This is a genomic window from Arsenophonus apicola (assembly GCF_020268605.1).
Taxonomy (GTDB): Bacteria; Pseudomonadota; Gammaproteobacteria; order Enterobacterales; family Enterobacteriaceae; genus Arsenophonus; species Arsenophonus apicola.
In genome coordinates, this window is record NZ_CP084222.1 from 3,229,603 (window position 1) to 3,287,273 (window position 57,671).

Consider the following 57,671-nt stretch of genomic DNA (forward strand, 5'->3'; position numbering starts at 1 on the left):
GTTAGTTGCCCTATTCCAATTCATTTGCTCACCACTATACACATACCATTTTTGCAGCGTAAATTTATATTCAACAGGATCACCACCGGTATTATGAACCGCCGTTATTGTCACCGATTTTTTGTTACTAGCTGGTCTATCTTTAAAAACAACCTCTCCATTATGGACTGATACCCAATCTTCACTACTGCGCCACTGAAATTCTGAAGCAGGAACGCCATTAGTATTGATGATAAATTTAGCACCACTAAAACCGGTTGTCGGGAATCCATCATCTATCTTGAAATTATGTCCATTGACTCTGAGGTTACTAAAAGAAACCTGGATAAAATTGACTGTCAGTTCCGCAGCCTGTTTTGCCGTACTACCATAGTGCGCGCTGACAGTGATATCATCCACCGCAGTTTTGGTACTTTTCAGTTTAATAGTTGCTTGCCCAGTAGCATCAGTTTTACTCCTTTCCGGTAAGATGACTGCATTATTATTTTTGTCCTGTTGCCAATTTATATATAAATTTGGCACTTTAACTGGGTTATTATGTTGATCAATCAACTGGGCTGTAAAAGTAAAATCATTGTTGCCATCAGCGACTTTACGAACGATTGAATCGACTAATGCCACACTCCCCACTCTGGCCGTAGCAATATCGGCAATAAAGTTAATGGCCTTGTTTGCATCCACTTTAGGCGCGGTACCATATTGGCCGCTGACAACCACGTTAGCCACCGCTTTAGTGGTACTGATGAGTTCTATAGTCGCAAACCCGTTTTTATCTGTTGGACTTGATTCTGCCGACAGTTGAACATCTTTGGCTTTTTCATCCTCCAGCGACCAACTGATATCCTGACCCGCTTCCTTGATAGGATTATCATATCTATCAACTAATTGTGCCTTAAAGATAAAGCGATTATTACCATCGGCGACTTTATCAGTTTCCGTACCATCCAATGTGACTTCTTTTATCTTAGCGGTGTTAATATCAGCAATAAAATTCACTGCGTCGGATTTTTTCTCCCCACTGGAGCCATATTCCGCATAGATCACCACGTTATCCACGGCTTTTTGGCTACTTTGCAGAATAACCGTAGCACGGCCATCTTTATCCGTTTTACTGGTTGCCGGTAAGTTGACACTAGCTCCACTATCTTGTCGCCATTTGATGACTAATTCTGCTTGCTTAACCGGATTACCATTATGGTCAACTAACTGGGTGCTAAATTCAAAGCCGCTCTTACCATCGGCGATCTTCTTATTTTCAGCATCATTTAAGGTGATCTTGCCCACTCTAGCCGTCTTAACATCACCAATAAAATTCACATTTTTATCGGCTCGTTTCTGTGGCGGTACCCTATATTTTGCATAAACAATAATATCATCGACCGCAATCTTACTACTATGCAAGGTAACCGTCGCAATGCCTCTATCATTGGTTGGAGTTGATTCAGCGGATAAAGTGATTTGTTGCTCTTTATTGTGTGACCATTCCACTTTCAGACCCGCTTTATTGATCGGATGGCCATATTTATCGACTAATTGAGCATTAAAGGTAAAGTGATTGTTGCCATCAGCGACTTTGCTAACTTCACTATCAACTAATGTCACATCCCCCACTTGAGCGGTATTGGTATCAGCATAAAACTCAACTTCCTGCGCATTGACTGCCGCTGAAGCGCCATACCTTGCATTGACAATAATATTATTCACCGCAGTGGTGGTACTGTGTAATGTGATGGTCGCACGACCATTTTCATCCGTTTGACTGGTTGCTGCCGACAATTTTACTTCATCATTCTTATTGTGCGCCCAGTTGACTGTCCGTTGTCTGACTGGATTATCATTGCCATCTAATAGCAAGGCAGTAAATGTGAATTTGTTATGACCATTGGCTAATTTACTGTTGTTTTTATCATTAAGGGTCACGCTCTTCACTCTGATTGAATTTTCATCAGCAACAAAAGCCACTTGACGATCGGCATCGACTCTCTTGGTTGAACCAAATCTTGCACTAACAACAACGCTCTCTATCGCTGCGGTCGTACTATATAACGCAATAGAAGCTCGCCCGTTTTCATCGGTTTGACTTTTTGCCGCTAATTTAACTTCATTACCTTTATTATGTGACCAATTAACCTCTAAACCTTTTTGCTTGATGGGATTACCGTTACCATCAACTAATTGGGCGCTAAAGGTAAAGAAGCTATTATTATCAGCTATTTTTTGGCTCTCACTATCTTCTAAAGTAACGCTATCAACTTTAGCGGTAGCCAAAATGTAAATAAAGTTTACGGCTTTATTGGCCGCGACTTTATTAGCGGGGTTATTATAATTGGCACTAACCCTAACATCATCCACTACAACCTTACTGGTCAAAGTAATCGTCGCGCGTCCATTCTCATCCGTTTGGCTCTGTTCTGCCGATAGGATAGCGGTATTACCTTTATCATGTGACCAATTAACATTAATATTGGGTACTGGATTATTAAATTGATCGGTCACTAATGCCTCGAAAGTAAATCGACTTATACCATCAGCCGCTTTATTGGTCTCATTACCGCTCAATGTAACACTTGCTACTTTTGCCGTGGCGATATCAGGTGCAAAACTAACTGGGATGGCATTTCTATTACCATTTTTCATCGCTGCGGTTAATGTACCGGTGCCAACGACCTTACTGGTAATTTTAACCTTAGCTTTACCCTCGTTATCTGTGATCACTGTCTGACTATCAGCACGCTTGCCATCCATATTAAACAGTGATACTCCACTAGACTGGAATCCATCAATGGTAAACGTAATTGCTCTACCGACCAGTACTTCATTTTTTTTATTCTGGACTAATGCAGTAGCAACGTAAGCATCGCTATTATTCGCTACCAGGGTACTATTTGGCGTTAATGTTATGGAGCGGATCGTATCTTGTGATGGTGAGACATTAATCACCATCACTGCGGTATTAGATTGATTACCTTCATTATCAACAGCCACTGCTGAGATACGGTATGATTGAGTGGCTTTAGACTGTTTTTGGAAAATATAAGCGGGCAAGGTTAAATTAATTGAGGTCGGTGACATAGCTTGAATGCTACCACCTTGAACAATTAATTCTGGCGCTGTCCAGCTAACTTGTTTTAAGCCATATTTGGCTTTATTAACCGTGACCGTTATCGGTATGGTTTGTGCCGCCTCACCGTTAGTGCTTTCTGGCAAAGAAATAGATAAAAGTTCTTGCTTACGATATTGCATGACAATATTGTAATTACGATCGACAAAATCATAACGGTTACCAGCTAAACTACGCATTAAATCTACATTATCGGGATCAAGCTGTTCCGCCAGCAAGACACCAAACCGATATGCTAACTCCATACCAATGCTACTTTCCTTAGTATCGCCACGGGAAATTTGGCTTTTAAAAGTCAATAATGGGAAAGGAGTATAACTTAAGCCAAAGGTGGTAGCAGAAGGATTATCTATCAAATCACTACTTGAGAGACCATTATTAAGGCTAATCCCATCACCATAATACTTTTCATATTTAGCATAAGCGCCTAAATGCGGATAGCTGGGTAAAAATCCTTCCGCACGCAGATCGAACCCATTGGCTGGACGCTCATCATAATCCCGCATCTCATGTAGACGTGATTGATGCCAGTCAGTTAAACGAAAATAACCATTAACAGCCAGTTTAAGGTAATCGGCCCATAATTCACCGCCAACCCCAAAACGAGAGTTATTACCAGTAATATCATAATCATAAAAACTGTTGATGCCCCACATCCAGGCATCCTGATATTGACGATAACCCACACCTAAGTTAGTTGTGTTGCGATGTTCATTTGCTCTAATACCAATTTGACTGAATAACAAACTATTTGGTTTCTCCAGCACCGGTACTAATAAATCGACATCACCGGTTTTATTACTATTAATTTGTACTCGAGCATTACCAAACTGACTTAACCAATCATGGATTTTTTGATTTACCAGGTTTTCACCAATACTACGCGCATACCCCATATATGCCTTGATGGCGTTATCCGTTGACAAGGTTTGGGCTAATTGAGCAATATTTTGTGCCATTTGTTGTTCGCTTGAAACAACCGTTTGCGACTTAGGCTCGTTATCATTGATGCCTAAGGTCGGTAATGTATTAAAAATAGCATCCTGCTTGCTATTTTTAGCCGGGTGAATGGGTGCTACTGATTGTTGGGAAGAAAAGTGTGCCTCTAACATGGTTAATGCCGAATCAGAGGGTGGACCTGACACAGATGTTTTTACTGCCGCATTATTTTTATTCGATTCTGCCTGCTCTTTATTGACAGCAGGTGTATCCTTGGTCAATGGGCTTTGCATTAGGTTATTCAAGCCATTGATAGTGTCCATCATCGAATTATTTGAGCTACTATTTTGCGCCGCTTTTGCTATTGATGAAGAGGCAACGAAAACCGGCAAAAACAATTGTATAAACAGTAATAGATAGGCGATTATCCGTTTCGTTTTTGTAAAATAACAATTAGCATTACGTTGCATGGATTTCTTCCCTAATAATATATAAATCCTACTACCAATAAATCAAAAAATTATTCCGCCAAAAAAGCCATTTATTGGAATGATTTCTGTTTCGCTAACAAGTTATAGAATTCAATTAAACAAACTTATCATTACACTTTATCTTCCCGTCGTATCAAGACGGGAATTTCTCTCATTTTTAAAGACAGTTAGATACCATTAATACAAACGACCTCTTGCAGCTGATTGGTATAATTATCACTAGCAAAACCATCATCTAATTTGACTATTTTGTAGCGTTCATTAGTGACTTTGTTATTAGTCCAATAGTAATCATCTCTGATATCGTAATGACTGAATTTACCCCATTCACTCCATATTGAGCCTACTGCACGTTTTCCTTTGCCTTGACTAAGTTGTGCAACGGTTGGCATAGCACCACCATTATTTGCACACCAGCGTTGAGCTTCATCCCATTTTTTCTCGTCAGAAAAAATAAACCAATTATTTAGACTAAAGGTATATTCAATCGGATCACCACCCGTTTCATGTCTTGCTGTAATGATGACTTTTTTACTTGTCCCATTCTCCGTAAACGTTACCAGCCCGTTGTCAACTGAAACCCAACCTTGATTGCTTTGCCACTTGAATTCTGAAGCCGGGGCCCCTTGCGTCTCAATGGTAAATTTAGCACCGCGGAAGCCAGTGGTTGGGAATTGAGCGCTGGTTGGGAAATTATGGCCATTAACAATTAAACGGCTAAAAGAGACGGTTATAAAACTGACAGGTTTATCTGCGCGTTGTGGTCTTGAACTAGCATAATGAGCACTAACAATCACATTAGCTACTGCAACGTCCTTACTCTCTAAAGTGATAGAAGTAAGTCCATCGGCATCTGTTTTACTGATATCAATATTATCCTTAAAGCGAACATTGCTACCTTGATTAGTCGACCAGTTAATCGATAGGTTTTCTTCTCTGATCGGGTTGCCATTAACATCAACCAATGCCGCGGTAAAGACAAAGTTATTACTAGGATGAGCAACTTTACGGTCTATCTTACCTTGTAACTTGACATTTCTAACTTCAGCGGTCGCTATATTGGCAATAAAACTCACTTTATCTTTTGCCGTTTTTTTATCGCCACTACCAAGTTTGGCGGAAACTTCAATATCATCAATCGCCATGGTTGTGCTTTGCAATTCAACCGTAGCAATACCATTTTTATCTGTTTTGCTGGTTGGATTTAATTGGGCTTTACCTGGCTTATCATGGGCCCAATAGACTATCAGGTCAGATTTTTTGATTGGATTGTCATTTACATCAAACAGTTGGACGTTAAAAATAAATTTCTCTTTACCATCGGCAATTTTACGCGTTTCCTGCCCAACTAGCTTAACCTCACCTAACTTAGCCAAATCTTTATTAGCGATAAAACTGACGGTTTTATCGGCTGATTGGCTAGCCGTACCGGCATAACTGGCACTAACTTGAACTGCATCCACCGCTTTTGTTGTGCTATATAGTGTAACAGTAGTGATACCATTTTCGTCGGTTAGGCTGTGGTCAGCTAACTTAACTTGATCGCCTTTATCATGTGTCCAATTAATTGGCAAACCGCTTTTCTTAATGGCGTTATTATTGTTATCAATCAGTTGTGCGGTAAAGGTAAAGGAGGTATTACCATCAGCAATTTTAGTGCGTTCTATACCGTTTAGCAGCACACTACCAATATGCGCTTGGCTTTCATTGGCAATAAAACTCACTTTCTTATTGGCATTTATTTCTTCTAAGCTACCCGAGCTAGCACTAATCTGTACATCATCGACGGCCTTAGTTGTACTTTGCAGTGTAACAGTAGCTATTCCCTGTTCATTGGTTTCGCTAGTATCTCGTAATAACTTAACGTCATCTTTATCACGGAACCAATTAACGATGATCCCGGCTTCTTTAACGGCTTGACCCTTGCTATCAACAAGCTGAGCGGCAAAAGTAAAGCTCTGATTACCATCAGCTACTTTTACATTGACAGGATCTTGTAACTGCACAGTACCGACTGTAACGACACCTTCTTCAGCGATAAAATTGACCTTTTTATCCGCTTCTATCCTTGCTGTCGCCGCAAAATTTGCACTGACCACTATCTGATTGACTGGGGTAGTCGTACTTTTTAGTTCAATGGTGGCAATACCATTATTATCTGTGGGACTAGTTGCAGCTGATAATAGAACCTCTTTAGGATCTTTGTCATGTGACCAATTAACCATTAAGCCACTTTTTCTGATTTGATTACCATTACCATCAACCAGTTTGGCGCTAAAAGTAAAAGAACTCTTGCCATCAGCAACTTTATCTGTTGCTCGACCATGCAATGAAACCTCACTAACCTTAGCTGTGTGTTCATCAGCGACAAAACTAACCACTCTATCGGCTGTCATCTCAAGCGTGTTGGCATATTTGGCGCTGACTTCCACATTATCGACGGCAATCAAGGTACTACGCAGCGTGATAATCGCCCGTCCATTGGCATCTGTTTTACTTTTATCGTTTAATAAAGTGACCTTATCTTGCTGATTAGTTGACCAAGTAACATCAACATTTGGCAGCGGATTATTAAACTGATCAACCACAAATGCTTCATAGCTAAAGCTATCGACGCCATTGGCTACCTTACTGTTTTTCTTATCAATCAGGGTAACATTTCTCACTTTGGCGGTAGTAGCATCAGGTGTAAATTGGATAGAAACGGTCTTTTTCTTACCATTTGCCATGGTAGCAATCAATTCTCCCTGACCGGCCAAGTCACTTTTAACTTTTATATTGATTTTACCCTCGGGATCTGTGGTCTCAGTTAAAGGATTGCCCATACGGTGGCCATCTTCGCTAAGCATGACAACCCCGGCATTTCCGCCTTTATTTTTTGCTGCCAGCGTACTGGCGCTTTTGCTAAAACCAGTAACGGAAAATGTCACTTGTTTGTCGGCGAGTGGTACCCCTTTGTCATTTTGTAGTTGCACTTTAGCTAAATAAGTTTGGTTACCATCTGCGGGTATTGGCGTCGGATTTTCTAAACTAAAATAAGCAAAACCATCCTTGGACTGAGTAACATTGATCACCATAATGGCAGCTTTAGATTTATTACCTTCATTATCAACACCAACAGCGGATAAGGTATAAGCTTTACTACCTTGGTTATCTTCATCGTATGAGGGTAACACTAGGTTAATGGTAGTGGCTGATGTCTCCTTGATCTTGCCACCTTTTGCTAATAATTCCGGGGCACTCCATAAAATTTTATTAAGTCCGTATTTGGCTTTTTGTACCGTTGCTTTTATTGCTATGGTTTGGGCAGCTTCAGCCGTCGCACTGTCTGGTAGAGAAATGGCTAATATTTCCTGTTTACGGTACTGCATAACGATATTGTAATTACGATCAACAAAATCATAACGATTGCCCGCTAAACTACGCATTAAATCTACATTATCCGGATTTAACTGTGCAGCCAGTGGGATACCAAATCGATAAGCAAACTCCACACCAATCAGACTATCGTTGGAATCTCCCTGAGAAACTTGAGTTTTCAATGTTAATAACGGGAAAGGGGTATAACTTAAACCAAAAGTTGTAGCAGAAGGATTATCTTTTAAATCTTTAGCTGTTGGATTATGGCTAAGGCTAACGCCATCACCAAAGTATTGTTCATATTTAGCGTAAGCCCCTAAATGAGGATAACTGGGTAGATAACCTTCAGCGCGTATATCAAATCCATTGGCCGGCCGCTCATCATAATCACGCATCTCATGCAGGAACGACTGATGCCAGTCTGTTAAACGGAAATAACCATTTACCGCCAATTTCAAATAATAGGCCCACAACTCACCACCTACACCAAAACGGGCATTTCCTCCGCTAATATCATAATCGTAAAAACTGTTAATGCCCCACATCCAGTTTTGCTGATATTGGCGATAACCTAATCCTAGGTTGGTGGTACTGCGTTGTTCATTAGCTCTAATACCAATTTGGCTAAACAATAAGCTGTTTGGTTTATCAATTAGTGGTAAGAGTAAATCAGCGTCACCGGTTTTATTTGAACTAATTTGCACGCGTGCTTTACCATATTGATTTAACCAATCACTAATTTTCTGATTTAAAAGGCCTTCGCCGCGATTACGCGCATAATTGATGGCTGCTTCTGTGGCATTATTATTGGCCAGCCCTTGCGCTATTTGGGTTGCACCTTGCACAAATTGTTTTTCAGCTGACTCGACTTGTTTAGCCTGAGGCGTCTCTTTTATACCTAATGTTGGTAATGCCTGATAATGATCAATTGACGGTTTGTTGTTATTTGTGGTTGATGCCGACATCGATGATCTATTATCGGCTAAGGTATGAATATTCCAATTTGATGCCGCCGCTGCTGATCGACGCGATGAAGAAGCTGGCTCTGAAGCGGAATATTTTAAAACAGAGTTATTATTCATCAACGCATCAATACCATTGATTGTTTCCAGCATTTGATTGCTAGTAACATCATCCTGCGCTGCTTTAGCGACAGATGAAAAAGTAACAAAAATAGGTAACAATAATTGTATAAATAACAATATATATGCAGTTAGCTGTTTTGTTTTCGAATAGTAACGATTAGCAATGCATTGCATAAATAATTTCCCTATCTAAATAATATAAAAATCCTGCTACTATTTTTTGCATAAAATAAAAAACAAATACCAAATATTAATTTCAAGCTATTATTGAAATTAATAAAGACATTGATATGCAGCTATTGTTATTTTTATTAGCATAATCAATAAATTTTTATTAGGTTTATCCCGATTATTTTATTTGGATAATTACCGATTAAATAACCATTGGCATAGAGTAAATTAATGCCAATAAAATAGAAAAAATGGACAACGAGGGAGAAAAAAGCGGGCTTCTAGATAATGTTCCATTTGCAATTACTCCTTTTGCTTACTTATATCGGCTATAAAGATATAGATAAGTATTATTTAAAAACGTATGAATTTGTTTCCATTTATGAATAATTGCCGAACCACAACAATAGCACTAATAATTAACAAAAGTACAAAAAATAACATCAAATAAACTGATGCAATATAATTAATTATTAACATTTAGTATTAAAAAATAAATAATCTATGATAATCTAGTTTTTTACTTTAAAAATATTTCCTAATTATTATGTATAAATTATGCTGTTGTTGCTACAATGTTAAACATAAATCAGCTAATGACTATTTTTATTTAAAATGATATTACAAATGGAAATAATTTTATTTAGCTAATCTGTATCCCATTTATTAATAATCAATAAACACGGGTTAATATTAAATAAAGATAAAAGCAGTAATTATACTTAGTGATAAATTTTAAAATAAAAAAATCAGTGAATTAATTTCTTCTTAAGCAAAAATAAAAGAATAAACAACCAAGGGAAAATTAAATACCAAGAATGAATAAAAATGATTACCAACCCGTTATCGTATAATTTATGATTTTTATCGAGTACGGTAATCCACAATAACGGACGATAATATCATCTAACACCTTAGCAAATGACAGCGATTTTTTTATTTTTTATCTTGCCAACAACAGAATGAGATGCAGAAATTCTTGTCTTTAATTTACTTGCTTTTATGTTACTATTTTTTTATCAAATTAAGCGCGGATTATTCACTAAGTTTTAAATCAAATAACCACAAAAAATGCTAGCAAAAAAAACTATTATCCATTTACCAGACAATTTTCACTACCAACACTTTCTTGCCTATCACTTACGAGATAAGCAAAGTGTGGCAGAAATTATCACCCATAACCAATTAAAAAAAGGAATTACATGTAATGTTCAACCCGCTGAATTAACATTTACGTTAAATAAAAATAGCATTTTATTTTCTCTGCAAATTGACAATCCACATACCGCTATTACTGAGGAAGAGCTGGAAAAACTGGGAAAAAATATGCTGGGTTTATATCAACCCGTTGAACTTTTTGAAGATAAATACCATAACCACCCAGTCATTGGTAATTTAATTTCTCGTCAACAGGGTTTAAGGATTTATCAAGCAGCAACCGCATTTGAAGCGATTACTTGGGCAATTATAGGGCAACAAATAAGTGTCGCTGCCGCAATTGCTATTCGTCGCCGATTCATTCATGCTTTTGGTAAACAACACTCGTCTGGAATTTGGTGTTTTCCTTCTCTCTTTGCGATCCATGCGGATGATGAGCAAAAACTAAGATTATGTGGATTTTCTATCTGTAAAGCCAAAACGCTTATTGCATTGTGCAATATGTTAAAAAATAACCATCATCTATTAAATGTTTCCTTAGATGAAACTAATTTGTCAGCCTGGACTCAAAAATTGAATGAAATAAAAGGAATTGGTCCATGGACAATCAGTTATTCCTTACTTCGCGGCTTCAATTATTTGAACGGTTCTTTACATGGTGATGTCGCCGTCCAACGTAATCTTCAGTATCTATTAAATCGTAGTGAGAAAATAAGCGCAAAAGAGACAGAAAAATGGTTAGCACAATATTCTCCCTGGAAAGCACTCGTGGCTGCCCACCTCTGGCAACAACAATCTAACGCTAGCTATTGAATAGACAAAATATATTAATCAAAACAAACATAAAAATATACTCGCGTATGATAACCCAATTTAACGGTGACAAGGTTAACAGACAAAATAACTGCATTTTAATACTATTTAAGTTTTTTAACTTGATTAATAAATTGCCCTTCATCATTAATGTATTCGATCAAAATCTCCTCACCGAAAATAACCTGGCTTTTATTTTCCACTGTTTGTTGTGAAAAAGGCGGCAACATAATGGTTTTAGATAATGCATTATTTTTATCTAGCTGATTATAAAGTGCGGATAGAGTAAAAAAATAGGCGGTGGGGTTATCAATAAAAAGTGATTTTCCAACCTTAGTTATTTTTATATGCTCAACTGCATTCTGAGAAGTTTTATTGATATTTTGTGGCCGATAAAATAGTTTAATTCTTGTTCTTAGCGCCAACTGTAAAATATTCTCAGTTTTTACGCTATCGGGTTTTGGGGCAATATCTAGTACATTAAGATAAAAAATAGATTCGCGATCAGTGGGTAGCTGATTTGCTAACTGTTGAATACGAAGTTGCGCCCCCCCTCTAGGTTTTATTTTAATAACCGGAGGCGTCACAACAAAAGGCGCTTGTGTTGTCTCCGGTGTTGAATCAATATTACCTTCATCGATCCAGCTTTGAACCAGTGATGTGTTATCACTGGAATTAACTAATTGAATAACAGCCTCTTTTCTTTCCGCAGAAAAAATAACTCGCGTTCCTTTAAGAAAGACACTACTACTCGTTGAGAAAGCAGTAAAATAGAGTAAGAAAGCTAAATAAATTTTTTTTCTCATTTTCTTTTTGATCCTAATAATTAATCCTATTTAGTCATAAGAAAAGACTAAAATTGCCGTTGAGGTTATTTTTCCGGCAGAAATATTATTTAGATCATAAGCGTAATAATAGGCCCCCATATTAATGGAAAAAGTGGGCGCTAAAGCACTGTCTGCAGCAATATTAAAAATAGATGTTGCATTGCCTTGTATACTTTCACTACTGGAAAAAAGAATCGGTGTGGAAGTTTTGTTGCCTTGCACTAGGCGAAATCCGACTCCTTTAGCACCTAGTTGCGTAGTATTTATTAGCACCGTTTTATCTGTGCTATGTAAATTATTACTAGCCAAAAACATGGCAATATTTCGCGTCGTTTTATTACCAGTCAAAAGATCACTACAGCTAAAATTTAGGCTAAAAGGCTGATAACCAGGTCGGTCAATATTTTTGACATCACTGATACTAACCATAGGTAGATTAACAATTAAGCCTTTATTTGAAAAATCGCAGGTAGTGGCAATAGGATTATATTTAATGGTAATTGGCTGCAGAAAAATATCATTTTCATCAACGGGCCATTGCCAGGTTAATAAAAATTGCACTAACTTTAATACAATCCTAGTTAACCATACCAAAATACCCATCGATGAAGCATCTGATACCAAGATAAAAGGTGAGATAACCGCAGTATCACCAGCCACTTCGGTATAATTACGGCTTGGTTTGCTCTTCAACAAAGTAAACCTTAAGGTAAAATTAGTATTCAAATTGGAGGCTGGATGGGTACCTCTAGCTATGCTGGTTATGCGATCCTTTCCTAACACAGTCATCGTAACCTCAACAAATTGCTTACCACCATTAAATCCTATTGTTGCTGTTCGACCATTAAAGGGCGAAGCTATACCAATTACATTAGGTAAAAGTATCCCAGGGGAGATACAAGTAAATGTTCCCGGAAAATTGGTTTTATCTGATTTTGTCACTACCGATGTAGAACCACTAAAATCAGCTGATAAATCATAATATAAACTCGGTACCGTGATCGTGCTATCGGGTTTACAATCAGCGTAAACCGATTGGCTGAAGGAGCAAGCTGATAATAATAAAAAATTTATTGCTAATTTATTCATATTATTTTCCCCGACTATTGGCAAATATTACGCTTTAGGTTTAAAGTATCAACGGGTTGCTGGATGATACATTCGGTTTTACCGTCAATATTCAATTTGACATTCAGTGATTGTGGTAATTGATCACTTTTGATATACAACACACTTGACTGCCCAACATGACCAACAAATTCACCCTGACTATCAGTAACCTCTGTACCAAAAGGTAAATAGCTACCGTCGGCAAAAGTCGCCTTTAACATATAAGTTTTTCGCTGATCAGTTTCCAATTTGATATGACTAACCGCTCCGTCATAAGGGATCACATGCGCCACATTGTCAGTAATCTCTGCACCTGAGGTTTGATTGGTATGAGAAAGGGTATAAACATTTGTACGATAAGGAGTAGCATTGGTTACTAATGCTAATCCCTGTTTATTGGTAAGAACTGCTCGATTATTATTAACGGTTAGATTTTCAGCCATTGGGGCTTCTATTACCGTTAATGTATTCGCTGTTTCACCAGAAGCAAGAATATGGTAAGGAAATGCAACGATGGTTCCTCTGGCATTCAAACCTGTCTGTCGATAATTATTAGCCTCACTATATGAAGCTCCAACTGTACTGTAGGGATTGCGATAATTTACACTACCACTTATTAAATTATTACCTCCAGTCTGATTTGAAGCGGTTAATGTATAATCGATTAAATCATATTTACCCGCTGTCCCACTGACACTGATATTGGCTTGTTGATAATTGGTATTTGTCATGTAAATACCAGAATTGAGATAAGCATTACGACTAAATAGATTAATAGGAACACTGGCACTCAAGTAATAACGAGTTTCTTCTTTTTGATCCGTATTTCGTACCCGTGAAACAGATAAGTTATAGGTAATATTTTTATAATTATTTGAGTAACCAATTTGATACTCGCGGCTGGTACCACCAACATTCCAATAATTTCTCAGTGTACCAGCTAGAAAAATAACCCCATTATCTTTTCCCAAATGCTGATTTAAATTTAAATTAAATGTATTTCTGGCACGAGCACCGCGCAAGGCATCAAAAGTTGCCAAATCTAAATCTGAAGGATTATTTCGATTTTGATCATTAAGATTATTTTTAATCGTCGCTTGATACTTAAGCCATGCTTGATAATTATCATGGGCATAAATGGAATCAATAAAACTATAATAATCTCCGGTTGAATAACGATAGGCGGCTATGGTCAGATTGGTGGCAGTTGTTGACAAAAACTTGCTATATGCCAAGCGAAAACTTTGGCCTCGTTTGGTTCCGGTATCTAAATAAGCTGCTGCATGGGTCGCATCAAATGAAACCGCACCAAACGGAAAATTCCAGCCACTACCAAGTAAAATAGCATTATAATCACGGCTACCAATAAAGCCGGCATAAACGGTGACTAAATTATTGATACCATAATAGGCTTCTGCTTGAGCAAATTTTGGTTGGAAATAGGTATTTGCCATTTTTGATTGTCCAGCCAAAATATTGTAAGCATATACACCCGCCTTCATCATATTTGGTACGGCTGAAAATGGCACTGTAAAAGAGTCTTGACGACCATCTGCTTCCTGCACTACAACAGAAAGATCGCCCGCTCCTCCCGCTGCACGTAGATCACTAAATTCGAACGCGCCTGGGGGAACCGCTTCTTGATAAATTAGATTACCATTCTGATATACTTTTACTAACGCATTTGTTTGAGCAACACCTCTGACAATCGGCGTAAACTCCTGACTGGAATTAGGTAACATATTCATTTCTGTTGTTAATGCACCACCTCTAAAACGAATACTACTAAACAAGGTAGAGGGGGAATAGAAATCACCTAACATCAAATTGGAAGATATAGCGCTGAAAGAACGGCGTAAGTAGCGGGTATTATTTTGCCATTTATGATCACCGCTGGAATAATAAGAATAACTTGACTCATCTCGAAACTGCCAGGCACCGATATTAATCCCGCTATTTAAATTGGTAAAAAAAGCTTCATTACGCTGTCTGCTATTTTTTTTCTCCCGATAGTTATAATAATTGGTATTATAAGAAAGAATAATTGCCGGTACACCATAGTCCCAATTCACCGGATCAACATAACCTATCTCCGATTTAACTAATGAAATTTGCGGGACTGAAATATTTAATGCTAACTGATTAACATCTAAATAATAGTTGATATCATTGACTAAATTATCCAACGAAACGGTTGTCTTTTGCTCAATCATCTGTTTTTTCTGAGCTGAAAGTTTTAAACCTAATTTATTAATATCTTTAGAATCAATAGTGATATTTTGATTTTTTTCGCCAATATTAACTTCAAATTGTCCTTTCCAATCATCATTAACATAAATATCGACCAATTGTTTACCTGGCGGGATTTCACTATTTCGATAAAAACGAGATATATCTCCTTGGGCGGATTTTCCCACTAGCAAAGTAGTATCAAATTCCTCTGCAAATAATTCCGGCATATAATCCAATATACCTAATAAAATTAGGCTATTATAAAGATAATATATTTTTTTCACGATTTATCTTCTTATTTAAGGTTAATATTTTTTGTTTTATAAACACCAAAATCATCAACATAAGTTACGGTTAATTGATTATGCTTAACCTTATTTTTTAGTGGCAATTTAAAGCTTGATAGCGGAGGGATCATCTTCGATTTTGTCAGATTCTTTTTTGCCTCATTAATATTCGTTATTTTTGCTATCGTAAAATAATATTTAGAATCATTTATTACTACAATGCTATTATCCTCTAACTTATAACTTATTTTTTTATATACATCTGCCGGAGGAGTAATCAATCCCTTAGGCCGATAAAATAATTTAACTCTTGATTTAATTGCCAATTGTAAAACGCTTTTACCTTGCGTATTTTCCGGGTATGGCGGAATATCAAGAATATTCAAATAAAAAACACTCTCTCTATTTTTAGGTAAATTATGCGATATCATTTTTATTTTTAATTGTTGCCCTTTAAGTCCGGCGACTTTTACAATTGGTGGAAAAACATAAAACGGTGAATGACTCTTTTCTGGGGTAGAATTTATATTGCCGTCATCAATCCATGATTGTACCAATGCTGGTAGTTTTCCATTATTTGTTAATTGTACTGTGACATTAGCCTTGCCTTCATAATAAATGATACGAGTGCCGTGCAGTACAATATTGGCTAATATATTTTTTGAAGAAATAATTAATATAATAAATAACAAAAGTTTTTTCATAATAAATAGTCCGTTAAAAACCAGACTCAAAAAGAGCCTGGTTAATGTTATTTACAAATAAGAGATGGTATAGATTAAATTTGAATGCAATGGACCCGCTTTAGCGGGTGCCGCTCGCGTTTTGTAATAACTAACGATGAACGTTAACTCGTCAGCTTGTGGTGCTGTTTTATCTCCTTTTATCCCCGTATCATAAGGGGTATTTAATGAAATAGCAGTCGTTGTAGCATTGGGTGCAGACAAACTAAATCCGACATTTTTTGCTACGTTAGGATTATTTTCATCAACAGTATCATTCACCAAATATTGACCATCTGTCGAAATACTACTTGGTGATGAAAAATGAAATTGTAAATTACCGCCTGAACTGCCAGCAGGTGTACAATCAGAAATAGTTAACTTAAATGCTTTCTGATTTTTTGGAACAACAGTATATGCTGCTGTTCCGGCATCAGAAACAGAAATGGGATCTAATAATACAGCAAAGTTTGTACTATCACCTCCATTAATTTTACAAGTAGTATCACTTATAGCACCAGCAAATGAAATTATTCCACCCGCTGAATTAGTAGCAGCTAATATATACGACGAAAATGAAGTCGCAGATAATAGCAATAACGGGAGTATTTTCTTAAACATAATTAACTCCAAAAAAATAAATGAATAAGCCAATAAAATAAAATTTATTTTATTGGCATAATGAAAAAGGTTAATAAGAAATAACATTAACCTAAACTGATATTAGATGCCTCTATCTAACTTACAAGAAAGGTAAAATGATATTTTATTTTTTGTGATTTATATCAAAGTAAATACTTTATTTAATAATCGGCAGATAAAAGTGTTTTTATATTTAATAAATAATTTAATCATTGGCAAATTGATTTAGACTTATAATAATGAAAGTAACTGAATCAAAAAATATTACTCGAATTAATTACTGCTTATAGTGTGAATTGGCAGATATTTTATCTGATTGATTAAATGAATTTTTTATTCCAATCCTACTTTAGAATAATTTCAGATAAAAAGAACAACTAATTGAAATTTTATGCTAAATTTGATCACAAAAAATATTGATTTATTCATATGGCAATAAAACACAACATATATCGTTTGTTTTTCTATTTTTCAGAAAAAAATAACTCAAATTAGGTATAATTTTTAATTCTTCTTTAATTAGGCGTATAAAAATATTTATTCAAATAACTAAAGTTTATTAGCCAAAAATATTCAGCAATAATAAATTGTTATACTAATTTGCCAATGAATTTTTATAAAACTATTTAGCATTTTTATTTTATATAAAAAAACAACCATTAGCATTAGTAATAAATAATGCATTAAAGTAATTTTTCAGCCATTAATTACATCTAAAAGATATAAACAGAGTGATTAATAATAAAAATGAATTAATATATTATTTAATTATCACGATTATTGTAAGCAACTATTAATCTTGTTGAATAATTACCCCATCTAGCCAATGGAAATGGTTAAAAACGGTATAAAAGGTAAGCTAATTATTCAGTTACTAGCAAATATCGTTCTTTAACATAAAAGTGCTATCATTCCACTTCAGTAACAAAAAGTATTACTCGCCAATTTCAAGACTAAAGGAAAATTGATTATGCTCACACTGATAGATAAATTACGGCAATTTAAAATCATTCCGGTTATTACCATTGAACGAGCACAGGATATTGTTCCTTTAGGCAAGACATTAGTTAAGAACGGATTACCAGTTGCAGAAATCACGTTCCGTACGCCAGCAGCAGCCGATGCGATCAAACTGCTCAAAGAAGCGATACCGAACAAAATTTTGATTGGTGCAGGCACCATTATCAACCGCGAGCAAATTAGACAAGCTGAAGCTGTCGGTGCTGATTTTATCGTTTCACCCGGTTTAAACCCAGATACGGTAAAAGCATGCCATGAATTAGACATACCCATTATTCCTGGTATAAATAACCCCACTCAAATTGAGCAAGCCATCCAACTTGGTATTAACCTTGTCAAATTCTTCCCGGCAGAGCCTTCTGGTGGGTTATCTATGCTCAAAGCACTACTTGCACCTTATCCGCAATTAGAAATTATGCCAACTGGCGGGATCAGTCCAGAAAATATTCGCCATTATCTTGCTTTGCCACAAGTTGTGGCTTGTGGAGGATCTTGGATGGTGGATAATAAATTAATAAAAGCTAAAGATTGGGCTACCATTGGCCAACTTACCCGTGAAGCGGTTAAATTAGTTAAGTAATATTTATTTTCCACTATAATAAGGTCAACAACTGGCCTTATTTTCCAATTTATTCCTCCTCTCAACACGGTCAATTTTTATCGGCTTCAATTTAATCATTTTTAGATTCAACAATATACAATCATAATTTGTCAATCAAAAATCACTTAAACAATCAGCTAAAAATTAGTGTTAAATTTTGATAATCTAACGATATTAACTAAATAATTTACAACAGATTATTTAACTTAACAGCCGGTTTTATTTAAAAATAAATATTTCTATAAATTTGTAAAAAATAACTTATGCTATCATCCTATAATACTGTCACTAGTACAAAAAATAATCCTTCATCTAACATGGATGTCCATTGTTATTATAAAAAAGAAGACAACATTAAAGATATTAATAGAAAAGGATCTTTTCTACAGAATGTTCAATCAGTATCTAATACGGCTAGCAATTTAGCGTTGGCAGATAAAACAATAATTCTAGGTAAAGCTAAATTAATTGCAGAAAAACCGGCCATTCCCGTCATCATAAAAAAAATTACAACGAACATCCAGTAAACTAATACCAAGCGAGAACGTTACACAAATTGACCGTTCAACAACAGAAAATCTAATTAAAATAGCCGAACCCCAAATTAAGCAAGAGATACGACAGCAAGAAAAAAAAAACGCAACAACTATTTGCGCACTTAAAAAAAATAGATCTAATCGATGAAAGTATAGAAGCGATTGGTTTGAATAATATTAAAATTTCAGATCCGATGTTTGGTCAAAAATTAGAATTAGCATTTTTAAAAGTAAAAGAAGGCGTTAACTTTGTTAACCATCTATTTAGCAATAAACTATCGGCACTAGAGAACCAAGCCATTCAACAAGAAATTGTTAGCTACTTTAGAGATATAAATTATCCTGATCCTGCTACCGATAAATCTATTATTAATTTGGTCAAAATATATATCAAAAAATTTTCAGCATTCGTTAATTGTTATTCACCGGATAAGATAATCAGTGTTAAAGAGAACAAAAAAGATAATCAAAAAGTGGCGTGGATCTATGAGAACGATCCAGAATTCTGTATCTTTATGACCAATTCAGCTGTACATGAATATTCCAATGCTATCGCATGGAATTTTATTCACGAATTATCACATATTTCGCTAAAAACTAAAGATTTTTGGTATATTGCAAGCGTTCCACCGCCCTCTAAAATTGGAGCGGTCGGCTTTGATTCTTTTGCAGGCAAAATCGATGTTCTTACTAAAATGCAAACGATCAATTACAGAAAAAATGACTTTCTTGTTAATGGCCCTGACTATGAAAATACTATTTTTACTGTATTTAATAGTCGCTGTACCTATCTTAAAGCAGAGACAATACTTAATAATGCTGATTCAATCGCCATGTTCTTATTTTTTGTTAATCAAAAATTCAATGGGCCTTTAGCTGCATTAACAACAATACCTGACTACGACTAATTTTCAGTATGATCATCAGTGATTGACAAGCATTTCTATAGTTGTTCGATGTTATCGGTTTTAGCAACCTAGTTAATTTTTTCTTTACTTTTATTTAATACTTGAGTGGTAATGATCAAATAGTAAAAAGCAACGCTGTTAACAATAAATAAAACTAAGTCCTATGTTTAATACTAACCCTGACAAAAGTATGATAATGTCTGCCGTATAAATTATTTAAAGAATACAAATATGAATAAAAAGTTAATTGTTATTTTTCTACTATTTTTACCAATTGCAACTCAGGCAAATATCATTTCTAATGATGATAAAAACATCACCCAGCCGCTGGAAAAAACTGCCGAAAGTCAGGTTGTTAGCGAAATAAAAAAAATCTTTCAGCAACAACAGATACGGGGTGTATTAACCATTTATGATGGTAACTCAATTACTAATTATGGCAACGACACAAAACGTGCAACAACAGAATATGTTCCCGCATCAACATTTAAAATTGTTAATGCCTTAATTGCTTTAAAAAATCAAAAAGTGACTGTTAACGAAATTTTTAAATGGGACGGCCAGCCCAGATATCTTAGTAGCTGGAATAAAGATATGAATATGCAAGAAGCAATGAAATTATCCGTTGTTCCTATCTATCAAGAAATCGCTAAACGCACTGGTCTAGCGATAATGAAAAAATAACTTTATCGTTTGCACTATGGTAATAGCAAAATAGGTAATGATGTTACCAAATTTTGGCTAGATGGCCCATTAAAAATTAGTCCAGCAGAACAGGCAAAATTTATTTACAAATTAGCCACCAAACAATTACCGATTGATAAAACCATTCAAAATGAAGTTGCTAGTATGCTACTTATTAAACAGACTGCCAATATTAAAATTTACGCTAAAAGCGGCTTAGCGAATATCAATGGAAAGCGTACTGGCTGGTATGTCGGATGGGTGGAAAACGCGGACGGCAAAATAAAAACTTTTGCTCTAAATATCGCAATTTCAGATGATAAAACCGTGTTAAAACGTGAATTACTAACTTTACAGTGTTTAGCAAAATTAAAAATTATTTAAAAATGACTAATCAGAATACTAAATTATTCTGATTAGTAACAAATAGCCAAATAAAAAGTTGCTCTCATTACTCGCTATTAAATTATATTCTGCAACGGGGAATTAATACTCCTTACAGGCAACTCATCTAGCATCAATTTATTGGACATTAAATCAATAAGTTGGTGTTGATTTGACCATACAATCTCAATAATTTGCATAATCCACGGAGAAGTCTGGCAAGAAATTCGATAAAAAACCCATTTACCTTCTTTACGATGTTGGAGCAATCCACCCTTTTTTAACATTGCTAAATGACGAGATATTTTAGTTTGAGGTTGCTCAAGTGCATTACAAAGATGATAAACACATAGCTCCCCCATTTCCCTGAGAAGTACTAGGATCCTAAACCTTGTTTCATCAGACAAATTTTTAAAAAACTGCAATGCCTCTAACTCCATCTCCAATTTACCTCTAACCAGTTATAATTTCAGTAATAGAACATTAGGATCAATTCACTTTTTTTGAGATAAAACAACACCAACAACTGGCTGTATAAAAAAATCATAGAAACTTATTGCCAGATCTAAAACAGCACAGAAATTCATCTCATCATCATGATTTTTGAATTAAAGGGCGCAACATACGTTGTAAAATCACAATGCTAACTAACAATATGCAAACAATCGTAATAAGAACCATAACAAAAGAAGTGTCAAAGGCTTTGCTCGCTTCCATTATCAATACTTGAGCTTGCTCTTTATCCAACGTTGATGCCACGCTTAGCGCTTCATCAATACTGTCATAAACACGTGCATCAATAGTGACTTGCTCAGGGACAAAAAGCTTACTACTATAAATCGCCGTCATCATTCCACCCAGTATTGTAACGCCTAACACTACCCAATTCATAAGCAACGTCTTCAATAGAAGCGGCCATACCTGACTTTTCATCAGGCGCATTGAGCATAATTGTGGTAGAAGCTGTAGTAAATACCATTCCCATGCCAATACCAATCATGAATAAATTAATCAACAGCAAAGTAAGATGGCTCTGATAAAACAATACCATCCCCATTACCCCAATTAGCGTTAATATAAAACCCACCACTGTCGTTAATCTCTCGCCAAAACGAGGCAACAGTAAACCAGCTAATGGAGATGCAAGTACGGAACCAATCGGAATGGGAAGGATACAAAGTGCCGCTTGTAAAGGCGTGACTCCAAGTACTAACTGTAAGCGTTGACTCAAAACTAATTCAATACCTACGATTACACTCATAGTAATAACAGCAATAATTACTCCTGCTGAAAATAAACGATTACTAAATAAAGAAAAATCAAGCATCGGTTGAGATTGTTTGCGCTGGCGCAAGACAAAAAATAGCATAAAGATGACACCAACAAAGGCAGCAGTGCAAAACTCAACTAAAGAAAAAGAAGGTTTACTTAACTCTTTTAACGCATAAATCAGTCCAACTAAACCGACTAAGATTAATACTGAGCCTAAAAAATCAATAGCACGCTTGTTTGTTCCACCACAACTTGGGATCAAACTCACTGAAAAAGGCAGTACCAGCATAACGACAGGCACATTGATTAAAAATACGGATCCCCACCAAAAATATTCCAGTAATAAACCGCCCACTAAAGGGCCGATCGCAGCGCCACCGGCAGCAACCGCTGACCAAATACCAATCGCTAGCGAACGTTCCTGAGGCTCAGTAAAAATATGGCGAACAATTGATAAGGTTGCTGGCATCATCATTGCAGCACCCACAGCTAAAAAGACTCTCGCAGCAATCAAAATTTCTGGATTAGGCGAAAATGCCGCACAAAGTGAAGCTAAGGCAAAAAGAGGTAAACCAGTGATCAGCATTTTTTTATGACCAATGCGATCACTTAGCATACCGGCGGCGGGTAATAATCCGGCAACCACCAGCGGATAAGCATTGATAATCCACAATTTTTCAGACGCATTGGCATGCAGTTCATGGGTTAAAGTAGGCAATACTGTATAAAGCACTGTCATATCAATGACAATTAAGAACAGGGCACTTGAAATTAAAAGGAGCGCAATCCACCTTCGACTATCATGAGTATTAACCATAAAAAAATCTCTATTTAGAAAAAATTATGTAGTATGTTTATCTAGCATAATGTTAAAGTTAAGATTACGATATTAATCCATACGTATGTATTTTAAAAGAGGTTTTGTTCAATGGGACGCCAAAGAAGTATAGACAGAGATAAAGTATTAGATGTAGCCGAAAATATTGTCCATCAACAGGGTGTTACGGCGCTGACTATCGATGCGGTGGCAAAAGCAATGGGAATTTCTAAAGGAGGGGTTCAGTATTGTTTCGGCAATAAAGAAGCCTTGATTGATGCAATGTTCGACCGTTGGGAAAAAGCTTACGATGAAATATTTTTTAAACAGATTGCACAGGACAGCTCAGCCGAAAATCGAGTAATAGCGCACATGAAAGCAACATACCATTTTGAACAAACGTCTAATAGTAAAGGCGCAGGTTTAATGGCGGCATTATTGCAAACACCAGAATATCTTAATAGTACCCGTGAGTGGTATCGTGAACGTATTGCTAAGTTAAATACTTCAACAGATGCAGGAAGACGTGCTCGGCTTATTTTTTTCGCCACAGAGGGAGCGTTTATTTTACGTGCATTTGGATTTATGGATATCGACCAGCAAGAGTGGGATGAAATTTTTACCGATATCGAAATGTTTTTATCGCCGAGAATATGAAAAATAAAATTTTAATACTATAAAAATAGCGAATATTTATAGATATATTTTGACGATCATATTGTTTATTCAAACATATCTCTAAATATTCCAAAAATATAGTTAATTTGTCTATATATTTAATTATTATATATATTTTATTGATCTCTGATAATAAATATTGTTAATATCCTATAGTCATATAACTGTAGGTGACAATTATGATTATTGATCGCGCTTTATCTACTGAATTAAATACTGAAATAAAACTTATAAATAATAATAATCCTAGCATTATAAATAATATTATTAATGCTCCTGAAAATTATGTCAAATTTAGTGATAAAGGAAAATTATTATTATCCATAATAACATTAGGAATTAGTCATATTGTAATAAATTTAATTGAAGATCATAGAAAAGAAAAAGTGAGATCAGAATGTATTACCATAACTAAAAACTTACTATCTTCTCTCAATAGTATTGAAAACCAGCAATCTGAAGAAAAAGTAATATTAATTTCTTTACCTAAAGGCGAAAGGTTAAAATTAACACAAAGATTTTCTAATAACGAAAATAGATACGAAACGGTTATCGAATATAAAAAAGCCATTATTCTTCATATGGGTAAATATAATGAAAGTAAATGTTATGTTAATAAGACCTTTGAGGAAATAAAAAATCTTTTAGTTAGTGATATTCTGCAACATGAACATGATTATACCTATAAAGATGAATCTCTTTTAACTATTGCCAGACATATAAAACAAAAAATAGATGATAATATAAACAATAAAAAACATAAGGAAGTTATCTTAAAAATAAATAATCCTAATGAACCAATAATATATAATCCCAAAAGTATCGGTGCTAAATTAAGAGAAACTTATAAAGAAGGATATACTAGCTTAGCTTTTATTGATAAAAAAAATAATTTAACTAATAAAAAACATTTAATATTAGGCATTGTCTCACCTTCTAAGCAAGTTTTCTTATTAAGTCCAGCAAGTGGTGATGATAGAAATATTTATCACGATACCAATATAAGATATGTTAAATTAAATTTAACATCTAAAGCCAAAATTTATAGTCGTGAAGAAAAAAATGAATTAATAAAAGAATTTTATGAAAAATTAATAACTAAATTAGAAACTATACCGGCTAATAGTGTGTGTATTGAAAATATAATAAAATCCCTTTGCCCAACATGTAAAATTAGTACCCTCACACAAAATCTCAATCAAAAAGAGAAAGTGGCATTTTTAGAAAATATCAATCCTGGCGTTACAGAAATAGTGCAACTTGTTGAAGATAAAAAAGAATCATCAAAAAAATTAATGGCTAGTAGAAAAAATAACTTACAAACATCCAGCACCGTTAATACATTTACGCCTTCAGTTACCAAAAATCAAAATTATAATGAGGCCTTAAACCCATTTAATGAATAATTTAAATAAAAGTCTAATAGTAATAAATGATGCTCTTAATCAAGGACAATAATCTAACTAATAAAAGCGAACAAAGAAATATAGTTAAAAACTTATTTCTATTTTACTAAAAAATATATTTTATATTGACAGACGGTAAAGATAGCAAAAAATATTTTTAATTTAAAAGTTACAAGCAAAATATATTAATTTAATTAAAAAAAACAATAAATATAATCAATAATAATAATTAACCAACTGATTGAATATGAAAATTTTGATTTATTTTTACCATTTTGAATAGGTTAATCGTTTTTATTCCTATATTTTGCTGATTGTATTAGATAACCAAAACTAAGGTTTCACTGACTTTTTGAGGATATTATGGCAATAAGTTTCCCTTCGACAACAACACCACTAACCATTAGTGATAAAAAGTTTCATCAGATTTTGGGAGCTAATAGCTTAAATGAAGCAACCAAAATAAATAACGTATCCGATTTTATTGACTCGATAATCGATTGGTTTAAAGGAGGCGTCAAACGTCAAAAAATAGAACAACTGTTTGAAACTATTCAAGATGTAAAGAATAGCGCTGTTTCTAATCCGGAATCAAATCGGTTGGAAAAATTTATCGAACTGAGAAAAATGGCACTGCCTAAATATCATAATCAGTTTAAATTAGAAATTACCCCGAAAGATGCCAATGAAGACTGGGGATATCAATTAAAAGTTGGCGATTTTACCTTATATAACTGCGATAAAGTGTTTGAAAAAACCAAGAGTATTGATGAAAGAGATCAATTAGCTAATTTTCATGTTAAAAATATTAGTATGAAATTAGAAGAAGCTCTCTCGGCGGAAAATCCCGATATCAAGCAACTATTAAACTTCACAATTAGATATACAGCTGGCAGTGAAAAAGAACAAAATAGTTTGCGAGAAAAATTAGACGACAGTGCTTATAGTAAAGATAATTATCTTGGCATTAAAAATAGCAACAAACCTAATGAACTGATCGCTGCATTTAAAAATGATAAACAACTGATATTTTCTATCCGCACTGGCGAATTAGAGAACAATTTTTTAAAAAATACATTAGCTAACAAACAGTACGATAATCTGCGAGAGATGTTTTTCAATCAATATACCAGCATAAGTGATCCTCTCTTTATCGATATTTTGCAACAAACCAAAGCGGATGTTTATGATGTGATAACACAGGATAGTACTTACCTAAGCGAACAAGAACGCGCGATTGTTAATGAAAAACTTAGTGCGATTAAAATTGGTGATAAGACACTTGCTGAATTATGGGCGCTACCATTAAATCAACCGGGTGAATATATTGATGATGATTTAAATTCAGCTGCTATAAACTATTTTCTTAATAATAAAGCTGCGGGTGTCAAGTTTTATAATTTAGAGTTAAATGCTGATAACTCAGCATTTGAGTTTGATGAGCCAGAATTACAGTTTGATGATGCAGAATTTGAGTTTAATAAGCCAAAAGTTGAGTTTGGTGATTTAGGATTACAATCTGATGATTTAGCATCAGATTTTGATGAAATAATGGCTGATAAATCCTTGTTTGAACAATCGCCTAGCGACCTCAACACGACTCGAACTGATTCAGGATATGGATCTGATGCTGAATCTATATATGAATATGAAGGTTTACTTGCTAAGGATTATAAAACTAACAAGAAGCAATATAACCTCACATCAGTTAAATAATTTATCAGTTCAAATCAGATCTTACAGTGATTGATTACGGCATTCACCCCAGCTTAGCAAAACAGCTGGGGCTAAAATTATTCTCACTGATTAAATAGCGATAAAATGAAAATACGGCCGTTATAATAAACAAAAAAGAGAGAGACGAAAACTCGAATATATATTTAGTTTACTATGACTACTGTAACTATTCTGTTAATTTAATGCCTTTCCATAAATATAAAACCACCCTGTCTAGTCTCGTGAAATGAACTATTTACAGCCAAACTAACTAATTCAATATGATTGGAGACGGATTTAAAAATAAACTTTGAATCAATAAATTAGAAATAAATATCAGTTTAATATGCCAACCTTCATTTAAGAAAAAATGCACGATATATTAATTAACAACTATTTGTTAGCAGAATAAGATAATAACTTCAATTTACTAAATAAAAATAATTTCTTATGACAAAAAAATTAATTAGCAAAAAAATCATTTATTTTATCGGCAATTTTTGACTTTCTACTCAATACTCAAATAAAAAATCATGGTAATAAAATTATTCTTTATTGTTATAACTTTTTATTGTCATAAGCAGTAATTACTGTCAGTCATGAATAGCAATAATTGCTTTAGCAAAAATTAAACAGCTATGTTCGCTATCAGATAAGGAGCCATAATGAAAGGTATACGTTTGATCACGGTTATAGGCTGTTTGTTAGCCTCTCATTCGGCTCTGGCAGCCACCACCACTGGGACGGTAAATGTTACCCTAGTACTAACTAATGCCTGCATTGTTAATGGCTCGAATAATACTACTGGCGTTCCCTTGGGTAACCTCAATTTTGGTACTCAACCGACTACTTTTACTACACTGACAACCCAACTTGCTAATGGTGCCAGCTCATCATTTACCGTACAGTGCCCGGCCAATGATACTCCTTCTGCCGTTCTAACGAATAGTGTAAACACAGCCCCTTCAGGTACCGTCGTTGGTACTCCTGGTACCCCACAACGTTTTGCTAATTCATCAGTTACTAACGACGGCGTTTACTATAGTGTTTATGCAACTAACCCGTCGCCTACGCCGGGCACCGCCCTTACCAATGGTGCCACTATTCCCCCTGCTTCAACGCCAACACCTGGCACGGAGACCTATACGTTATATGGTCAAATTGTTGGCAATGGTACAAATACGGGTATCACAGCAGGAACCTATACTGACGTACTTAATATTACCATAACTTATTAATTGATATTATTTTTCAGGATGAAATATGTCTGGCAACAACGTTGTATGGCTATTATTTGATAATAATTTAATCTATTTTTTTGTGTTGTTAGTTATTTTTAGTGCACTGCCAAGTTATGCCCTTACCAGCCAATCCTTTCAGGTTGCCGCCACCATTGCCAATGGCTGTGTGGTATCCGGCGGTACCCTGTTTGGTACCCTTGATTTTGGCAGCCATCCCAGTAATGCGAATGGTAATTTTAATGCCAGTTTAACCCCCAATACCTCGTTAACTTTAGCCTGTACCCCCGGTACCGTACTTAGCATGAGTATTGACGGTGGCAATAACTACACCACGACTCGTAATGTCAAACAGAGCGGTTTTAGCACGCTGCTACCTTACCTACTTTATGCGGATAGTGCCCACACCATTTCAATTGGACTCAATCAGAATGTCTCCGTCAGTTACAGCAATAGCAATAATATTATTATACCCATCTATGGCGTGCTGCAAATGAATGGCGCTAATAACCCATCCGGAACCTACACTGACGTATTAACGGTAACATTATCCTGGTGATCAGGGAGGAAGACTATATGATCAATGTTTCGCAACCAATATTATACAGATTTTCCACATTCTTGTTTTTGACCTTAATAATGTTCTTGCCAACGGCAAAATCGGCTAACCATGTAATGCTTTGGCCGATGGATCCGGTATTAACCGCTAAGGATAATGCCACTGAATTCTGGATCGAAAATAAGGGCTCCGAGCCCACCACCATGCAGATCAGAGTGATTAGCTGGCAGCAGGTCGATGGCAAAGATCGCTACAGCAATCAGCAAGTAGTTGTCGCCAGTCCGCCTTTTATGCGCATTGAGCCGGGCCAAAAACAGCTGATCCGTCTGATAAAACAAGCACCAGTACCAGCTGGTAAAGAAGTTGCCTACCGCCTGTTGGCCGATGAAATTCTAACCGCCGAAAACTTAGCCTTGCCGAAATTTGGGCTCAACATGCAAATGCGCTTTTCCCTTCCTCTGTTTGTTTATGGTGAAGGCGTTAACTATATACGTAATTCAGGCAATCCAATTCAACTAGATCAAAAATACCTAGTTGGCAGTTGACCCGATTAAATTGCAAGCCGGCGCTGAAAATCATCAATCAAGGCCCGATCCATGCCCGATTGAGTAAAGTTGCTGTGCAACAAGGCAAAAAACGTATTGTGTTGGCCAATAGCCTGTTTGGTTATGTGTTAGCCGGCTCAAGCTATATTTGGCCGTTACCGGCAGGCGTTAACCAGCCACAACAATTAACAGCACAAATTAATACTGATAAACAATTATGGCAAGCATCTAGCGCTGGATTAAACCAGTAAAGATGAAAACCGTTCACCTGCCAGCTAAATTAACCAGCGGATTTAGCTTACTGTTCACGTTATCTTTGCCGCTAATATCGATAGCAGCGAATAATAGCTGGACGGAATTGCCGCCACCACCAAGCGGCAAAATTAAACCACAAAACTTACAATATAGATTGGAGTTAGTGGTTAATCAGTATGCCACTGGCATCATTGCGGTGGTTAATGAACGCAATGGCCATTTTTGGCTATCTGCCGCTGATTTACAAAAAGCGGGGTTGCCAGCATCTCGGTTAACACAGTCACAACTGGATGTCAGTGCCATGTCCGAGGTAGAAGTCAAATATGACAGTGCTCAACAACGCCTGTTATTACAAGTGCCAGATAGTTGGTTACCGCAACAGGATCTCAATATTGGCAATGCCCCGCGTCGCTATCAGGGACTGAGTAGCCAGGGAGCACTATTTAATTATGATATCTACGCTAATCGAACTCAGCATAATCACACCCAACTTTCGGTCTGGAATGAACTGCGTTTATTTAGTACGGCAGGGACTTTATCCAGCACCGGGGTATTTAAACAGCAAATTGCCGGTAGCGATAACAATAATCAGGGTTTTACCCGTTACGACACCAGTTATAGCAATGAGAATGAAAACCATATCTTAAGCTGGACGGTTGGTGACCTGATTAGTAATGCTTTAAGCTGGAATAGTAGTGTCCGCATGGGCGGCTTGTCACTGTCTCGTGACTTCTCTATCCGGCCAGATATTATTACCTATCCATTACCGACCTTTGCCGGTAAAGCGGCGGTACCGACTGCCGTGGATCTATTTATCAATGGCTATCGATCCAGTAATCACCAGCTACAACCCGGCCCTTTTACTATCACCGATATTCCCTATATTAATGGCTCGGGTGAAGCAGTACTGGTTACCACCGATGCCCTTGGACGACAAGTTTCCACTACCTTACCATTTTATGTGACCAGTAGCTTACTCAAACCGGGTCTGTCCGATGGCGCCTTTTCTATCGGCGCACTACGCCGCGACTATGGCATTAAAAACTTCTCCTACGGCCCACTAGCTGCTAGTGGTTCTTACCGTTATGGCGCCACTGATTGGCTGACACTAGAGTCACATGCTGAAGCGGCCTCTTCCCTGGCCTTAGGTGGCTTGGGTGGCTTAGTCAAACTGGGTAACTTTGGTGTGCTTAATGGCGCTTATACATTCAGCCAGATGCGAGGCCAGCGTGGTGATCAGATCAACTGGGGTTACCAATATATCCAGTCTCGTTTAAACCTAGCCACCCAACATACCCTACGCGATAGCAAGTTTGGTAATTTGGCACTCTATGATCAACCAAACAATCTCAGCGACAACCAACCCCTTTTCAGCTTAAGCCGACGTAGTTCATAATATTCCGCCTCATTATCGCTAGATCAATTTGGTAGTGTTGGCCTGGCTTACTTGGATATTGAGAGCTTTAACGGTGATAAAAACCGGTTGCTCAATTTCTCATGGAGTAAAGGTCTATGGGGTAATAGTAATTTGTATGCTTCAGCCAGCCGTGACTATTCGCAAAATAACTGGTCATTTGCGCTAGTATTGCAAATTCCATTCAACTTTTTGGATTCCGTTACCTTAGATACGCAACGCAATGCCGCCGGGCAAAATAGTCAGCGCGTCACCTATAGCCACGCTATGCCAAGCGACGGCGGATTCAGCTGGAATCTGGCCTACGCCCATCAAGATGCACAAGACGATTATCAACAAGCTTCCTTGGGATGGCGCAACGCCCATGTCCAAATGCAGGCCGGGATCTATGGTTCATCCGGCAACTATGGCCAATGGGGTAATGTAACTGGCTCACTAGTACTAATGGACGGCACAATCCAGGCTGCTAACAAAATTAATGATGGCTTTGTCCTAGTCACTACTGATGGCTACCCTAATATTACCGTTGATTATGAGCACCAACCCTATGGTAACACTGGCAAATCTGGTTATCTATTGATCCCCAGTGTTCCAGCCTACTATCCAGCACAATTCCGCATCAATACCCTCAATTTGCCCCTTGATATTTATGCTGATAGCACCGAGCGACGCCTCTCAGTCAAACGCGGCCGAGGCTATCTGCTACATTTCCCAATAAAAGTCCGTCATGCTGCTAGCGTGATCCTAACCGATCAATATGGCAAGGCCATACCATTAGCCAGCGTGGTTGCCCGGGCAGGCAAAGCAGACACTTATGTTGGTTGGGATGGGCTGGTTTATCTGGAAGAATTGGAGCCAAACAATGTGCTCAGTGTCCGCACACCGGAAGGTCAGCACTGCCAGGTTAGTTTACAACTACCTGCAAACCCTAACCAGCAACTAAAGACTTACGGCCCACTCACTTGCACTTTAGCTGGCAACAGCAGGAGTTATTATGAATAAAGGTTTATTTTCTGCCTTTTTATTGTTATTAATCGGCCTGTTCAACAATCCGGTCTGGGCCGCTTGTAGCGCCACCATGCAGAATGCCTCATTTGGTAGCCAGAGTTCTTTTGTCATCAATAGTACCGTGCAAACTACCTCGGCTAATCTGGTTGTCACCTGCGGGGTAGTACTGGCTTCCTTGTTAACCACCGATACTATCTCAGCCAAACTGAATAGTGCTTCAAGCAGCAGCGGCACACAAGCGGCGATGAAAAATACTGCCAATGCCGATCTCGAACCGATTAATATGTGTAAAGCTTCTAACTGCGCCACCACTACCCCGATTGGCAGTACCATCAATTATTTATCCACAGATCTGATTTCATTATTAGGCGGCAACGTATTTACTATTCCGATCTATTTTCAAACTGTCACCGGCCAGAATTTATCGGCCGGCACTTATAATGTAACGCTAAATCTGACCATCAACTGGAATATTTGTGGGCTATTAGGTATTGGTAATGTCTGCTTAAATCAACAAACCGGCAGCACTATCCTCTCGCCTACCGTCACCTTGATCGTAACCAATGATTGCTCAACTATCACAGCCCCTAACATTAATTTTGGTACTGCGCCATTACTCAGCAGCTTTCCTAATGTATCGCAAACCATCTCTATCACCTGCACTAAAGGCAGTCTCTACAATGTTAGCATCAATAATGGCCTCAATGCCGTTAACAATGTGCGCAATATGAAAAATGGTAGTAATTTGATTAGTTATGATATTTATCAAGGTACCACTACTACCCGCTGGGGATCGAGTGGTAGCGAATTATGGTCGAGTGCCAATTCCACCACTGTCAGTGCTGATCAACTGACTCGTACCTACAATTATGTGGCGAAAATTCTTAGTGGCCAAAATACGCCAACTAGCGGTAACTATACTGATACACTGGTGGTTAATGTTGCTTTTTAGAATAGAATAATGACAGGCGCCAAATTTAATAACCTGTTGACGCCTGAATAGTGATGAAAATTAATCGTGACCAAATAGATCGCGGGTATAGACTTTATCTTTGACATCTTCCAGTTCAGGCACCAATCTATTAGCCAAAATAATATCGCACTGAGCTTTAAAGTCGGCTAAATTGGTGATCACTTTGGAGTGAAAGAACTCATTTTGTTGTAAAACCGGCTCATAAACCACCACTTCGATTCCTTTCGCTTTAATGCGTTTCATCACTCCTTGTACCGCAGAAGCGCGAAAATTATCCGAACCAGCTTTCATCACTAAACGATAAACACCCACTTTTTGCGGATTTTGACTAATGATCGTCTCGGCAATGTAATCTTTACGCGTTCGATTGGATTCGACGATTGCATTAATCAAATTGTTTGGCACATCATCATAGTTAGCGAGTAACTGCTTAGTGTCTTTTGGCAAACAATAACCACCATAACCAAAAGAGGGGTTGTTATAGTGGCTGCCAATACGTGGATCCAGTGAAACACCTTCAATAATTTGGCGACTATCCAGTCCGCGACTATGAGCGTAAGTATCTAATTCATTAAAAAAGGCAACCCGCATCGCCAGATAGGTATTGGCAAATAATTTTATCGCTTCTGCCTCGGTAGCATCGGTAAACAATACTGCAACATCCTTTTTCAGCGCACCTTCTAATAACAAATCGGCAAAAATCTTGGCGCGCTCAGAACGTTCTCCTACCACAATCCGAGAAGGATATAGATTGTCATATAGCGCTCTGCCTTCACGTAAAAATTCTGGTGAAAAAATGATATTTTTATACCCTTTTTCTTGCTGCAAACGGGCAACAAAACCCACCGGGATGGTTGACTTAATAACAATGGTAGCGGCTGGATTAATGTGGTTTACATCATCAATTACCGCTTCAACGGAACAAGTATTAAAATAATTAGTTTTGGCATCATAATCAGTCGGGGTAGCAACAATCACATAATCTGCCCCCTGGTAAGCCTGTTGTTTATCCGTCGTTGCCCTAAAATTTAGTTCTTTTTCTGTCAGAAACCTTTCAATTTCTTTATCCACTATGGGTGATTGCTGGTTATTTAGCATCGCAACTTTTTCAGCAATAATATCTAACGCCACCACTTCATGATGCTGCGCTAACAACATCGCATTCGACAGGCCAACATAACCTGTTCCTGCAATAGCAATTTTCAAAACTAACCTCTCAAATATTTAGGATCCAGGCTAAACGCGATAATAAGTCCGATACCAGTCAACAAACGCTTTTACCCCTTCTTTAATCGAAATCTGTGGCCGATAACCGGTTAACGAAAATAAATCTTTGGTATCGGCCCAAGTGGTATGAACATCACCGGCTTGCATTGGCAACATATTTTTAATCGCTTTTTTTCCTAATGCCTGCTCGAGGGCGGAAATAAAATCCAATAATTTTATTGGCTGACCGTTACCAATATTATAAATACGATAAGGCGCATCACTGTTAACCGTTAAAGATCTGTCGGTCTTTTTTGGTGGAATGATATCAGCAATTGATAATATTCCTGCAACAATATCTTCAACAAAAGTAAAGTCGCGGCTCAGATCGCCATTATTATATACATCAATCGGCTTCATCTCCAAAATAGCTTTAGTGAATTTAAATAACGCCATATCTGGCCGTCCCCAAGGACCATAAACAGTAAAAAAGCGTAACCCGGTAGTTGGCAAATTATACAGATGAGAGTAAGCATGCGCCATTAACTCATTGGCTCTTTTAGTGGCCGCATAGAGAGAGATCGGATGATCAACGGACATATCGGTAGAACAAGGAAATTGATTATTCATACCATATACTGAACTGGAAGAAGCATAGATAAGATGGGGGATCTGGCCATAGTAACAACCTTCTAATATAGATAAGAAACCGGTTAAATTACTATCCGCATAAGCAAAAGGATCCTTTAACGAGTAGCGAACACCTGCCTGCGCAGCAAGATGAATTACCCGATCAAATTTGCCTAAGGTAATCACTTCAATCACTTTTTCACGTTCAATAATGTCCAGCCGCAAAAATTGAAATTGCGAATAAATCGTTAAGCGTTCCAGGCGGGCTTTTTTTAAATCAGGATCATAATAGTGATTCAGATTATCCAGACCAACCACCTGATGACCATTTTGTAATAAACGCTGACATAGAGTAAATCCAATAAAACCGGCACATCCTGTTATTAAATATTTCATAGCTTTTTAGCTTCTACAGAGAAATGAAAAATATTTATCTTTTGTGTAGCACAAAAGCGCATCCGGGACTTATTTCCTTCGCCAACATATACAATTAGTCAATAATAAAAAGAAGTGCAAATTCAGCACAGCTAAAGTTAGATCAAGAGCCTAATCAGTAGATTAAAAACCCGCCAATACCAGCTTGCCCCAAACCTTGCCACTCGCTATCCTTTGATGAGCAAGTCGTAAATTTTCAGCACTAATTTTACCCATTTCTTCGCTGATGGTAGTTTTTAATATCCCTTGATCAATCAATTCGGCCACGCGTTGCAATAATTGATGCTGTTTGATCATATCTCTGGTTTGAAAAACAGGCCGCGTAAACATAAATTCCCAATGCAATGAAAGGGCTTTACGTTTCATTGGCATAATATCTAAGGTTTTAGGATCATCGATTAAGGCTAATTTTCCTTGTGGAATAAGAATATCCAACACCTGCTGATAATAATCATCACTGTGAGTTAATGAAGCCACATAGTCGACATGCTGAATACCTAACGCAACAAGTTGTTGGCTAAAAGGTTTTTTATGATCAATAACCGCATGTGCCCCTAGCTCACTAACCCATTGTTGTGTTTCCGACCGTGAAGCGGTGGCTAAAACGCGCAACTTTGTCAGCTGGCGCGCTAATTGGATCAGCATCGAACCAACACCGCCAGCGGCGCCAAAAATTAATATAGACCTACCGGCAGCGCCATTCTCCGCTACCGCTAACCGGTCAAATAACAGTTCCCAAGCGGTAATTGAGGTTAATGGCAAAGCGGCTGCTTGAACGGCAGTTAACAATTTTGGTTTATGGCCGACAATGCGCTCATCGACTAGTCCATATTCGGCATAACATCCGGGCCGATCAATTGAACCGGCATAATAGACCCAATCGCCAGGTTTAAATAACGTGACCTCACTACCAACAGACTCCACCACACCACAAGCATCCCAACCTAAAATACGTGGCACATTAGGCTTTTCACGCTGGCGGATTTTGCAATCTACCGGATTTACCGCAATAGCCGCAATTTTTACCAACAGATCACGCGGCTGTGGTTGGGGCTTTGCTAACTCGGTTTCATAAAGTGAATGTATATCGCTCAGTGGTAGGGTAGGATCAGTAAAAACAATCGCTTTCATTGCTGACTCCATAAAGCAACAAATTTCAATCAATAAAAGGAAAAGTGAATATATTGTGATGATAGAAAATTATGCCAATTCCTTGCATGCTAATAAATTTATATGCGTCCCAAATATCAGCAACTTAAAAATAATTTATTAAAACAACCCTTTATCTCTTAAAATATGCGCATCAAATTTACGTCGGGTAAAACCGCTTCGATCAAAAAATTCCAAAATCTGCACCGCTAATTTTCGCCCTATTGCTAATTCATCGCGAAAATTGGCGACCGTAATGGCACCTTCGCGATGATTATAATGCCGGATAATGGCGGCAAATTGCTGTATTTGTAGATTATGATAATAACGATCTGACACAATAGCGGTAATTAAACCCATTTTTGCCGCTTTTCGCAGCAAATGGCGAACGATGTCTTCATCTTGCTGAATTTTTACCGCTAATTCCCGTACCCACCAAGGCTGTTCTGCCACAAAGTAGGGCTCTAACTGTTGCCATAATTGCGCCTGTTGCCGATCAAATACTAAACTATGTTCGGCTAAATGGAGCCAGCCATGGGTTTGCATAACCTTTTTTTCATCAACCAGTTGCCGGAGTAGGGTAAACACCAGCTCATCATTCAACCCAGGTAAAGCCATGCGTTTTAAGCGGGCCCGACCCAGGCCTAGCTGATCAGCATGATTTTGATGATACTCAGCTAATGTTTGTACCAAATGCTGTTTAGCCTGCTCGGCATTAACTTGAGAAAGGGCAATATTGTTAACTATAAGCACATCAAATTGCGCAACTAACGCTTGTAATGCGGAACTCGTTAGTTGACGCGCCCAACCATAATCGCTAAGTGATAATTCACCGTTTGGTAGCTGAAATGCCAAATTTTCTTTATCGCCTATCATATTAGCCAACTGCGATAACCAACAAAGGAAAGTGGCTTGGCGTTTACCACGACGCGGCGAATGAAGTTTTATTACCCGCGCACCAGCAAGAGTACGTTGAGCACTAATATCACGCAAGACTAAATGATCATTATCCACCAGCCATAAAGGCTTATCGAAGGATAACTCAGCTAGTAATGGTTTGTCTGATGGTTGGTTTAATAAAGCGATACGTCCGGTCACATGACTGGCAGCATGATAGAGATGTAATGGTTGCCAATTTTTTAAACATTCATTGGCTTCAACTTCAACCAGCACCTTATTAACCGCAAACACCGGCTGTTCACTTAACAACCAATCGCCACGAGAAATCTGTTTTTTGCTAATATCACCGGTCAGATTTAAAGCAATCCGCTCACCGGCTTGTGCCTGTGAAACCAGTTGATTTTGCGCATGCAATCGCCGAATTTTAACTTGCTTATCTATTCCGGTTAACCATAGGGTATCACCAATAGAAACTTGGCCAGACAAAGCTGTGCCAGTTACGACTATACCTGCACCTTTGACATTAAACACACGATCGATCGCTAAACGAAATCGATGACCAAGTTTGGCATGCTGGCCTATCTGACCGTGTAATATTTGCAAATGTGATCGCAATAAAGAAATGCCTTCACCAGTCAAGCTAGAAGTGACAAAACAAGGTACCTGCAACCAGCCATGCTCTGCCAACAATTGTGAAATTGCCAATTGTACCGCTTGAACCTGCTTAGCGGAGACACGATCAGCTTTAGTCAATACAGTAATTACCTGTGGGCGACCTATTAAACGTAAAATAGCCAGGTGTTCTCTGGTTTGCGCCATAATGCCATCATCACAAGCTACGATCAGCAATATATGGGATATGCCACCAATACCAGCCAACATATTAGCGAGAAACTTTTCATGACCGGGAACATCAACAAAACCGATTGAACTGCCATCTGCTTGGGGCCAATAGGCAAAGCCAAGATCAATCGTCATGCCGCGTTTTTTTTCTTCAGGTAAATGTAGTGTATTAATCCCTGTCAAGGCTTGAATCAGGGCAGTTTTTCCATGGTCAACATGACCCGCGGTAGCAAAAATCATTGTGTTAATAAAACCTGTAATAACTTAGCCTCATCATCAAGGCAGCGTAAGTCAAGCCATAAGCGGCCAGCGGAAATCCTACCAATAATTGGGGTAGCTAATTGTCGCCATTGACGAGACAACGAGACTAATTGATTATGTTTATTATTTTTAGGCGTAAATGTTATTGCCCAACTAGCCAGACGTTCATTTGGCAGTGAACCACTACCAATCTGGGAAAAACAGGCTTCATCGTTAACACTAAATTGGTCACCATAGTGATGCTTTATCGGCTCAATAAGCCGCCGGGCCAATTTGCGAATTTCCGCTTGCGGTCGTGTCAAAAAGTTAAGGGTGGGTAACGAAGTTGTCACTTTTTCGCCATGCTGGTAGATCCGCAATGTGGCCTCTAGGGCAGCTAAGGTCATTTTATCCGCTCGTAACGCGCGTTTTAATGGATGTTGTTGAATGGCGTCAATCCAACATTTTTTGCCCAAAATAATTCCTGCCTGTGGGCCACCAAGTAATTTATCACCTGAAATAGAGACCAGATCAACGCCTTGTGCCAGATAGTGTTGCGGCATAGGCTCAGCCGGTAAACCATATTGGGTCATATCAATCAAAGCACCACTGCCTACATCAATCGCAGTAGCAATGTTATATTCAGTACCAAGTTGAGCGAGTTGCTGACCTTCAACCTCAGCGGTAAAACCTAAGATACGGTAATTACTGGTGTGGACTTTCATTAACAGAGCCGTCTCTTCATTTATTGCACGCTGGTAATCTTGCAGATAAGTTCGATTCGTTGTTCCTACCTCCACCAGCTGACAACCCGCCTGTTTCATTACCTCTGGCACGCGAAATGCTCCACCAATTTCGACCAATTCTCCTCGCGACACAATAACTTGTCGTCCCGCTGCGATGGTTGCTAACATTAATAACACTGCGGCAGCATTATTATTGACAATACAAGCATCTTCCGCACCGGTTAGTTCACAAAGTAAATCAGCTATTATACGATCTCGATGTCCACGTACCGCGTCATCAAGCGTATATTCTAAAGTCACTGGATAGCGCATCACTCGAGTCACCGCTTCAATCGCTTCTTCTGCCATTAACGCACGACCCAAATTAGTATGTAACACTGTACCGGTTAAATTAAAAACTGGCCGCAAGCCAGAACTCTGCTGCCGTTGGAGTTGATGAGTAAGTGCAGCAATCCAATCACTTTGCCACACAGGTAAGCATTGCTGTTGTTTTATTTGCTCCCGTGCATGCTGCTGCATATTGCGTAATATCTTTGTTACTTGAGTTCGACCATAACCTTCTATCAAGGATAAAACCGACGCTTCATTCAGTAAATAATCGATGGCCGGTAACTGACGATATAATGAAGTAACATCTTTGGACATAACCGATTAAAACCTTAACTTATTCACAAGGAAATAAAAATGGATTAATACTGCTACGGGCAAATCCCTCTTCTTCCAATTTAGCATCCAGGATCAAGGAAGCCAGATCATCAGCAACCGCATCAACCTTCGCATCTTGTTCCTGATAAAGAATTTTTAAATAACTACCACAATCACCACAACTCTCAGCCTTAATCGCCGCATATTCACTGGCTAAAGACCAATAATCTAATTCTTTTGTTTGCTCACAATTACTACATTTTATCCGTACAACATGCCATTCAGTTTCACACAAATTACAATGCAAATAACGCAAGCCTTGATGGGTTCCTATTTGCACAACACTAGAAACTGGAATGCTGCCACATACTGGACAAAATTGACGATGTTCACCATTTTCAGCGGTTGCCTTACCTGGGATTTGACTGGCCATTTGTGCCCAAAACAAGGAAAGTGCCGCCCAAATAAAGAGCGCTTGTTCTGAGGGTACTCGGCTAAATTCACCATTGAGTAATGCTGTTGCCATCAACTCCAGTTCATGTATAGAAACTTTGGTCAAATTTTCTAATGCGGGCTTTACCTGTTCAGGTACCACCGGAACCAACTCAGCAATTAAAGAGGCAAATAATTTGTGCCAATGGTCAGTACGGATGAAAGTTTTACAATCTAATGGCGGTTTATTGGCTTTCATCGATTGTTGGAGGATAGCCTTGATATCCATCATCAAAGGATGTTTATAGAGTGCATTTTGTTGAGCGCGAGTAACATGAGCGGCAAATAGCAGATATTCACTAAATGGATTTTCTGGCGTCGCTAATGATTGAAAACGTTCAGCCCGGGATTGATATAGATTGTTTAAATCTGGAAATAATACCGGCGGGATATAACTGATGCCATTTTTGGCTAGCTCATTTTTACCTATCTCTTCTTTAGGTAAAATCCTAATGCTCATAGATGCACTCTCTTTAATGATTTATTTTACCATTATTGCCCAATAAATCTCAGAATAGACCAAAAGCGAACAGGGATCTATAAACGGCTTAATAACATAAAAAAGCAGAATATAATTATTCTGCCCCTGTTATTACTATTCGAAGAAACGCTGTTAACCGCTCTTTTCTTGCCGAGGCTTCTCTCTTCTAACAATCTCTCGATACCATCGTGGATGATGTTTTTTCGCCCATGCGCGGGTTACCCATCCTTCAACCATTGCACGAATAGAGCCTTTTACCCATATAGCGGCATAAATATGAATAATAATTGTCATTATTAGATCAATCGCCGCAACAGAATGAAGAAGCAAGGCCAAACGAATAATCGGGATGGGAAAATAGTCGGCAAAATAAGGCCGCCAAATAATAATACCGCTAACCAAAAGTAAAAACAGGCAAACGGTTGCTAGCCAAAATACCCCTTTTTGGCCTAAATTATATTGACCAACATCACCTGCTTCTTCATTTTTCAAAATTTTGCCAATATTTTTTGCCCAAACAATATCTTGTTTTTCAATAAAATTATGTTTGAAATATCTAACAAACATGCCAACAAATAGTACAAACATCACTGTACCCAACCATGGATGCAGCACTCTGGCAAGTTGTGGTGTCCCCAAAATATTCATCAACCAGTTTAGCGATGGAAAGAAAAAACCTAAGCCGCTAATTGCCGTAAATAAAAAAAAGATAACCATTAGCCAGTGATTGATTCTTACACTGGCAGAGTAGCGGATAATTTTTTCAGTCGGTTTTTTTATCATCAGTTATCCCCCTTTTTTTATTCACCAATTTCTCGCTTTTTTCTGACCTTGCATCATCTCTATTTGGCGGTTTTTGCGCTTCATCCTCATCAGAAACACGATTTGGCCCCACAGTCAGATATTGACATCCTCCCCCACCTTCACACTTCGTGACTCAGGAGGGGGATTCCCGTTAGTCGGAGACTATCTGATCGCTCAGAAGCCTGGTTCCTGCTGCTGACGGCATTACTGCACCGTTCACTTCACAGGCTAACACGGCATGTCCTGCCGCTAAAATGTTACGAGCTCCGTTGATATCTGCGTTCTCTGTATACCCGCACTCAAGGCACTCGAATCTACTTTGTGATTGACGATTTTCTTTCGCTGTATGACCACAACATGCACACCGTTGACTTGTATATGCCGGAGGCACAGCTAATACCTGACCACCGCGCCATAGCTGCTTGTACTCAAGCTGACGGCGCATTTCATACCAACCCTGATCCAGTATCGAACGGTTAAGTCCTGATTTTGCCCTGACATTCCGTCCGTGCTGCTCTTGTGTACCTTTTGCCGATTTCGACATGTTACTGACCTTTAAGTCCTCAATGACGATCATCGCGTGGTTTTTGCTGATTTCACTGGTGACTTTGTGAAGGTAGTCTTTGCGGATATTGGTTATATGCGAGTGGAGACGTTGGATTTTTCGCTTCTGTTTTTTCCAGTTATTGCTGAATTTAACTTTACAGCTTAACTGACGCTGGAATTTCGCCAGCTTTTTTTGGTTGGTTTTAAAACTGTTTACAGGTTCAAACACTGTGCCGTCTGACAGCGTGGCGAGTCTGGTTACACCTGCATCCAAACCAATCATTGTTGCTGACGAATGAGGCTGAATGTCCATTTCCAGTTCGACCTGAAACGATATATACCAGTGTCCCGCATGTTGGCTAACGGTTGCGTTTTTAATCTTACCGTACAGCTTTTGCGACTGCCGGAACTTTACCCATACCAAACCTGACGGTAATCTCACTCTGCCATTATCGAGCTGACAATATTTATCAAAATTAACAAAACGAACTGAATCACGCCCGTCATTTTTCCTTTTAAATACAGGAGCTTTTGCTGCCAGTTTTTATCAAAGCAGCGTTTCCATGCCCCGTGCAGATCTTTGAGTTTCTGCTGAAGATTATCCGTGTAGGCTTCTTGCAAAAAGGAATGTTCCGGCTTTTTTTTCCATTCTGTGAGCATCCGATTTAGTTCAAACGCTGACGGTAGTTTACCGCCGGATTCAATAATGCGTTGCGTCTCTGCTAGCCCGTAATTCCAGATAAAACGAGCGCATCCGCACAACTGCCGCAAACGTTGCGACTGTTTTTCGGTTGGTTCGAGTCTGAATTTGTAGGCTTTTAGAATTAGCATTATTACTCAGTGTGTAGTAAATTATCTCACTATCTTACCGTATATCCGGTTAATTTCAATGCAAAAATATAAAATCAACCGTTCAAGACATGCAGCGTTTCTTTTACATGTTCACCTTGTCTTTGTGACTAAGTACCGAAAGAAAGTACTCAGTGGCTTGCACTACAAAGCATTTCATCAGTATGCAGGTGAAGTGTGTCGCGACTTTGGGGCTGATTTAAAGGAAAGTAACGGAGAGTCCGATCACGTTCATATGCTGATCGAGTACCCGCCCACAGTGCAGTTGTCAGTACTAGTAAACTCGCTGAAAGCGGTAACGTCTCGTCGTCTGCGTAATGAGTTTCTAGACTTGCGTGGGGCTTACGGCAAGCCAGTGTTGTGGTCTCGATCATACTTTGCAGGTTCGTGCGGGGGAGCACCGCTGGAAGTTGTTAAGCAATACATTCAAAATCAGCGTGGCTGATCATTCTTCGGGCTTTTCAAGCCCGACCAAATTCCCCTCCCACCTTATGTCGGTGGGAGTACCCTTTGGAGGTTAAGATGGAAAAATGCTGAGGCAAAAGTAACGGCAAACCCAACGGCAGCTAACGGTTTCCAGATATTTTTCCAAAAGGTGACGGTGGGACTGATAGTCGGATTATTGGGCAGACCATGATACAGTTCGGGCTTATCACCATGATGTAATACATACATAACATGGGTACCTCCGACACCTTGTGGATCATAAAGCGCTGCATTTTGATAACCACGGGTTTTCAATTCTTCAACGCGTTCAGCAGCCAGTTGTTTCATCACTGCTTTACTACCAAAATGAATTGCACCGGTCGGACAAGTTTTTACACAAGCGGGTTCCTGGCCGACTTCAACCCGATCAACACAAAGGGTGCATTTATAAACTCGATTATCCTCTTTATTTAATCCGGGGATATTAAAAGGACAACCGGCAATACAATAACCACAACCAATACAATGTTCTGAGTCAAAATCGACAATTCCATTGGCATACTGAATAATCGCACCTGCAGAAGGGCAAGCTTTCAAACAACCCGGATCCGCGCAATGCATACAGCCATCTTTGCGGATCAGCCATTCTAATTTTCCTTTCTCTTCAACTTCAGTAAAGCGCATCACCGTCCATGATTTGGCCGTTAAATCTAACGGGTTATCATAAACACCGACGTTATAACCAATTTCATCACGAATATCATTCCATTCAGAACAGGCTACCTGACACGCTTTACAACCAATACAGGTGGTTACATCAATTAGTTTTGCCACTGCCTCTTTATCACTGCGTACTTGAGGAGCAGGTGTCAGCGAATTAGTCGCAGAGCGGCGTATAATATCTTGAGAAGCCATCATCTACCTCCTTACACCTTTTCCACATTAACCAAAAACGCTTTAAACTCAGGTGTCTGAGTATTGGCATCACCAACAAATGGCGTCAGGGTATTGGCAATAAAGCCTTTTCGCGTCAATCCTTGAAAAGCCCAATGGATCGGAATACCAATCGTATCAATTTCGCGGCCATCCACCTTTAAAGTACGGATACGCTTAGTCACCACAGCCTTTGCTTTGATATAACCACGGTTAGAACTTACCTTAACAACATCGCCTGCTTTGATACCTTTTTTCTCTGCCAATCGTTCACCAATCTCAACAAATTGTTCGGGTTGAATAACCGCATTCAAATGCGCATGTTTTGTCCAAAAATGAAAATGTTCAGTTAAGCGATAAGTTGTGCCAACATAAGGAAATTTCTCAGCATTACCCAATGCTTTAAGATCGTCAGCAAATAGGCGTGCCGCAGGATTAGAGATAACATTCGGATGTAAAGGATTGGTTCCTAACGGAGTTTCAAAAGGTTCATAATGTTCAGGAAAGGGGCCCTCTGCCATTTTATCTATGGCAAATAAACGACCTAACCCTTCCGGTTGCATAATAAACGGCCCAACACCGGTATCTGGCGCGGCAGTGCTATAATCAGCGATATCAATGCCTGCCCATTTGCTACCATCCCATTGGATTAATTGACGTTTAGGATCCCAGGGGTTACCAGCTGGATCTGCGGATGCTCGATTATAAAGGATCCGGCGATTAGCTGGCCAAGCCCATGCCCAACCCAATGTATTACCTAAACCAGAAGGATCGGCATTATCACGACGCGCCATTTGATTACCCGCCGGCGTCCAACTACCGGCAAAAATCCAACAACCACTGCTGGTGGTACCATCATCGCGTAATTGCGCAAAAGCGGAAAGTAACTGACCTTTTTTTACCAGAAGATTACCCTGGGTATCAGTCAAATCTGCCAACGCATAACCATTACTTTCTTGCGCAATCTCTTCCGCTGTTGGACGATAGGGATCATAATAATTCCAGCGCATGTTCAATAACTGCTCAGGTACTGCGCCACCTTGTTGTTGATAAAGCAGACGTAAACGATGAAAAATTCCGGCTAAAATTTCACCATCGCCAAGGGCTTCTCCTGGTGCATCCGCACCTTTCCAGTGCCACTGTAGCCAACGAGCGGAATTAACAATCGAGCCATTTTCCTCGGCAAAACAGCAGCAGGGTAAACGAAAAACTTCGGTCATGATTTCTGCTGGCTGCACATCGTTAAATTCACCATGATTTTGCCAGAAACAAGCGGTTTCGGTATTTAATGGATCAATAGTGACTAAAAATTTTAATTTGGACAATGCACTAATAATTTTATTTTTATTGGGGAAAGAAGCTAGTGGATTGAAGCCCTGACAAATATAGCCATTAACTTCACCCTTATTCATCATGTCAAAATATTGCAGAACATCGTAACTTTTATCCCACTTAGGTAACCAGTCAAAGCCCCAATCATTCTCTTTTTGCGCCTTATCGCCATAAAAGGTTTTCATTAGACTAACAAAAAATTTAGGGTAGTTACTCCAATAATTAACCTGACCAGGGAGGGTCTGTTTTGGTGTATTTGCAGCTAAATAACTAGCTAAGGTGCTATGTTTTTCCGATGGTAAGGTCATATAACCGGTTAAACTTTGCGACAGCAGGCCAAGATCGGTCAAACCCTGGATATTGGAATGTCCCCGTAAAGCATTAACTCCACCACCGGCCATTCCCATATTACCTAACAGTAGCTGGATCATCGCCATGGTGCGAATATTTTGCGCACCGATGGAATGTTGTGTCCAACCTAATGCATAGAGAAAAGAAGCGGTTTTATCTTTTTCGCTGGTTTCAGCAATATATTCACAAACCTTGATAAAATCTTCTTGTGGAGTTCCACAAATATTGGCGACCACTTCTGCTGTATATCGATTGACGTGCGACTTAAGTAACTGCCAAACACAACGTGGATGTTGTAGTGATTCATCTCGTTTTGCAAAACCGTTGCTATCTAATTCATAATTCCAGGAAGTTTTATCATACTGGCGATTTTTAGCGTCATAACCACTAAATAACCCATCGTCGAAATGATAATCATCCCGCACAATTAAATTGGCATTGGTATAAGATCGTACATATTCACTATTAATTTTATTATTATTTATCAAATAATTAATAATACCAGATAAAAAGGTAATATCGGTACCTGAACGGATAGGAGTATAAAAATCTGCCACTGATGCAGTACGAGTAAAACGCGGATCAATGACAATCAACTTGGCTTTATTGTGGATTTTTTCTTCGATGGCCCAACGGAATCCGACCGGATGAGCTTCCGCCGCATTACCACCCATTACAATGATCAGGTCGGCATTTTTAATATCAACCCAATGGTTTGTCATGGCACCGCGACCAAATGTTGGAGCAAGACTTGCTACCGTTGGCGCATGTCAGACACGAGCTTGGTTATCAACCGCTAACATTCCCAGAGCCCGACAAAATTTCTGGGTAATAAAACCGGTTTCGTTACTACTGGCCGAGGCACACAGCATACCTGTTGTTAACCACCGATTAACTGTTGTCCCAGCCGCATCTGTTTTAATAAAGTTCGCATCCCGATCGGCTTTCATTAACTTAGCAATCCGATCAAATGCTTCTTGCCAGCTAATACGCTGCCACTTATCAGAGCCTGGCGCTCTATACTCAGGAAATTGCAGACGACTTTCACTATGAATAAAGTCGATTAGTCCAGCGCCTTTCGGACACAAAGCGCCTCGACTGACCGGATGGTCTGGATCGCCTTCTATGTGAAATATGCTTTCTTTGGCATTCTTAGCACCATCACCAAGACTATACATTAATAATCCACAACCAACTGAACAGTATGTACAGGTATTTCGGGTTTCCCTAGCACGTAATAGTTTATATTGACGCGCAGAAGCTAATGCTGTTGTTGGAGCAAAACCCAAAGCAGCAATCGTTGTACCTGCCATACTGCCAGCACAGATCTTAAAGAACTGTCTTCTGCTGACTTGCATTAAAAATCTCCTCATTCACATTACTGACATTGATTTCCATAAGATAAAAAAGTAAAACAGGTCATTATATTTTTAATACCGATCTTTTTTGTCGGATTAAATTGTATTGATAATAATTAATGTAATCTCTTTTAATGTATTATAGTATTAGGAATTCGGCTAATGAGTAATTTTTATGCAACTGAAATGAAGGAAGATGTCGAAAAAACCGGAGCATCTGAAATAAAAGTTTGCAAAAAGGGAAATTTAAACCTTTTTAATCTGGATAAAGTTGCACAAGAAGTTCCTATCGCCATGATCTACAATGGCATCTCTCATGTCGTTATGATGGCAAGCCCAAAAGACTTAACGCTATTTGCCTTGGGTTTTTCACTGTCTGAAGGCATCATCCAATCTGTTGAGGAAATTCGTGATATCAATATAAATAACTATGGCTCAAAGGGCATAGAATTAAATATTGAACTATCACCTCGCCAGTTTATGGCATTGAAAACACAACGACGCAATCTAACGGGTCGTACTGGCTGCGGTATTTGTGGTACAGAACAACTTAGCCAACTGTTTCGCCCAATTGATCCTCTTCCTTTCACGCAATCATTTTCACTAAATTATCTGGATCAGGCTTTATCACAATTAAATACGATCCAAAAAATTGGCCAATTAACCGGTTGCACGCATGCTGCGGCTTGGATAACCCCAACCGGCGAGCTAGCTGGAGGCTGTGAAGATATCGGCCGTCATGTTGCCTTTGATAAACTTATCGGCATGAAAAGCCGTGAAAAAAGGCAAAACGGCGCGGTGTTAATCTCAAGCAGAGCAAGTTATGAAATGGTACAAAAAGCAGCAACCTGCGGAGTAGAAATTCTATTTGCTATCTCAGCCGTCACTTCACTTGCGGTTGAAATGGCACAAAATTATCAATTAACGTTAGTTGGATTTTGTCGACCAGGTAAAGCCACCATTTTTAGTTACCCCGAACGCTTAACGTAATAATTAAATTTAAAAATATTATTTACATTCAATAAATATCATTAAATAAATAGAACCAAATATTTTATAAAATAATTTGTTTCTATTTATTGCATTATTTTTTTAATTGAGATCACATTTTTAAATTTAAATTTTTAATACTTAATAACCACTAATATTAAAAAATAAAATTAAATCATACCGCTATTAAATTCCTTAGTTATATATTTATTTCCCTCACAAGCAAATGATAATAATTATCATTTACTTGGGTTCTTTTTTACTTTAAGGTTTATTTCAGGCAAAACTTTATTTGTCTATGCCATTTTTTGTCAAATAAAAATTAATATTTTTACAAGGAATTAAAAATGAAGAAATTAAATATTATTACCTTGCTAACACTATTAATTGGATATATTGGCTTTAGCCAGGCAATAACCGGTTATAATAAATCAAATACCTCTAATGATAATCGTCTAATTATTGGTGAAATAGAAGAAGCTTCTAATCGCTTTCATAAAGCCAAAAAAGGTGATTCCGCTATTGGTTTAACTGATTTACATGGGAGTAAAAAAATCGGCTTTCCCGGTTTAGCAATGATCTCTCCCAAAGATGATAATAACGTTTATAAGCTTGGTGGTACCAGCTCTTCCCACCACCCCAATATGGGTTCATTTGCATTTGCCAAACTGGACGATGTTGATGTTTTCTTCGGTGAATGGGCACAAGATAATGATATGTCTTCTGCCTCTCACACCGCTTACTATGCCGGTAAAGACATTACGACAGAGATGCCAAATGCCGGTACCGCTACCTATGCTATCAAAGGGATCAACGATTATTCTAACAATGGTTTTATGACCGGTGAATTAACCGCAGATTTTGCCGAAAACAGCTTGAAAGGTTCATTTAGTCATAGTGCATTAACCATGAATATTGATGCAGATATTAAAGAGAATGGCTCTTTCAGCGGCAAAGCTTCTGCTGATTCAATTGAAGGAACCACCACAGGCCACTTCTTTGGTGATAATGCCAACTATTTAGCGGGTATTACTCAATTTGAAAATAATCATCAATTAGATACCGCTTTTGCCGGCACTAAACAATAATTGATTTTTTAAATTTAAAAAGAGCATGGAAACCCTATGCTCTTTTTTGTTATGGAAATAAAAATGACTAACAGGAAACGATTAATTATAATCCTATTTATTTCTTATTTTTTTCATATAAAATTAACTATCGCTAATTCATTGATAATAAATAATACACAAGTGAATAAAATAAATAATAAAAATTATATTACTAATATTTTTATTGCTATTAATAAAAAAGATTGGCAACAAGTTGAAGGTTATTTAAATAAATTAATAAAAAATAATTATCACGATAAGAGTTTGATCTATTTTATTCAGGTTTGTTTATCATATAAAAATCGAGAGCCTCAATCTGCTATGCACTATTTATCCCAGGCGATAACAATAAATCCTCACTTTACGCGTGCCAAGCTCGATTTAAGTTATATTTATATTGAAAACCGAATTTATCATAAAGCAAAGTCATTATTAAATGAATTAATAGCACAGCAAGATTTACCTGACTTGGTTAAGAAAAAAATAAAATATCTTCTCATTCTGGTTAATAATAAAAATCCTTTCTTTGCCACACTTTCACTAGGTTACCACCTAACAGATAATCTGAATAAATCGCCTGGTAGCCCAGCAGAGTGCTTACAAAAAAATAGTGCTGGTGATTGCCGATTAACTCGTAAAACGCCGAAAAAAATTACCTCATCAGGCTTTTCTTTATTCGGTTTGACCCAACAGTCATTTATGTTGCAAGAGCCTCATGCGATTTTTATTCGCCTAACGGCAAATGGTCAAATCTATCGGCAAAACAACACCTATAATGGCTATCAAGCTAATATCTACACTGGCTACCATTTTCAATCATCATACCATTATTTATTAGCCGGCCCCTTAGTGGGTTATGAACAAGGGGCAGAAGATCCAAATGCCTATGAAATAGGCGGAAAAATTGAGTGGCGTTATCATCCTGATATGGCCGCTAAATTAGATTTTGTTTTAAATCACCAAGTTAAATGGAAAGACTATTACCAAGGACAACATAATAATGGCCTGAAGCACGAAACTTCTTTTTCCATTAATTATCCTTTCAACAATATGAATTGGTATCTCTCTTTGGGTTTTTCCCAACATTTCCATCAATGGCAAATAAACGATTACCACCGCTATGATATTAGTGGCGGCGTTAAATTTAGGTCATTACCTTATCTGGAAACCAGTCTTTCATCACTTTGGAATCAACATCAATTTAAACATTTTGATAAGCGATTAGGTGCCAAGCGACGTGATACAGAATGGATCTATGCAATTAAATTAAAACTAACCATAAAAATTATTGGCTTCACACCCTCTATTACCTTTTTTCATCGCAACAATAATAGCAATGTCGGCTGGCTTTATCGCTATCAAAAAAACGATCTGCAACTCAATTTTGAACGTTATTTTTGATTGTTAATTTAAAAATTATTTTAGGTAAGGAAATCATGTATTTTTTAAACTGCCGCCAAAAACCGATAGCATTTGCTATATCACTTGCTACTTTAATTATCCCCGCTATTAGCTATGCTGAACAGCCATCTTCGGACAAGCAAGCAAACACGGAAAAAAAACATTTAGGTAAAATTCAGGTTTCTGATATGTCACAACAAGATGAACATGGTTATGACAATATCTACGATAAAAATATTTCCAACATTTATATTGGCAAAGAGATGATAGAACGTTTCAAGGGGGCTTCCCCTGCCGATCTGTTTCAATCTACGCCGGGTGTATATAGCGGTGAAGCACGTAATGGCGCGGCAATCGATCCCAATATTCGTGGCATTCAAGGGCAAGGACGGATCCCCTTAACTGTCGATGGTACTGAGCAATCAATTACAGTAACCCGTGGCTACAATGGTGCCAATAACCGAAACTATCTTGATCCTAATTTAATTAGTTCAATTGAAATTGAAAAAGGGCCTTCGCTATCACGTCATATTAAAAGTTCGATCGGCGGTGGCATTACTATTAAAACAATTAATATTAATGACATTCTGCCAGCAAATGAAAACTTTGGTTTCGCGGTTAAATTAGAAGGTAGCAATAACGCGATTAAGCCGCAACTCAAAAATTTACCATTAGGCGAGGACTATCGTAATCTTCCTGGAGGAATGAAATCTTATGCCTTTTTATTTGATGATCCTTTAATCAATATCCATCCCCATCATTACCATGATAGAAAATTAGGCGGTTTGGATGATTATGCTTATCGGGTTGCCATTGGCTTGCGCCAAGAGAAATTTGATTTATTGCTGGCCTCAAGTTATCGCAATAAAGGCAACTATTTTGCCGGTACCAGGGGAGCAAATCGTTATCGTTATTCGCTTACTAATGAGAAGAAAAAAGAATTTACCAACCCTAGAATAATAATCGATCCTTATATGCCTTTTGTTGCCAATATTTATCATCCAGGCAAAGAAGTGCCTAACACGTCCAACATGATGAAATCGCTGTTGCTAAAAAATAATTGGCATCTGGCTGATGATTTAACGGTTAATTTTACTTATCGCGATTCCCGACTGGAATTTGGTGATATTATGCCCTCTCGACTGGGTTTTGTTGATGTCGAACATAATTTGGTTCCGCAATGACCTTTAGCTCAGGTGCACCAAAAAGCCGGTAGTGCCAGCCTTAAATACCAACCGCTTGATAGTCGATGGTTCGATTTTTATCTGAGTGCTTGGTTTAATCATACTGATGCAAATACCAATAGTGCAGGCGGCTACCCAAGAGCCCCAAAGGACAGAGATGCTGATTGGGATACTAACACCTTCTATAAGTTTGGCACCGCAATTAAAAATCCCACTATTGATGGTAGTTTAATCAATAGCGCTAATAATAGTAATGAAAATAATCGCTGGGGTTTGGACATTAGTAATATATTTACCCTGACACCTAATTTAAATCTTACCCTGAACGGCCGCTTTCAGAATGAAAAATTAATTAACCATACGGAATATACTGGTGTAAGGGTTAGTTATTTCCAATATCCAGGCAAAGAAGGCCGTCGGCAAGAGTATCAACTGGGGTTTAAATTCGACTGGCAACCGGTGGAATTCTTAACTTTCTCCGCCGGCGCCAATTATGTGACTTATTGGTCAATTGATGATCTAGTCAATAGAAAAAGAACTGAAAAAATAAGCGGCTACCAAAAGAGCGGCTATCTTGCCGGCTATAATGTACCCTTTTTTCAATCAGTTAATCAACAAGATTATGACAATGATGCTTATGCCGATGACTGGAAGAAACGAATAAAAAAACTAGCTGCCAACAAACACCATATTTATAAGACAGAAATAGCTCGATTAACAGAGGCCTTAGCCGATAATAAAAATCAACTTAATGAGCAGCAAAAAATAGCGCTAACAAACAATATCGATAAATTAAAAAAACAACGTATCGAGCTAACGCTGGCAACAAGAAAACAGTATACACAACAAGATGAATACCTGATTCAGATAGGTACTAACAAGCAAGTGCAAAAACCCGATATAAATGGAACCAATTATCGACCAAAATCGATTACCTTACTTTACAACCCTAACGATGGAAAATTGCATAAAAAGGATAACCCTTTCTTTAACGGTAAAATAAATATAGATGAAGAAACGATTGATGCTAAAACTGGAAAACGGTAAAACGCTATTATTCTGATCAGATTACAGATGGGGATAAAATTCTTGTTGCTCGGCCAGAAGACACGCTATGGCAAAAAGAGAAAAAACGCAAAGATCACGGTATTGCCCCTGTCCTCTCAGCGGGCATATCGATCACGGATGATTTAAGTGTTTATCTTCGTTATGCCGAATCAGTCAGAATGCCCAGCTTATATGAAGACGGCGTTGGCTTTTCCGACGAACGTCGAATTGTTATGGGTGAAAAAACCAAACCGGAACGCGCTAAAACACAAGAATTTGGTATTCACTATAATTTGGCAAATCTATTAAAAACAGAAAAACACGCTGATATTAAATTAATCTATTTTGACACCACGATAGAAAACGTATTCGATCGTGATATGGCATATAATTTTACCCAAATGGATAGACAGTTATTATCCGGTATTGAAATACAGACGCGTTATGATAATGATTTTATTTTTAGTGATATTAGTTACGTTTATAATATAAAAAATAAAGTTTGTGATCTTAATACCAGTCATTATTTAGATCCTTATAATCAACACAATATTCCAGAATGTATTGATGGTGGTTTTCCGGGTGGTTTTTTACGTACTGCAATTCAACCTAAATACTCCCTGAATATGAATTTAGGTGCTCGTTTATGGGATAAAAAAATCAAAATTGGCAGTCGATTTACCTATCATAGTAAAGCAGAAAATCGTGATGAAAAGCATTTGATGATAATTAAACCTAATTCCTATTTAGGTACGAATAATAATCCAATGCGTTGGGATCCAATTTTTACAATTGATGCCTATGTGGATTATAAAATTAATGACAATATGTCAGTAGAATTAACCGGAACCAATTTAACTGATGAATATTATCTCGACCCGTTAACTCGCTCTATGATGCCTGCTCCGGGAAGAACTTTTAAACTTAGTTTTAATAGTAAGTTTTAATTAAATAAACAATAACACAACCATATTAAACCAACTAAAATATTGAGATAAAAAATTATGATAAGACTGTTAGCTTATATTGTATTATCTATTATTTTACATATTGCTTTAATATGGCTGTGCTTATCGACTTCGGCTAATTCTACGCCGACATTAGCCAGTCACCATAATATTTCTCCTAATACAACAATTACCTTGATCTCAGCCAGTATAGAAACTACATCAGAAATAAATAGATCTTCTAGTGAATCGCTACCAATTATTCTACCTGATTCACCAGTAAATCCAGTACTAGCCGTTGAGCAGAAACAAGAAAAAATCAATAATAAAAAGAAAATAACAGCGGTCAAAAAAACTAATAATAAAACTTTCTCAGAAACCAAGAAGGAAATAAATAAGAATAAGAATCCATCGGTTTATCCCGCAGAGAATTTCAACGGCAATAATGACACCACCATGCAAGGCGGGGCTCTAAATCATGATCCTTCTCAAATAAAGGTAGGTGAACAAAAAGAAGGTGAACGCTATTATTCACTAGTCAAACAAGAAATTGAGCGCAATAAAATATATCCCCGTCAAGCCAGAAAAAAACGCCATCGTGGGCGAGTATTATTACAATTTAATATTAATACTGACGGTAGCTTATATGACGCTAAAATCATTCGCTCTTCTGGTTTCAATACCCTTGATAAGGCCGCATTAACGGCCATTGCAAAGAGTCGTTCGATCGGACCTAAGCCTGTTCATATAAGTTCAACCATGAGTACCGAAGTAGAGTTCAACCTAGATAGAAATTAAATATAATACTACTTAATAAGCAACCTACATTTTAATCTCTTTTTGAACTAAATGAAGAGTGAGTACCTACAAGAATTCAACTAGGATCTGTTTTAACCGTGGCCGACTGTGCCGTTGTTAACTGAGCCAACACAGCTACCATTAATTGATAAAAAAATAAAACGCACAACAAGGAAAGAAGTGCGTTTTTGATGTCGATTAACTTACTGAAATTAAGACTAAATTTATTATTTTTTTTAACTGTTTATTCTACTTAGTAAATATCACATACTTGTACGATCATTTAATAATGATTACTTTTACTACTTTGCCCATTAGTATTTCATTACTTGTATCGATATAAAATCGATAAATTAATCCCTTTTATGTTATTTATACATCCCTTAGCTTTATTATTAATATTTTTTCATCGTCAAAAACGGTTATTCCTGGTTTTATTTTTGCTAACTTAAATTTACCTCGTTAGAATCAATATATCCGTACCTCTATTTTCTCCATCGTTTTTTAAATTTAAAATATAAATATACCCTGGTATTGGCAAAAGCCTTTAAACTAACTATAAGATTTTTAAATAAAAAACCGCTAAACTTATAATAAAAACAAAGCTGTTATATCTTCTTTTGTTAACTACATTAAACAAATTCTAAGTTATAAAAAAGGTTAATAATTAGCCTTGATTATTAGGTGATTTTCTGCTAATAGAATAAACCAAATTACTTTAATGCCAGTAAAATAACACGATGATTGAAAGATAAAACTAAACCTAAAATTAACATAAAACCTTAAAATATATAAAAAATCTAACATCATCAATTCATTGATTAAAAACTAAAAAAACATGATAAAAAAGATTTATAACATGAATAACTAATTGATATACACAAAATTTAAAAATATTTTTTAGCAACAAACAACAAGGATGATACTAATATGAAATTTATACTTACCGATAAAGAAAATATTGCAGAAGAAAATACTATCATCGATAGTCTGTGGAAACATAACTCCAACTTTACCACTGTAGATATGCATCCGCTAAGAGTGACTTTAATGGATAATGAAAACATTGTTGGTGGCTTGATTGCCAGAACATGGTGGGGTGGCTTAGATATCCAATATCTATGGATAGCAGAAAACTACCGAAAAAAGGGCTTTGGAAAAGATTTAATGAATAAAGCAGAAAATGAAGCAATAAAAAGAAAGTGCCATATGGCCTATGTTGATACTTTTGACTTTCAAGCTGTTAATTTTTATAAAAAATTAGGCTATAAGGAATATGGCCACTTAGACAAATTTGCACACTGTTACACCCGCTATTATTTATCAAAGCCGCTTAAAAGCACAGATGTTTGCTAAATGGGTTAACTGTAACGACTAATCTACTATTACTATTTGGAGCGACCAGCTAATTATGTTATGAGTGGTCGCCATTATTACAATTTTTTCCGTTGTTAACTGTTATTTATCTTTTAATTATACTTAATAAACCGTAAATAATACTTGCAGCGAGGAGAGAATTAACCGTTGGTATACCTGTTTCCACTGTTATGCCAAGAATACTGGCTATTACACAGGCGAAAACAGCATTCCAACCAATTAAAGGTGTATCTTTATTGGCTGGGATTTTCTCCCCTTGTAGCGTTTCCTTAAGAATATTTCTATGAGTCTTTATAATAAAATAATCCGTTAGCATAACACCAACTATTGGCGGAAAAATAACCCCAAGAATAGTCAAAAAACCAACAAACCTGTCTAAAATACCTAAAACAGAAAGAGTTGTACCAATAATACCAATGGATAAAGTCAGAATTGTGTAATTAACTTTTTTGCCCGTCAATATTGAAATTGAATTGGCAATACTCAATGACGATGAATAAAGATTAATATCATTAACCCGCAAAGTAGAAAAGATGACTACTAATAAACCAATACCTCCAGCCGTTTGCGTCATAATGGTTACGACATCTGCCGTATTTTGTGCCCTGGCTAATAATATTGCCAGTCCATTAATAACAAATTCACCAAGAATAATTGATACCATAACCATCCAAAATACCTGACGACTATTTTTTGAGTATCGACTCATATCTGGCGTAATAAGAGTGGCAACGATACATCCTCCCATGATTAAAGTAATTGCAGAAGATAAGGTTATCGTTTCACCACTAGGAACTGACTGAATCAAATCCATCATATTATGATGCTCAAGAATTCCTGCTGAGATAAATAAAATCACGATGACAAAAAAAGGAACCGCAATCCAAGCAGTAAATCGTAATGCTTTAAAACCAAAAGCAACTAAGATCGTCAAAAATAAACCAGATAATGTAGCTGACCATTCAAAGCCTAATTTATTGCCTAAAGCATAATTAAGTCCTTTAGCAAAGACAGCATTTTGTACTCCAAACCAACCGACCAAGCTAATGGCTATTGTAAGGCTGACCAAAACTGAACCAATACGCCCAAAACCACACCATCTGGCTAAAAGACTACTGGATAACCCTTCTTTCATTCCCGCAAAGCCTAAAGCAAAGGTAATAACGCCAAAAATAATACTACTAATGAAAATAGCTAAAAAAGCGTCAGTTAAAGTCATTGAATTACCTAGTACTGCGCCTAGCATAAATTGATCTAACGCAGTTAACATTCCAGCATGAACTAATGTAACACTCAGAAATGATAAACGTATATTAGTGGGAACACGACTTGTTGGATAGTTATCTATTAAGTTCATATAATTAATTCACTTTGTTATGAAAAGAACACCTGGAGTTAAAAAACGTTCAGGTATAAAGTTATCAAGAGAATAAGTTTTACAGTATTCAATAAGTTGTCTGGCTGAATTAACACCCGTTTT

General features: G+C 37.5%; 42 protein-coding genes and 3 pseudogenes (2 of these 45 only partly in view). 24 read left to right on the forward strand and 21 right to left on the reverse strand.

The genetic code is table 11. The features are described from left to right. Together LDL57_RS15290 and LDL57_RS15295 are read right to left on the reverse strand one after the other, a co-directional pair. On the reverse strand, positions 1-4,530 hold the 5' portion of the coding sequence (locus LDL57_RS15290) for an Ig-like domain-containing protein (protein WP_180559053.1). It extends 252 nt beyond the left edge of the window; only the first 4,530 of its 4,782 coding nucleotides appear in the window; the start codon lies at positions 4,528-4,530; its stop codon lies beyond the left edge, outside the window. Positions 4,531-4,718: 188 nt separating this feature from the next. Next, positions 4,719-9,170, reverse strand: coding sequence for an inverse autotransporter beta domain-containing protein (locus LDL57_RS15295; protein ID WP_225506627.1), 4,452 nt, complete (start codon positions 9,168-9,170; stop codon positions 4,719-4,721). 1,068 nt (positions 9,171-10,238) lie between these two features. Between LDL57_RS15295 and LDL57_RS15300 the strand changes: the two genes are divergently transcribed. Next, entirely contained in the window at positions 10,239-11,138 is a 900-nt protein-coding gene (locus LDL57_RS15300) for a DNA-3-methyladenine glycosylase family protein (RefSeq protein WP_180559055.1), read from the forward strand. 104 nt (positions 11,139-11,242) lie between these two features. On the opposite strand, the gene LDL57_RS15305 is transcribed toward LDL57_RS15300, so the two are convergent. The 5 genes from LDL57_RS15305 to LDL57_RS15325 are packed head-to-tail and all read right to left on the reverse strand — an operon-like array spanning position 11,243 to position 16,937. Beyond that, a complete protein-coding gene (locus tag LDL57_RS15305; RefSeq protein WP_180559056.1) occupies positions 11,243-11,944 on the reverse strand; it encodes a fimbrial biogenesis chaperone in 702 nt (233 codons plus the stop codon). A gap of 30 nt (positions 11,945-11,974) precedes the next feature. Further along, positions 11,975-13,054 carry a fimbrial protein gene (locus tag LDL57_RS15310; RefSeq protein ID WP_180559057.1) on the reverse strand — a complete coding sequence of 360 codons (1,080 nt, stop codon included), beginning with the start codon at positions 13,052-13,054 and terminating at the stop codon, positions 11,975-11,977. A 14-nt stretch (positions 13,055-13,068) separates the two neighbouring features. Then, entirely contained in the window at positions 13,069-15,591 is a 2,523-nt protein-coding gene (locus LDL57_RS15315; RefSeq protein ID WP_225506629.1) for a fimbria/pilus outer membrane usher protein, read from the reverse strand. A gap of 11 nt (positions 15,592-15,602) precedes the next feature. Then, positions 15,603-16,298 carry a fimbrial biogenesis chaperone gene (locus tag LDL57_RS15320; protein WP_180559059.1) on the reverse strand — a complete coding sequence of 232 codons (696 nt, stop codon included), beginning with the start codon at positions 16,296-16,298 and terminating at the stop codon, positions 15,603-15,605. Between the two features lie 51 nt (positions 16,299-16,349). Beyond that, positions 16,350-16,937 carry a fimbrial protein gene (locus LDL57_RS15325; protein WP_180559060.1) on the reverse strand — a complete coding sequence of 196 codons (588 nt, stop codon included), beginning with the start codon at positions 16,935-16,937 and terminating at the stop codon, positions 16,350-16,352. A 991-nt stretch (positions 16,938-17,928) separates the two neighbouring features. Between LDL57_RS15325 and LDL57_RS15330 the strand changes: the two genes are divergently transcribed. The 4 genes and pseudogenes from LDL57_RS15330 to blaOXA all read left to right on the forward strand — a co-directional run bounded on the left by LDL57_RS15330 (position 17,929) and on the right by blaOXA (position 21,091). Further along, positions 17,929-18,558, forward strand: a complete 630-nt coding sequence (locus tag LDL57_RS15330) for a bifunctional 4-hydroxy-2-oxoglutarate aldolase/2-dehydro-3-deoxy-phosphogluconate aldolase (RefSeq protein ID WP_180559061.1) — start codon at positions 17,929-17,931, stop codon at positions 18,556-18,558. Between the two features lie 284 nt (positions 18,559-18,842). Further along, positions 18,843-19,106: a hypothetical protein gene (locus LDL57_RS15335; protein WP_180559062.1), complete on the forward strand. Its 264-nt coding sequence runs from the start codon at positions 18,843-18,845 to the stop codon at positions 19,104-19,106. Positions 19,107-19,282: 176 nt separating this feature from the next. Continuing rightward, entirely contained in the window at positions 19,283-20,023 is a 741-nt protein-coding gene (locus LDL57_RS15340; RefSeq protein WP_180559063.1) for a hypothetical protein, read from the forward strand. Positions 20,024-20,254: 231 nt separating this feature from the next. Then, positions 20,255-21,091: pseudogene (gene blaOXA / locus LDL57_RS15345) on the forward strand (class D beta-lactamase). Positions 21,092-21,168: 77 nt separating this feature from the next. Here blaOXA and LDL57_RS15350 read toward each other — a convergent pair. After that, positions 21,169-21,531, reverse strand: coding sequence for a metalloregulator ArsR/SmtB family transcription factor (locus tag LDL57_RS15350; RefSeq protein WP_180559066.1), 363 nt, complete (start codon positions 21,529-21,531; stop codon positions 21,169-21,171). 154 nt (positions 21,532-21,685) lie between these two features. After that, positions 21,686-23,180: pseudogene (locus LDL57_RS15355) on the reverse strand (MFS transporter). Positions 23,181-23,291: 111 nt separating this feature from the next. Between LDL57_RS15355 and LDL57_RS15360 the strand changes: the two are divergent. The 10 genes from LDL57_RS15360 (at position 23,292) to LDL57_RS15405 (ending at position 32,951) form a co-directional block, all read left to right on the forward strand. Beyond that, a complete protein-coding gene (locus LDL57_RS15360; RefSeq protein WP_180559067.1) occupies positions 23,292-23,837 on the forward strand; it encodes a TetR/AcrR family transcriptional regulator in 546 nt (181 codons plus the stop codon). A 200-nt stretch (positions 23,838-24,037) separates the two neighbouring features. After that, positions 24,038-25,264 (forward strand): hypothetical protein, encoded by a 1,227-nt coding sequence (locus tag LDL57_RS15365; protein WP_225506631.1) that lies wholly within the window; start codon positions 24,038-24,040, stop codon positions 25,262-25,264. 363 nt (positions 25,265-25,627) lie between these two features. Then, the gene (locus tag LDL57_RS15370) at positions 25,628-26,980 is read left to right on the forward strand and encodes a hypothetical protein (protein ID WP_225506633.1); all 1,353 of its coding nucleotides are present in this window, start codon (positions 25,628-25,630) and stop codon (positions 26,978-26,980) included. Positions 26,981-27,645: 665 nt separating this feature from the next. Further along, complete coding sequence (locus tag LDL57_RS15375; RefSeq protein WP_180559071.1) at positions 27,646-28,218, forward strand: Csu type fimbrial protein; 573 nt, start codon at positions 27,646-27,648, stop codon at positions 28,216-28,218. A 25-nt stretch (positions 28,219-28,243) separates the two neighbouring features. Beyond that, positions 28,244-28,777, forward strand: coding sequence for a Csu type fimbrial protein (locus tag LDL57_RS15380; RefSeq protein WP_180559072.1), 534 nt, complete (start codon positions 28,244-28,246; stop codon positions 28,775-28,777). A 17-nt stretch (positions 28,778-28,794) separates the two neighbouring features. Beyond that, complete coding sequence (locus tag LDL57_RS15385) at positions 28,795-29,322, forward strand: fimbrial biogenesis chaperone (protein WP_225506635.1); 528 nt, start codon at positions 28,795-28,797, stop codon at positions 29,320-29,322. Then, on the forward strand, positions 29,319-29,573 hold the full coding sequence (locus LDL57_RS15390) for a fimbrial biogenesis chaperone (protein ID WP_225506637.1): 255 nt from the start codon (positions 29,319-29,321) through the stop codon (positions 29,571-29,573). The genes LDL57_RS15385 and LDL57_RS15390 overlap by 4 nt, the downstream gene beginning before the upstream one ends. A 2-nt stretch (positions 29,574-29,575) precedes the next feature. Beyond that, positions 29,576-30,973: a fimbria/pilus outer membrane usher protein gene (locus LDL57_RS15395; protein ID WP_225506647.1), complete on the forward strand. Its 1,398-nt coding sequence runs from the start codon at positions 29,576-29,578 to the stop codon at positions 30,971-30,973. Positions 30,974-31,024: 51 nt separating this feature from the next. Then, positions 31,025-31,993 carry a fimbria/pilus outer membrane usher protein gene (locus LDL57_RS15400; protein ID WP_255653909.1) on the forward strand — a complete coding sequence of 323 codons (969 nt, stop codon included), beginning with the start codon at positions 31,025-31,027 and terminating at the stop codon, positions 31,991-31,993. Next, a complete protein-coding gene (locus LDL57_RS15405) occupies positions 31,986-32,951 on the forward strand; it encodes a Csu type fimbrial protein (protein WP_180559073.1) in 966 nt (321 codons plus the stop codon). Before LDL57_RS15400 ends, LDL57_RS15405 begins: the two co-directional genes overlap by 8 nt. A 60-nt stretch (positions 32,952-33,011) precedes the next feature. Here LDL57_RS15405 and LDL57_RS15410 read toward each other — a convergent pair whose 3' ends face one another. The 8 genes and pseudogenes from LDL57_RS15410 to LDL57_RS15445 all read right to left on the reverse strand — a co-directional run bounded on the left by LDL57_RS15410 (position 33,012) and on the right by LDL57_RS15445 (position 42,920). Beyond that, the gene (locus LDL57_RS15410; protein ID WP_180559074.1) at positions 33,012-34,178 is read right to left on the reverse strand and encodes a nucleotide sugar dehydrogenase; all 1,167 of its coding nucleotides are present in this window, start codon (positions 34,176-34,178) and stop codon (positions 33,012-33,014) included. 30 nt (positions 34,179-34,208) lie between these two features. Continuing rightward, entirely contained in the window at positions 34,209-35,204 is a 996-nt protein-coding gene (locus LDL57_RS15415; protein WP_180559075.1) for an NAD-dependent epimerase, read from the reverse strand. A 162-nt stretch (positions 35,205-35,366) separates the two neighbouring features. Further along, positions 35,367-36,374, reverse strand: coding sequence for a zinc-binding alcohol dehydrogenase family protein (locus LDL57_RS15420; RefSeq protein WP_180559076.1), 1,008 nt, complete (start codon positions 36,372-36,374; stop codon positions 35,367-35,369). A gap of 138 nt (positions 36,375-36,512) precedes the next feature. Then, on the reverse strand, positions 36,513-38,375 hold the full coding sequence (gene selB / locus LDL57_RS15425; RefSeq protein ID WP_180559077.1) for a selenocysteine-specific translation elongation factor: 1,863 nt from the start codon (positions 38,373-38,375) through the stop codon (positions 36,513-36,515). Beyond that, positions 38,372-39,766 carry an L-seryl-tRNA(Sec) selenium transferase gene (gene selA / locus LDL57_RS15430; protein ID WP_180559078.1) on the reverse strand — a complete coding sequence of 465 codons (1,395 nt, stop codon included), beginning with the start codon at positions 39,764-39,766 and terminating at the stop codon, positions 38,372-38,374. Before selA ends, selB begins: the two co-directional genes overlap by 4 nt. A 19-nt stretch (positions 39,767-39,785) precedes the next feature. Beyond that, on the reverse strand, positions 39,786-40,718 hold the full coding sequence (gene fdhE, locus LDL57_RS15435) for a formate dehydrogenase accessory protein FdhE (RefSeq protein ID WP_180559079.1): 933 nt from the start codon (positions 40,716-40,718) through the stop codon (positions 39,786-39,788). A 153-nt stretch (positions 40,719-40,871) separates the two neighbouring features. Further along, positions 40,872-41,522, reverse strand: coding sequence for a formate dehydrogenase cytochrome b556 subunit (gene fdoI, locus LDL57_RS15440; protein ID WP_225506658.1), 651 nt, complete (start codon positions 41,520-41,522; stop codon positions 40,872-40,874). Between the two features lie 172 nt (positions 41,523-41,694). Next, positions 41,695-42,920: pseudogene (locus LDL57_RS15445) on the reverse strand (RNA-guided endonuclease InsQ/TnpB family protein). Between the two features lie 58 nt (positions 42,921-42,978). On the opposite strand from LDL57_RS15445, the gene tnpA reads away from it, so the two are divergent. Then, positions 42,979-43,383, forward strand: coding sequence for an IS200/IS605 family transposase (tnpA, locus tag LDL57_RS15450; protein WP_225505529.1), 405 nt, complete (start codon positions 42,979-42,981; stop codon positions 43,381-43,383). Between the two features lie 44 nt (positions 43,384-43,427). Here the strand turns inward: tnpA and fdxH are convergent, their stop codons facing one another. Both fdxH and fdnG read right to left on the reverse strand, forming a co-directional pair. Continuing rightward, the gene (gene fdxH, locus LDL57_RS15455) at positions 43,428-44,279 is read right to left on the reverse strand and encodes a formate dehydrogenase subunit beta (protein ID WP_225507546.1); all 852 of its coding nucleotides are present in this window, start codon (positions 44,277-44,279) and stop codon (positions 43,428-43,430) included. 11 nt (positions 44,280-44,290) lie between these two features. Then, positions 44,291-47,338, reverse strand: coding sequence for a formate dehydrogenase-N subunit alpha (fdnG, locus tag LDL57_RS15460; RefSeq protein WP_180559081.1), 3,048 nt, complete (start codon positions 47,336-47,338; stop codon positions 44,291-44,293). 186 nt (positions 47,339-47,524) lie between these two features. On the opposite strand from fdnG, the gene fdhD reads away from it, so the two are divergent. The 8 genes from fdhD (at position 47,525) to LDL57_RS15500 (ending at position 56,170) form a co-directional block, all read left to right on the forward strand. Beyond that, positions 47,525-48,328 carry a formate dehydrogenase accessory sulfurtransferase FdhD gene (gene fdhD / locus LDL57_RS15465; RefSeq protein WP_225507548.1) on the forward strand — a complete coding sequence of 268 codons (804 nt, stop codon included), beginning with the start codon at positions 47,525-47,527 and terminating at the stop codon, positions 48,326-48,328. A gap of 347 nt (positions 48,329-48,675) precedes the next feature. Next, positions 48,676-49,416, forward strand: a complete 741-nt coding sequence (locus LDL57_RS15470; RefSeq protein ID WP_180559083.1) for a Slam-dependent surface lipoprotein — start codon at positions 48,676-48,678, stop codon at positions 49,414-49,416. A gap of 63 nt (positions 49,417-49,479) precedes the next feature. Further along, a complete protein-coding gene (locus LDL57_RS15475; RefSeq protein WP_180559084.1) occupies positions 49,480-50,838 on the forward strand; it encodes a surface lipoprotein assembly modifier in 1,359 nt (452 codons plus the stop codon). A gap of 35 nt (positions 50,839-50,873) precedes the next feature. Continuing rightward, positions 50,874-52,022, forward strand: a complete 1,149-nt coding sequence (locus LDL57_RS15480; RefSeq protein ID WP_225506668.1) for a TonB-dependent receptor plug domain-containing protein — start codon at positions 50,874-50,876, stop codon at positions 52,020-52,022. Between the two features lie 12 nt (positions 52,023-52,034). After that, positions 52,035-53,069 carry a hypothetical protein gene (locus tag LDL57_RS15485; protein ID WP_180559086.1) on the forward strand — a complete coding sequence of 345 codons (1,035 nt, stop codon included), beginning with the start codon at positions 52,035-52,037 and terminating at the stop codon, positions 53,067-53,069. 131 nt (positions 53,070-53,200) lie between these two features. Next, a complete protein-coding gene (locus LDL57_RS15490) occupies positions 53,201-54,016 on the forward strand; it encodes a TonB-dependent receptor domain-containing protein (RefSeq protein ID WP_233458128.1) in 816 nt (271 codons plus the stop codon). A 57-nt stretch (positions 54,017-54,073) separates the two neighbouring features. After that, positions 54,074-54,814 carry a cell envelope integrity TolA family protein gene (locus LDL57_RS15495; RefSeq protein ID WP_180559087.1) on the forward strand — a complete coding sequence of 247 codons (741 nt, stop codon included), beginning with the start codon at positions 54,074-54,076 and terminating at the stop codon, positions 54,812-54,814. A 930-nt stretch (positions 54,815-55,744) separates the two neighbouring features. Further along, positions 55,745-56,170 carry a GNAT family N-acetyltransferase gene (locus LDL57_RS15500; RefSeq protein WP_180559088.1) on the forward strand — a complete coding sequence of 142 codons (426 nt, stop codon included), beginning with the start codon at positions 55,745-55,747 and terminating at the stop codon, positions 56,168-56,170. Between the two features lie 106 nt (positions 56,171-56,276). Here the strand turns inward: LDL57_RS15500 and LDL57_RS15505 are convergent, their stop codons facing one another. Both LDL57_RS15505 and LDL57_RS18215 read right to left on the reverse strand, forming a co-directional pair. Then, the gene (locus tag LDL57_RS15505; protein WP_180559089.1) at positions 56,277-57,548 is read right to left on the reverse strand and encodes a cytosine permease; all 1,272 of its coding nucleotides are present in this window, start codon (positions 57,546-57,548) and stop codon (positions 56,277-56,279) included. Between the two features lie 9 nt (positions 57,549-57,557). Beyond that, on the reverse strand, positions 57,558-57,671 hold the 3' portion of the coding sequence (locus tag LDL57_RS18215) for a helix-turn-helix transcriptional regulator (RefSeq protein WP_180559090.1). Its footprint extends 93 nt past the window's final position; 114 of the gene's 207 nt are visible here — the last part of the coding sequence; the start codon falls outside the window, past its right edge — the gene reads right to left on this strand; it ends in the stop codon at positions 57,558-57,560.

Coding starts and splice junctions, on each gene's coding strand:
- LDL57_RS15325 (WP_180559060.1), bottom strand. CDS start 16,937: ATGTTTAAGAAAATACTCCCGTTATTGCTATTATCTGCGACTTCATTT.
- LDL57_RS15360 (WP_180559067.1), top strand. CDS start 23,292: ATGGGACGCCAAAGAAGTATAGACAGAGATAAAGTATTAGATGTAGCC.
- LDL57_RS15470 (WP_180559083.1), top strand. CDS start 48,676: ATGAAGAAATTAAATATTATTACCTTGCTAACACTATTAATTGGATAT.
- LDL57_RS15495 (WP_180559087.1), top strand. CDS start 54,074: ATGATAAGACTGTTAGCTTATATTGTATTATCTATTATTTTACATATT.
- LDL57_RS15475 (WP_180559084.1), top strand. CDS start 49,480: ATGACTAACAGGAAACGATTAATTATAATCCTATTTATTTCTTATTTT.
- LDL57_RS15480 (WP_225506668.1), top strand. CDS start 50,874: ATGTATTTTTTAAACTGCCGCCAAAAACCGATAGCATTTGCTATATCA.
- LDL57_RS15305 (WP_180559056.1), bottom strand. CDS start 11,944: ATGAGAAAAAAAATTTATTTAGCTTTCTTACTCTATTTTACTGCTTTC.
- LDL57_RS15335 (WP_180559062.1), top strand. CDS start 18,843: ATGCTATCATCCTATAATACTGTCACTAGTACAAAAAATAATCCTTCA.
- tnpA (WP_225505529.1), top strand. CDS start 42,979: ATGCAAAAATATAAAATCAACCGTTCAAGACATGCAGCGTTTCTTTTA.
- LDL57_RS15375 (WP_180559071.1), top strand. CDS start 27,646: ATGAAAGGTATACGTTTGATCACGGTTATAGGCTGTTTGTTAGCCTCT.
- fdoI (WP_225506658.1), bottom strand. CDS start 41,522: ATGATAAAAAAACCGACTGAAAAAATTATCCGCTACTCTGCCAGTGTA.
- LDL57_RS15370 (WP_225506633.1), top strand. CDS start 25,628: ATGGCAATAAGTTTCCCTTCGACAACAACACCACTAACCATTAGTGAT.
- fdhE (WP_180559079.1), bottom strand. CDS start 40,718: ATGAGCATTAGGATTTTACCTAAAGAAGAGATAGGTAAAAATGAGCTA.
- LDL57_RS15300 (WP_180559055.1), top strand. CDS start 10,239: ATGCTAGCAAAAAAAACTATTATCCATTTACCAGACAATTTTCACTAC.
- LDL57_RS15415 (WP_180559075.1), bottom strand. CDS start 35,204: ATGAAATATTTAATAACAGGATGTGCCGGTTTTATTGGATTTACTCTA.
- selB (WP_180559077.1), bottom strand. CDS start 38,375: ATGATTTTTGCTACCGCGGGTCATGTTGACCATGGAAAAACTGCCCTG.
- LDL57_RS15385 (WP_225506635.1), top strand. CDS start 28,795: ATGATCAATGTTTCGCAACCAATATTATACAGATTTTCCACATTCTTG.
- LDL57_RS15350 (WP_180559066.1), bottom strand. CDS start 21,531: ATGGAGTTAGAGGCATTGCAGTTTTTTAAAAATTTGTCTGATGAAACA.
- LDL57_RS15380 (WP_180559072.1), top strand. CDS start 28,244: ATGTCTGGCAACAACGTTGTATGGCTATTATTTGATAATAATTTAATC.
- fdhD (WP_225507548.1), top strand. CDS start 47,525: ATGAAGGAAGATGTCGAAAAAACCGGAGCATCTGAAATAAAAGTTTGC.
- LDL57_RS15295 (WP_225506627.1), bottom strand. CDS start 9,170: ATGCAATGCATTGCTAATCGTTACTATTCGAAAACAAAACAGCTAACT.
- LDL57_RS15420 (WP_180559076.1), bottom strand. CDS start 36,374: ATGAAAGCGATTGTTTTTACTGATCCTACCCTACCACTGAGCGATATA.
- LDL57_RS15505 (WP_180559089.1), bottom strand. CDS start 57,548: ATGAACTTAATAGATAACTATCCAACAAGTCGTGTTCCCACTAATATA.
- LDL57_RS15310 (WP_180559057.1), bottom strand. CDS start 13,054: ATGAATAAATTAGCAATAAATTTTTTATTATTATCAGCTTGCTCCTTC.
- LDL57_RS15395 (WP_225506647.1), top strand. CDS start 29,576: ATGAAAACCGTTCACCTGCCAGCTAAATTAACCAGCGGATTTAGCTTA.
- LDL57_RS15330 (WP_180559061.1), top strand. CDS start 17,929: ATGCTCACACTGATAGATAAATTACGGCAATTTAAAATCATTCCGGTT.
- fdxH (WP_225507546.1), bottom strand. CDS start 44,279: ATGGCTTCTCAAGATATTATACGCCGCTCTGCGACTAATTCGCTGACA.
- LDL57_RS15500 (WP_180559088.1), top strand. CDS start 55,745: ATGAAATTTATACTTACCGATAAAGAAAATATTGCAGAAGAAAATACT.
- selA (WP_180559078.1), bottom strand. CDS start 39,766: ATGTCCAAAGATGTTACTTCATTATATCGTCAGTTACCGGCCATCGAT.
- LDL57_RS15320 (WP_180559059.1), bottom strand. CDS start 16,298: ATGAAAAAACTTTTGTTATTTATTATATTAATTATTTCTTCAAAAAAT.
- LDL57_RS15405 (WP_180559073.1), top strand. CDS start 31,986: ATGAATAAAGGTTTATTTTCTGCCTTTTTATTGTTATTAATCGGCCTG.
- LDL57_RS15365 (WP_225506631.1), top strand. CDS start 24,038: ATGATTATTGATCGCGCTTTATCTACTGAATTAAATACTGAAATAAAA.